We start from the raw sequence: 57,671 nt of genomic DNA on the forward strand, positions 1-57,671 counted from the left end.
GAATATAGTATTTAAATCATCTTCTATTTTAATGAGAAGTGAGGGCGAGAAGGTTTTTAATAGTGGACTCGTTACTAGAATCAAAGGAAAAAAAATTAACAATATATATCATATTTATGGATGTGTGAGAAACAGTACTAAGACAAGCGAATTAAACACCCATATAGCAATAGACATATTAAAGAAAAAATTAGATGGAGTAAAATGTTCTTGTGAAGATTTCAAAGAAAGTTCTACTACGGGCTATTTATTTATGTGTAGCCATTTAACGGCTACAGCCTATAGCTTTTTTAGAAGAGCTACAAAAAACAATTCTGATAAAAATCAAAATAATGGAATAACCACAAAAGTAGAAATAAATGAAAAGCACAAAGAAAACAATTACAATAAGCAAGGTACTATTAGTAATAATAGAACTCATAACACTATAAAGTTAGTTCGCAGGGTTTCAAAAGGTCCTACTTATTATGAAGTGCAACATGCAATAGGCAAGGAGAAAACAGTGCTTGACCCTGAAGACTTAAGAACTTTTTTAGAAGGGGTTAGTGATAAAAAAATCAAGTTTAATTATGATAGCTTTGAGTTTGAAGCTCCAATCTTAAATAGTGATTTACCATTAACATTTACATTAAAGATAAGAAAGGAATATTTTGTTTTAACAACCCATAAGCAGTTTCCAATTTCTTTAAATCATAAGAATAATGTATATTTATTTAATTGGAAGCTTTATCTACCATCAAGAAATCAAATTGCAAAGTATATGATTCTATGCGATAAATTAAAAAGAAATGGTGAAATTATATACCGAAAGGATATAGAAAATTATAACAAACTTACTTCCTTCTTAGGTAGTATTTCAAGTGATATTAATATTAATGAAGAGGTAAAAACCTTTGCAGCAAATTTTATAAAACCTGAATTTCACATATATGAAATGGAGGGTAGTATTTATTGCGATATAAGTGTGATTTATGGTAATGAGAAAATCAACATATTAAAGGGAAATAATACTGTGGATAAAATTTTGCGTGACTTTAAAAAAGAAGGCAAAATTCTTATGGAACTAGAGAAATATAGATTTATAAAAAGAAATGAGAAGTTACTTTTTATAGGTGGAGATGAAGAATTATTTGATATCTTAAGTAAAAACGAAAACAATCTACATTGCCTAGGAAATGTTACCTTTGGAAAAGGGCTTAAACAAAGAAGAATATTGGATTCAAGATTTATTAAAGCCGAAATTAAGGAGATGGAAGACTGCTATGATTTTTCTTATGCTATTAATGACATTGAAAATAGGGAATTAAATAGTGTGATTGCATCTTTTAAGCAAAAGAATAGATTTTACAAAACTGTGAATAATAATTTTTTAGACTTTGAAGATGCAGGAGTTAAGGATTTTCTTGATTTAGTAATAGTATTAAATAAAAAAGAAAACATAAAAGATGCTTTAATACAAATAGAAAAAAATAAGGCATTATATTTAAATGAAAAAATAAAAAACAAGAACCTTCAATTTATTAAAGGTAGTGAGCTGTTAAAGAATATAGAAAATACCTTATCAAATATAAATAACTTGAATATAAGGGTACCAGAGGATTTAAAAGCTACACTTAGAGAATACCAAATTAATGGTTTTAAATGGCTTAAAAGCTTGAGCAGCTTAGGTTTTGGAGGGATACTCGCGGATGAAATGGGCCTTGGTAAAACTATTCAAACCATAGCTTTCCTTTTATCGGAGGAAAATAAGAAATCTATTATAATTAGTCCCACATCTCTTGTTTATAATTGGAAGGCAGAACTAGAAAAATTTGCGCCTAGTTTAAAGGTTGGCATTGTACATGGAGACAAAAGTCAAAGACATGAATTAATTCATAATTTACTAGATTATGATGTAATATTGACAACCTATGGAACATTAAGAATGGACATAGAGCAATATGAAGATATTATTTTTGATGCTTGTATTATAGATGAAGCTCAAAATATAAAAAACCATCTAGCCCAAAACACAAGAATCATTAAAGAAGTTAAAGCCAAGGTTAGGTTTGCTTTAACAGGTACTCCTATGGAAAATAATTTAACTGAACTTTGGTCTATATTTGATTTTATAATGCCCGATTATTTATATTCCAAAGAAATTTTTGAATCGAAATTTGTCATAGGAAGACAAGGGGATTTAGAAGAACTTAAATTGTTAATTAAGCCTTTTCTCTTAAGAAGAACAAAGGGTGAAGTAATGAAAGAATTGCCAGATAAAATAGAAAAGAAATTTATAGTTGAGATGACAACAGCTCAAAGGGCTGTATATAAATCTTATATTAAAGCAGTCAGGGAAAAAATGAAAAACAACAGTGATGGCAGGATAGAGGTTTTTTCTTATTTAACTAGGCTAAGACAAATTTGCTTAGACCCATCACTTGTAATAGATGAATACAAAGGTGGAAGTGGGAAACTAAAAGTGGCAACAGAACTTATTGAAAAACATATAGATTCACAGGGGAAGGTGCTACTATTTTCTCAATTTACCTCTGCACTTAAAAATATAGGAGAGAATTTAAAGAGAAAAGGAATTCCATACCTTTATTTAGATGGAAAAACAAAACCCAAGGATAGAATTAAATTGGTAGATGAATTTAATAACAGTAGTGATACATTAGTATTTTTAATCTCATTAAAAGCAGGAGGAACAGGTTTAAACTTAGCCACCGCAAATTTAGTTATTCATTTTGACCCTTGGTGGAATCCAGCAGTAGAGGATCAAGCAACTGATAGAGCCCATAGGATTGGCCAAAGAAATGTGGTAGAAGTAATCAAATTAGTAGCTAAGGGAACCATAGAAGAAAAAATCATTCTACTTCAAGAAAATAAAAAGGATTTAATCGACAGTGTAATTACAGGGGAACTTACTAGTAGCGATGTTCTAGGGAAGCTTACAAAGGAAGAATTGCTGGAGCTTTTTAGATTTTAATGAAGCACCTTAGACTATAAGTAAATTGATTTCTAGAAATAACATAGTATAATATAATAAGATGTCACTTGCACCTGGGTGACACCAGGATCTAAAGGAGGAATAAAAAATGTACGTAGAATTTAATAATAAGATAGTAGATAGTGAGGATATAAAAAATATAATTGAAAAGAACACAGAATTTAAAGTGCTTAAAGACATGAGTAAAGGTACAAAAAGAGAGGATACATTAGCTTTTAATTTAAGTGTAGATATAAATACCTTAAATGATTTAATGGAAGAAGAATGTGATTTAAATGAATTAATAGAAGATGAGTTATTTGAGGAATACCTGTCTCTGGCAGAAGAAATTGCAATGGATATTGAAGAATATGTTCCAGAGGGTGCGATTATGGATATTAAATCTTATAAATGGGATAAATCAGATAATGCTATAAAATTAATTATAGTTATAGCGCCGGAAGATCTTTACGAAGTTAAATTAAGAGATATTATGAAGAAACTTATAACGCAAGTGGAGTAAAATTGCAGACTAACGTTGAAGAACTAGGTTTTACAAGTAACTAATCCTTTGATTTGGTCTATATGCCACCCCTTTGCCACCCTTAATTATTTTGGGTGGCAAATATATTTTCAATAAATGCAAATAGTGATTTGCTTCACGTAATGTATGATCAGCTAACAATGGTATTATAATGGATTTGATTTTACATTCTAATAATCCTCACGTTTTTGTAGCAATGGCTCATCATCATGATCTTCGCAACTTCCAGTATTGATTTTTTCTTTATGATCTTCAAATAAGAACATATGATGATAATGTAATAAAACTAGCTTGAAAGCAAGTTATGTGTATGTGTCACTCAGTTAGGAGATTAAAGTATAAAAAGGTTGCAGCAGAGAGAAAGTGCTCCGAATTAAATAATTATTATGCACGTATTTAGACAAGCCTTCATAATATATGTTATAACAAAATAGGAGGTTTATATATGTCTAAAAATTTTCATAAGTCTAATGAAATATCAGATGAAATGATTGATGAATTGATAAAAGAATTATCAGATATTAGGAAAAAACGTAATAATAGGTGCGATGATAGGTTAGATGATGATAGATTTAATAATAACGATTGGTGTCCCGGTTGTTCTAATCAAAGCTTTTGCAATAGCTTTAATGATGATGATGATGATGATCGGTTTGATAATATTAACGGTTGCAATAGGCATAACCGTTGCAATAGATGCAATAGGCGTAATAGGTGTGACCGTTGTAATAGATTTAGGTAGACAAGCCATTAAACCACTGGGAATAAATTACGAGCTAACTTTAAATTAAATAATACTATAAAAGACACTCGAAAGGGTGTCTTTTATGCTAAAGAATAGGGACTATTAAAAAGGGTAGCAAATTTATCGTATGCCACCCTTTTGCCACTTGCCACGTGGGTGGCACTATTTTATATATATAGCATATTATATAAAGAATAAAATGCTATATGCAAAATAGGAGGATTTTATGATATATCTTGATAATGCTGCCACTAGTTTTCCAAAACCATCGGAAGTTTATGACCAAGTATTAAAATGCATGGAGAATTATGCTGCAAATCCTGGCAGAAGTTCTCATGATATGGCAGTTGAGGCTTCAGCTAAAATTATGGATACAAGACAAGAGCTCAGTGAACTTTTCAACATTCCTAATATGTTTAACATTGTTTTTACAAGTAATGCTACTGAAGCTCTGAATATAGGGATAAAAGGAATATTAAAGCCAGGAGATCATGTTATTAGCACAGTAATTGAACACAACTCAGTTCTGAGACCATTAAATTATCTAAGTGAGAAAGGAATAACATTTACGCTTCTTCCTGTAGATGAAAATGGATATTTGAATATTAATAATCTTAAAAATGAGATACGTAGAAATACCAAAGCAATAATAGTAAACCATACTTCAAATGTACTTGGAACGGTTCAAGATATAAGAACTATAGGTGAACTTGCCAAAAAATCAGGAATAATTTTCATGGTTGACGCTTCGCAGAGTGCGGGAGTTATATCTATAGATGTAGCACAAGATAATATTGATTTATTAGCTTTTCCAGGACATAAAGGATTATATGGTCCCCAAGGAACAGGGGGTTTATATATAAGAGAAGGATTAGAAGTGGATTCGTTTAAACAAGGGGGAACTGGAAGTGAGTCCTTTTCTATGAAGCAACCCGACTTTTTACCTGATAGATTCGAAAGTGGAACATTAAATACACCAGGAATAGCAGGACTATGCGCGGGGATAAGGTTTATTAGAAAAATAGGAATAGAGAATATAAGAAAACATGAAATTATGTTAGTAGAATATTTAGTAAAAGAATTAAGTAAATTGTCTTATGTTAAAATTTATGGAGGAACTGATTATAAAAATAGAGGAGCAGTAGTTTCTTTAAATCTTGACAATATAGATAGCTCGGAAGTAGGAGAGTTATTAAATAAGAAAGGAATAGCGGTGAGAACAGGGTTTCACTGCGCACCTTTAATACATGAAACAATTGGCACGAATCGCAAAGGCACAGTTAGAATAAGTCCAGGGTATTTTAATAATTTAGAAGACATTGAAAAACTTATTAAAGCCTTAAAAGATATAGGTGAAAAAAAGTCTCTTTAAAAGAGGCTTTTTTTTTATGTATATCTATAAATGAGAAAATCTAAATGCATATTTTTTGCCTTTTATACAGGTTATTTTTTGAAATATAAAAACCTTTCATCAACATGTGAATATAATGATAGGAGGAAGAGGTATTCAATAAATGGACAATTTTAATATTTATTGAAATTCTAAGTGAAACACTTTTCTTATTTGTAGTAAATAGGAGTTGAAGCTCATGAAATTTAAATACCTTGTAGTTTTAGTTTCTAATAATCATTCAACATTATTATATAAAAATCTGCTCCGTAAGGGGTGTGAAATTGATTTAATATCAGCCCCAAGTAATATTTCAAGAGGCTGTGCTAAAGCTATTAGATTTGATGAAAGTGATACAAATATTGTAGTACAGGAAATAAAAAATAATAAAATAATTGTTAACGGAATTTACAGAATAGTAAATGAGAACAATAGAATTAGTTATGTACTAGTTTAGTATATTTTACAAACTTAAAGGGCTTAGCGATATGCCCTTTAAGTTGTCTTAATTTTAAAATCTAAAACTATTCCATTCACTGTTTTCTTATACTGATATAATAGATGCAAAATCATGTATAACTGAAACTATATTAACGTGTTTAATAAAATCTTCAGAGTTTATTTTCCAAGTATGTTCTTCTAAATTTTTATGTCTCATTAGAACATAGTTGTATTTATCACTAGAAAAAATTTTAAATCCTGATTCATGACAATTTTCAAGGAATAATTTGTCTTCTCCAAAAGATATATTTTGAAATTTAACACTATTAAAGACTTCCTTCTTAGCTGTAATAGTGCCACCAGCTACTGCGAAAACATATCTATACTCCCAATTTCTACACATAATACCTAAAGTGTTCTTATCCTCAAAATATACAAAGTAAGTTAATTTGCCTGTTATATCGGCATCAGTATATTTAAATACATTCATAGTATCTTCTAAATAGTTAGAGCCATAATAATCATCATCATCCATCTTAGAAATGTAATCATATTTTGAATTTTCAACTCCAAAATTCAAACATTCACCAAGGGTACAAGTTTCGTCTAATTGAAATATTTTAACATATTTAAATTTCGCAGCTTTAAGTTTACATTCATCTAAACTAATTTTATTATTATTTATAATTAATAGTAACTCTTTTTCAGGATAATTAGACCTTTCAAAGTTTATAAAAATATTGTGGATATAATTAGCTTTATTAGTACAAGCAATTATAGATACTCCAGGTTTAAAATCTTGTTTTAGTTTTTCTCTAAACTGTGCAATTAATATCTTTTCTCTATTGAATTCTTCAATCATAATTTACCTCCACACTTAAATTTAAAAAAATTAACGGTTTAGTATAGATTATGCCTATATACAATTATTGTTAATTATTTGCGTATCTAATTACAGAAACAAAAAATAAGTACATTATTCCATATACATAAATATAATAAATATTAAATGGACAAATTGTGGGAGGGGTATTAATTTTGATAGAGTGTATTAATGAATTATATGAAATTGATGATGAAAGTAACGTAGATATTTCAATAATTATTCCCTGTAAAAATGAGGTTAACAATATAAAATGGACAATAGATTCATTACTGGAGTCTAAAAATCATCTTAAGTGTGAAATTATAGTAGTAGATGATGCTTCAACAGATGGAAGTACAGAGTTTCTAAAATCTTATATAAGTGAAGAAAAATATAGAGATATTGTTTTAATTATGACTAATAATATAGGAGCAGCAGCAGCAAGAAATATGGGGGCAAAAGTTGCTAAGGGAAAATACTTATTTTTCTTTGATGCCCATGTAAAAGTGCCTGATATGTGGGCAGATAATTTAATTGATACTTTAGAAAAGGCGAAAGCTTCTTTAGTGGCACCATGTATTGCAGATATTACCAATATATCATTAGCAGGTTATGGACAGACGTGGAATGATGAATTTAAAATTACTTGGTTTTCAAAAAAACCAAAGGATGGAGATGAGATTCCACTAGCGGGTGGTGCAGCCCTTGGAATAACCAGAGAGGCGTTTGATAAAATAGGTGGATTTGATCATCTTTTTCAGGTATGGGGTAGAGAGGATGAAGAGATATGCCTTAAAGCATGGCTTTATGGATATAGAATGATTATTAATCCTGATGTAATAGTACAACACCTTTTCAGAAAAAGTCACCCATATAAAGTAACTGTTGCAAATGTTACCTATAATACTATATGTCTTGCTTGCTCACATTTTAAAATGGAGAGACTTAAAAAGGTTATGGATGTAGCTAGAAGAGATTATTATTTTTTTAATGCAGCAGGTGAGATAGATAGAAATTCAGGTTTAATAGTAAGTCAGAGAAATAAATACGCAATAGAACGTGTATATGATGATGAGTATTTCTTTGAAAAATTTAATATTTTATTTTAATATTTAATCATGGAAGGCTATAATATTACAGCACCGCAGGTGATGATTTAATAATATCACTTAAAGAAGGATATCCTCACATTTGTGAGGATATCCTTAAATACAATCTTAATTATCTGCAGCATGGAGAACAACTTGGTGTTGGTGGACATATTGTTGGGCAAACTGGTGTTGGACATGGTGTGTTAGGGCAAGAAGGTGTAGGACATACAGGATCTATCTCAAAGGAACCACTGAATTTTACAACAGTATCTTCACAAGGAGAACCGGTTCCGCCAGTACAAGTATCGCATCTTTCTAGAGTTGCAGTAACAGTAACAGTAAGACTATCAGCAGGTATAGGTTTAGGTTGTGCTTCGCTTAATGTTGGTGGACATTGTTGATAACTTACAATGTTATTTACACATAGTGATCCGTCACAGCTTATAGGACCGTTAAGAGCTCCGCTGCAGCCAGCACCTGCACATTCGTCACCTACAGCATTACCTGTAAATGCTCTAAATTGAATACCCCCAATTACTCTTGTGGGATATAATGATAAGCAGAAAGTAGGACAGCCTGCTCCAGGTGTAACCGTAACATTACAAGGACAAGGATCTGTAAAGCAGAACAAGCAACTGTTAAATTGTATACCGGTAAGGGCAGGGTCAAGAGTTACAGTAAAGCCTGGTCCAATGGTTGTTTTACAGCAGAAATTTACTGTGTTTACACAGTCTTTGCAGTCAGGAGTACATGTAGGAATAGCTTTAAATCCAGCCTTAGTAGCATTGAATCCATTTGATTCCATAAGCTCTTTAAGAGTCTCTTCAGTTAATGTAGTTGCTATCTGTTTTTCTGATAGACTTTCCATTTCTAGCATTATGTCTTTAATTTCTTTTTTTGTAGTACATTCTTTCACAATACTTACCTCCCCTTTAAACAAATATAAATATTTCTAACTTTATATCTACACTACCATAATATGAATTGGCATAGAATGTGTGCTAATTTCTGAAAAAAAATTAAAGTTATAATTAGCAATATGGTTAGCATATTTTATATAAAGAATAATTAAAAAGAAGGGATAAACTAATGTTTTTGCCTGAAAAGACTTTTTATGTTTTAAAGCAATCAGACTATACTACATGGAATTTTACATATGATAAAAAAAAGGGAATTTTATATAGAATATTAAAAGAAGATAAAGAATCTAATTATAATGAGCTAGAAAAAGAAAGTAGCGGAAACTTTTCTGTGTTATTACTTCCTAATGATGATATATATTTCTTATATGAAGATTTAAAGGGAAACATAATGTTGCGTATTTTAAAGGGGAATAAATGGAGTGAGGATATAGTTATTCTTAAAAAGACTACTGAAATATATGACATCTCTTTTAAGGCTATATTAAATAAAAATGAAATTTATTTATTTTATAATGTATTAAATAAAAAAACTAAAATTAGAACATTATTTAATCAAGTAGTAGATGAAAACTTTAATCTAGCATCACCTAAAATAATAGATAAAAGCAGTGATAAATATAATCATTCTTTCACTATTGTTGCAGATGAGAACAACAAGCTACTAATTATGTATGAAAGATTACAAAAGGACTATAAACTTGGATATAAGATTTTAAATACTGAATTAGATAGATGGTCAGATTTTCATATAATAGATGAAAGCGATAATCCATTTATAGATTATTCACTATTGTCAATTAACAACAGTATACATTCATTATATATAAAAAAGGAAAAGGATAAAAATATCTTAATTTATTCACAGAGTGAAGCTATTAAAGAAGGACATAAGACATTATTCGAGGGCTCGGATATAAAATCTTGTTCTTTTTTTGCCATAGAAGGTCATTTATATTGCTCATGGATAAATAATAATGAAATTTATAACTGTTTCACAAAGGATAAGGGGAAAACTTTTAGTTCGCCATCCTATATTGAATTATTAGCTTCATTGGATGTTATAAAATCAATATATAAGTCTAATTTAACTAGAAGTATAAGGAATTTAATTATTAATGAAATGTATGTAATGGATGATGATGAGGTGGAAGTTTTAATAATTCCAAATGATTATAATACTTTAGATAGTGGTATGGCTAATAAAGATGAAATTTATAAAGAATGTGACCAATGTTTATTAGAGGCTAAATCTTATTTAAATGTTGCTTATAATAAAATGCTTATATACGAAAAACAATTGAGACAGAAAGGTGAGTTAATTACTCTATTCAATAACAGTATACAAGAATATGCTATTAGAATTCAAATATATGAAAATAAATTGAAAGATATAAATACACAGTGTATAAAATTTCAAGAGGATAAGAATTTATTAAATGAAAATATAGATTATCTTCAAGAGAGTTTAATAAGTAAAGAAAAGAAAATCAATGAATTAGAAAATGCTAGTATGGAGCAAGAAAAAGAAATATTAATTTTAAAAGAGCAGTTTGACGAAAAAGAAAAACAAATTATAAAATTGCAAGAGAAAACCTCCCAGCAAGATAGGGTTAATATGGAGGATGAAAGTAAAATTTTATCATTTATTGAAGAAGTTGAAGCTTTAAAAAGTAAGTTGGATGATTTAAACTCAAAACTAACTATATCTAACTCTAAAATTAATGAATCCTTTTTAAAACGAATATTTAATAATAGATAGCAATCTAACTAGAAATAGTATGATATATGAATAAGTTTAAACATTTATTAAAGATTACTGCATTAAATTAATGTAGTAATCTTTTTATTTGTGTAACAAAAGCAGGTAGTAGATTAATATAATATACTGAACTTTAAAACTATGTATAAATAGGTATTTCATATATATAGTTCTAGGTTTAATTACAAAATTTTTTAAAGAGGCGTGGTATTTATGAAAGGTATAATTCTAGCAGGGGGAACGGGCTCAAGACTTTATCCTTTAATAAAAGCAACAAATAAGCATTTACTTCCTGTAGGAAAATATCCAATGATATATTATTTAATTGCTAAAATGAAACAAGCAGATATTACTGATATTATGATTATCTCAGGAAAAGAGCATATGGGCGCTATAGTAAATTTATTAGGTAGTGGATATGAATATGGAGTTAAATATACGTTTAGGATACAAGATCAACCTGGAGGAATAGCAGAAGCATTGGGATTATGTGAGGAGTTTGTAGGAAAAGATAGTTGCATCGTCCTACTTGGAGACAATATATTTGAAGATGATATATATGAATATGTAAAAAACTTTGAAAAAAAGGGGAAAGGTGCAGAGTTATTGTTAAAGAAAGTAGCAGATCCTCAAAGATATGGAATAGCAGAAATTGAGAACGGTAGAATAATTTCAATAGAGGAAAAACCTAAGAATCCTAAAGGTGATTACTGTGTTACAGGAATATATATGTATGATAATAGAGTTTTTGATGTTATTAAAGAATTAAAACCATCTAATAGAGGAGAACTTGAAATCACAGATGTTAATAATTGGTATATAAGAGACGGTTCTCTTACCTACGATATTATGAAGGGATGGTGGACAGATGCTGGGACATTTAGTTCTTTGATGAATGCTAATATATTAGCTAAAGATATAGATTTAGATTATATATTGAGTAGAGATTTTAAGGTAGAGGATAGATAATATCATGTTGTGATTTACTGGTGACCCTGAAATTTTTATAAATGTACTACTAATTTATTGAAGCTGAGTTTGCGTACAAGTGTACGGAGTTTTATTATCCTAAAGAAGAATGTGGGATAATATGGAACGATGCTAATTTAAATATTAATTGGCCAGTACAAGATGTTAATGAAGTTATATTATCTGATAAGGATAAAGAGTGGGGAAAATTTTAAGAAATATAGGGGCGGATAATAGTGAATAATAAGAAAATATGTTTTATTTGTTGCGTCAATGATGAAACAATGTACCAAAAATCCATGGTATTTATTAATCAGTTGGAAATTCCTGAATCCTATGAAAGTGAAAATATACGTATAGAAAACGCGAATTGTATTACAAAAGCTTATAATGAGGCAATGAAAAAATCAGATGCAAAATACAAAATTTATTTTCATGAAGATGCATTTATACTAAATAAAAATTTTATACAGGATACTATTAATATATTTAATAGTAATAAAAAGATAGGAATGATTGGTATTGCAGGGGCAAAAATAATTCCTCAAAGTGGTATATGGTGGGAATCAAATCTAAAATATGGAAATTATAATTTTATTTACAAAGGAAAAGAAAATTTTATAGAATTTAACAAAATAAAAAATTATTATGAAGACGTTAAATGTATAGATGGTACAGTAATGGTAACCCAATATGATGTTCCCTGGAGAGATGATGCTTTTAAAGGTGGGAACTTTTATGATATTTCTCAAAGCCTTGAATTTTTAAAAAAAGGATATGAATTAGTAGTTGCAAGGCAGTTTGAGCCATGGTGTTTAAATTATTATAGAAATCTTAATAATGAAGAGCAATATCAAATGTCTAGAATAGAGTTTCTGAATGAGTATTCTAAAGATATGGAATTAATAACCTACAATGGACCATCAGTGAAGGAAGAGTTGGAAAAGTATATAAAAAATGATTTACGTGAGAGTATAAACAAAATATTACAAAAACTTAAAAACAATAACACAGTTTTTGTGATTTCACATTCGGATTATAGGACAATATTAGGGGGTACTGAGAAAGTAATTTATGAACAACAAAAATTATTCTTAGATAAAAAAATTTCGTATATTCAAATTTTCCCTTATAAACAGATAGTATCAATGTCAAATGAACCTGATTTACAGATGATAGCGCTAAATGTAGATTCTAATTTAATTGGATATTTTACAATATCGCAACTGAAAATTATGTTGTTTGTTATTCAGAAATTAGATGTAAATATTATGAAAGTTCATATTCATCATCTTTTAGGATTTGATATCAGTTCAATTGAGAAGTTATTGGAATATATTAAAGCTGATATTAAATTCTTTTTACATGATTACTATAGTATATGTCCTCATTGTAATTTACTAAAGGATGATATCTATTATTGTGGCGATTCACATCATATTTCAAATTATTGCAGTAGCTGTAAATATGGCAAAGAAAGAGTTAAACATTTTGAAAAAATCAATAGTTTTTTTTATAAGTTTAATATGATATTTATTGCACCTTCCGAAGTAGCAAAGAATATATGGGTAAAGTTTTTTCCGGAATTAAGAGATCGAGTTTATGTAATTCCTCACCAAGTATTAGTTGGTGAATATTATAAAAAAAATTTGTTGGGTAATAAAACAATTAAAGTAGCATATGTGGGATCTCAGCAAGAAAATAAAGGATGGGCTGTATGGCGAAATTTTGTTAAACAAAATAAATATAATTATGATATTTACCATTTTGGTTTATGCTGCGAAAAATTATCTAACGTAACCAATATACTTGTATCTTTTATTGAAGATGGTGAAGGTGCAATGACTGAAGCTTTAAAAAAATATAATATTGACATTGTTATACTTTGGTCTATTTGTCCTGAAACGTACTCCTTTACTTATTTTGAAAGTTATTGTGCTGGGTGTTTTGTAATAACAAACCCTTTTAGTGGAAATGTTGCTCAGCAAGTTATTAAAAATGGTAACGGAGTCGTACTACAAAATGAAACTGATTTAAATGAACTATTTAAAAATCCTGATGATATTTGTAATTTAATTAATAAAACTACAGGCATAGTATATCCTGTGGAATTGAAGGTAAATAGTTGTTTGATTGATGAAGTGCAAGGTTGATTAAACTGATACCTGTTTTTCAATCAGTAGTAAACTAAATATCACGCTATGCATAAAATAGATTAAGTAGTTGTAAGTTCTAAAGGATGCTGCTTAATGAATTTTTAAGAAGCTCTAACCGTAAGCAAATTCTAAAAACCCTAAGAATGAGTGAGATATCAAGAGGGATTTATATATAGAGAGGAAGGTTTATTTGTGGATGCTAGTAATATAGTCAGCGTGTTGGTATTGTCTTATAATAATTTACAATATATAAAGGAGTGTTTAAATTCAATTTTACATCAGAATTATCAGTATATTGAAATTATCATAAGTGATGATTATTCTAGTGATTTTAAGAAAGATGAAATAGAACAATTTATAAGGGATAATAAAAAAGAAAATATAGTTAACTATGTAATAAATCAAAATTCAAGTAATCTAGGAACAGTTAAGAACTTAAATAATGCAATTAGTTTAGCAACTGGTAATTATTTCATTAATATTGCTTGTGATGATTTACTCTTTGATGATGAGGTTATAACTAGTATTGTAAAATATTTTTTAGACACGAATTATCTCATATTAGCTGGATATATAGCTATGTTTGATGAACAATTAAAGGAATACTTATTAACAATGCCTCAATGGCAATATATTAAATATATCTATGGTAATCCTATTGATTGTTATAGCGTGTTGTGTAGTGGTGATTTTATACCTGGTCCGGGTGTGTCTTACAAACGAGAACTTATAAATAGATATGGTATGTATGATGAAGAATATAAGGTGATGGAGGATTATCCAAGATGGCTATATTTAACAAGAAAGGGGTGCAGTATTGGTTTTTTACAACGATATATTGTTAAATACAGAAAGGGAGGTATCTCGATGACTAATGAAGAAATTTTTAATGATGATTTAGCCTTAGTTAGAAAAAAAGAAATATTACCTTATTTAGATTTAATCAAAGGATCTTAAAGGTGTTTTCCAAATGAGAATTTAAAATAAATAATTAAATTAAACAATGCTAAATATTAGTACATGCCAAAAAAGGAGGAACCACCAAATGGTCATGGAAAGGAGATTAAAGAATATTTCATGTAAAGAATATTGTAATATTCATAATTTCAAATATTCTATACAAAAAGAGGAACATTCCCAGAAAATTTATATACCAGATTACAGAGGAAACCCTGAAGCTAATAATTATATAGATGTTAAGTATCCCGAAATTTATATAGCTGAATTAAATAATGTTAATATAATTGGTGGAAATTATATAATTTTTGATGAAAATGATTATTGTATTTATGATCTACCTTTCACGGATGATGAAAATAAATTTGATTTAAAAATTAATAAAACAGTATATGTAGATAAAAATACTACTTATATTAACTATAGTGAACCAATTGAAACCATTGATGAAGGAATAATGCTTATAGCAGGTTGCTCTTATAATTTTTCTCATTTTCATACAGAAGTGTTATCTAAATTATGTCTTATTAATGGAATAAATGAATACGATAATGTTCCGATATTGATAGATGAAATTTGTATTAGAACACGGCCGTTCCTAGAAGAATTACTAATGCTAAGAAAAAATGGCAGGAAAATTATTTTTTTTGAAAAAGGAAATGTTTATAATATAAAAAAATTAATTTATATTTCAGACTTAGCGATTTATCCTTTTCAGATTAAAGAAGGTTATTTGTTGAAAAATAAAGATTGTGTGATAAGTGATCTAGGTATCAAATTATTAAATGAAAATTTAACAATAAAAAGTAATATATTTAGAAAAATATTTATCTCTAGGCGAAATACCTGGAACCCTAGATTAGAAAATCAAGACATTGTTGAACAAATTTTTTCAGAGAATGGCTATGAAATCATTTTTCCAGAAGAAATGTCTTTTTATGATCAATTAAAAACATTTTCTGAAGCTGAATTTTTAGCAGGTGTATATGGGTCTGGATTTACAAACATTATATTTACAAACAAAAATGCAAAAGTCATATGCATACAACCTAAAGAGATTGAATGGCCTTGGTTTTCAAATATTGCTGGAATACTCGGACAGCAGTGTTATTTTTTAGATGCAGAACTTTCTAAAGAAACACCATTTAGGTATTATCAGAATAGTTTTAAATTAGATGAAGGATATCTAAGAGAATTTTTAAAACAATTTGAGGTGGGTTAATGAATAATTGTATAATTTCAGATAGTGCTACAATCAAAGACAATGTAATTATTGGTGATAATGTAATAATAGAAGATAATTGTTATATAGATTACGGGGTAATACTAAGAGACAATATTCATATAAAAAAGGGGAGTTATATTGGGGCCAGATGTATTCTTGGAGAATATTTAATGGATTTTTATTCTGATAGAATAAATAAGGTTCATCCTTTAGTGATTGGAGAAAATGCATTAATTAGGAGTGAAACAATTGTTTATGGTGATACAACTATAGGCAATAATTTTCAAACTGGTCATAGAGTAACTATAAGAGAAAGATTACTAATAGGAGACAACGTTAGAATTGGAACTTTATCAGATATACAAGAAGATTGTAGCATAGGTAATTATGTTAGTCTGCATAGTAACGTATTTGTAGGAGAGAAAAGTGTAATAAAAGATTATGTTTGGATTTTCCCCCATGTTATATTAACTAATGATCCAACACCTCCTTCACAAACATTGTTAGGCGTTACTGTAGAATCTTATGCAGTAATTGCTGCTGGTAGCATAATTTTACCTGGGATAAATATAGGTGAGGATTCATTAGTTGGAGCAGGAAGTGTAGTAGGTAAAAATGTAGAAAAAGAAACGCTGGTAGTTGGTAATTCAGTAAAGAGGACTTTCCCAATACAAGATGTAAAAAATAAGCAGACAGGGGAGCAAACTTATCCCTGGAAATATACTTTTTCTAGAGGAATGCCTTGGGATAAATTAGGATATGAGCAATGGTTAATAAGTGAGAGTATATAGCACTATTTATTAAGGAGGCAATATGTATAATTGTTCCTTGTTAAAATTTATAAATATAAATGGTAAATATGGTGATTTAACACCTATAGAGGAAATGCTGGACGTTCCATTTGATATAAAGCGTATATATTATATTACAAAAGTACCGCAGGGAATTAAAAGAGGTTTCCATGCACATAGAAAACTGCATCAAGTGCTAATATGTCTTAATGGCTCTGTAAAAATAAAGGTGAAAAACCCAAAAGAAGAGACTGAATTTATATTAGAAGATGCATCAGTGGGCCTGTATATTGGACCGTATATCTGGAGAGAAATGTATGATTTTAGTGAGGGTGCTGTTCTTTTGGTACTTGCATCTGATTACTATAGCGAAAGTGATTATATACGAAATATTGACTTTTATATGGAAGAAGCAGTCAAAAGATATTAGGAGTGATTTCGATGAGAATACCATTTTTAAATTTTGAACCAATGCATAGCGAAATAAGAGATGAGATTATAGAAGCTTTTAAAAGAGTATATGATAGAAATTGGTTTATTTTAGGACAAAGTGTAGAAAATTTTGAAATGGATTTTTCAAAGTATTGTAATACTGAGTATTGTATAAGTTGTGGGAATGGATTAGATGCGCTTTGTCTTATCTTAAGGGGATATGGTTTTGGAGAAGGTGATGAAGTAATTGTGCCATCTAATACTTATATAGCTACTGCTTTAGCAGTTTCTTATGTTGGAGCCAAGGTAGTTCTAGTGGAGCCTGATATCAAAACTTTTAATATGGATGTAAATAAAATTGAAGAGGCTATTACCAAAAGAACAAAGGCAGTTATTGCTGTTCATTTATATGGTAGACCTGCAGAAGCTGATAAAGTGAGAGAACTATGTGGAAAATATAATTTAAAATTCATAGAAGATGCAGCGCAAGCTCATGGAGCAATGTATGAAGGTGAAAAAATAGGAAGTCTTGGCGATGCAGCTGGGTTTAGTTTTTATCCAGGTAAGAATTTGGGCGCATTAGGAGATGGCGGAGCTATTCTCACCAATGATGGTATTCTGGCACAAAAGGTGCGAGCATTAAGAAACTATGGCTCAATCATTAAATATTGCAACGAATATAAGGGGGTTAATTCAAGACTGGATGAAATACAAGCGGAATTCTTAAGAGTAAAGCTAAAGTATCTGGATAAATGGAATAGTGATAGGCAGAAGCTTGCAAAACTGTATCTTGAAAAAATAAATAATAGTAAAATAGTTCTTCCAGTTGTAAACCTAATTGAGGATTCGGTATGGCATGTATTTGCTGTGAGGACAGAATACAGAACTGAATTAGAGCGGTATTTGAAAGATAGTGGAATAGGGACTTTAATTCATTATCCAATACCGCTACACCTTCAACAGGCCTATAAGGAGTTAGGCTATAAGCTGGGGGATTTTCCTATAGCAGAAGAAATTTCAAGGACTATACTAAGTTTACCAATATGGTATGGAATGAGTGAGGAAGAGATTAATTATGTAATAGGTGTTTTAAATCAGTGGTAAAGATGTACTAACACCATTATAGAATAGCTAACAAGTAAATGATGTTAAATCTAGTAGGATAAAAAATGCTAGATTTTTCTTTGTGACTTTAAGAATAATGTTTATAGTGGAGGAATAGTATGATTACAAGTATAGTAATTTTAACTTACAATAAACTTAAATATACAAAAATCTGTATTGAAAGCATAAGAAAATATACAGATAAAAATAATTATGAAATTATTGTAGTAGATAATCATTCTACTGATGGTACCGTTGATTGGTTAAATAATCAGCGAGACATAAAAACAATATTTAATGAAGAAAATGTTGGTTTTCCAAAAGGCTGTAACCAGGGAATAAATATTGCTGAGGGAGATAATATTCTACTTTTAAATAATGATGTGGTGGTTACTCCAAATTGGCTTATGAATTTAAATAAGTGTTTATATAGTTCGGAAGATATAGGTGTAGTTGGAGCAGTTGCTAATAGGTGTCCTTATTATCAGCAAATAAGTGTGGGATATAATAACATGGAAGAAATGATATGTTTTGCAGAAAAATATAATATTTCTGATAAAAGTAAGTGGGAGGAACGGTTAAAGTTAATTGGATTTTGTATATGTATCAAAAGAGAAGTGATAGAAAAAATTGGGCTATTAGATGAAGGGTTTACTCCAGGAAATTTTGAGGATGATGATTATTCTTTAAGAATAAGAAAAGCTGAATATAGATTAATGCTTTGCAAAGATACCTTTATCCATCATTATGGTAATGCTACCTTTGGTGAAAATCCTCCGGAGTATTATAAAATTTTAGAAATAAATCAAAAGAAATTCGAAAAAAAATGGGGATTTAGATGGGAATATTGTAAATCTATAAGTTATGAAATAATTAAACTAATAAATAAACCTAAGTCAGAAGAATTTAACGTTTTAGAAATTGGTTGTGGCTGTGGTGCTAATTTACTTGAAATAAAAAATAATTTTAAAAATGTTAATGTATATGGTATAGAATCAAATAAAAATGCTGTGGAAATAGCGAAAATCTTCGCAAAGGTTATAATTGGAAACATTGGAAGCAGTGGAAATTATGAATTAAATTATAAAGACAAATTCTTTGATTATATAATTTTTTCAAGTATACATGTGGATTTAGATGAATTTCCGAAAATTCTAAGATTTGTAAAAAAACATCTGAAAGATGATGGCCAAATATTAATAAATGATTTTAATACTTAGCTAACTGAATTATTAAAGGTGAATTTTTTGACAATAAGGATATTAATATAAACTTAAAGAAATAGCCATAATAGGTAGACAACATAATATTCTATGTTGCCTACCTATTATTTTTTTAATGTATAGAATACATAACATTAAAGTATTTGCTTAGCACAGTAATATCTCCAAACCTTCTCCATCATAAACTTCAAATTCTTTTATCGATCTCATTATTTCTTTTTTAGCAAGTTCAATATATCCATAGCTATAATATAGTTTTCCAAGATTGAGTAGTACAAATTTATTATTTATTAAATTTAGTAAGGTTACGGCTATTTCAAGTTCATTAAACTTATTGTTTATGAGCAATATTTCACAGATTTCTAAAATAATATCAAGGTATTCCTGGTCATTTTCTTCTTCAGATAAAACAGAAGTGGGCTCTTTTGTAAATAAGTTTAAGAACTGTGAGTAAACTTTATATTGTTTTTTATTATACTTAGATAAATCATCCTCTTTAAAATTACTTAATAAAGTAAGTGCATTATCATAATTATTAGTTAATATGCTACTTATAACCTTGTACATGGAAAAATATAAATAACTAGAACTACTTTCAGCTATACTGTTCATTTTAATGCATTCATTAAAGTCGCCAGACATTACAAGACAATTAGCTTTAAGCAACATTAGGTCTTCTGGAATAATTCCAGCAAGTTCACATTTTTCTACGTACTCCAATGCTGTTTTATAAAAGCCTTCGGTGTAAAATAAATTTGCAATAATGATATTAGCTTTGGGATAATCAGAAAAGAACTCTTCTATTATTTTTTTGAAATCATCGAAAGGTGTATTTTTATTCTTTAATATATGACCAATAGAATATAGTGGATTAATGAAATCAGGATTTGATTTCATTGCTTCAATATAATAATTGTATGCAGCATCATAATCCTTAAGTTTCAAATATGCATTACCTAACTCATAATATGCTTTGAAACTTCCTACTCCATATAAACACTTTAATTCAGAAGGTGCTTCTCCGAGCTCAATGCATTTCTCCAGAGACTTTATCTGAAGTGTAGGCATATTCATATCTTTTAAAATAAGAGCTTTTAAAAAATATAAGTCAGTAAACTTAGGATAGTTCTCAAGACCAATATTTATAAATTTAAAAGCTGTATCGTAATCTTTTATATTATAATTTAAAAAGACTATCCTGAATATAAGTAAAAAACTATATCCATTGTGAGGTTCAAAGTTTTCATAGGATTTATAATAATGTTCCAAAGCCATTTTCACATCATCTAGAGCTGCGTATTCAGTGCCTAAATTGAAGTGTGCAAAATAATTATCTGGGTCTTTTTTTATTTGCTGCTTTAACAGTGTTATATTTCTAGTTCTCTTATCTTTAGAATCTATGCTTTTATTCATATACCCAAAATGGTGAATTTTTATAAGTGTGTAAATTGCATTATATTTATTTTCTGAAAATATTAACTGATTATGAATTTCTCCATCATAGTGAGTTCCCTGGTTATTTTTATATAGTCTTGGATTTAGATTTATAGTAATTGAATTATCATCAATGATACTTCCATAATAGTTTAAGGTTTCAAAATAATAAATTGCATTTTCATCTAACTGCCTAGTTAATAAATCTCTTAAATTTTCTTGATCGCCTGGATATAATTCATCATCTCCGTCCAAAATCAATATCCAATCTTTAGTAGCGTATTTTAATGATTCATTTCTAGCATCACTAAAGTTATTATTCCACTTAAAATAGTGAACATTAGCTCCAAAGCTTTTAGCGATATCTATAGTTCTGTCCGTGGAACCTGTGTCAACTATAATAATTTCATCAACAATATCCTTGATGCTACTAAGGCATCTAGGCAAGTAGGTTTCTTCGTTTTTAACAATCATACACAGACTTACTTCATTTTTCATTTATTATCCTCCAATTAAAAACAATCAAATACTTCCATATATATTATGTAGAATTTAATTAACAGTTCTTAATTCATTTTCGAAATCTTGAGATATTTGAAATCACTTTAAAAAACTATTAGGTACATTCTATGTACAAATTCATATATTATAACAGGATGAAAATCCTTAAAAATAAATTTGTGGAGATGGATTTTTTATGGCTTTAACACTTAACTTTGATACTCCAAAAACTAGTTCACCGCGTGTGGTTGCTGTTACAGGAACAGTTGCGGCATATAGTCTTGGATATTTGACAATTAGCCTTAACGTTACTAACGCTTCTACTGCATCTAGAAACCGTTCATTTTACAGAACAATAACCTATAATAATACAGCCGGGGCTACAGCTCAAGTAGTTAATACTTCTTATACTTTGTCAATTGTACCAAAAATTTTAGGATCAGATACTATTTTGTCTGCAACTCAAGCTTGGTCATACACCCCTAACGTTTAATATTAACTATTTTAAATACCATGGAGCCATAATTGGCTCCATGATCTAAGTTTAGGAACAATGGAGGTATTTTTAGATAATGAAGAACCCAGACGTGCAAGAATACTGTTATTTTCATATAAAAGTGGTTATGAGATGTGAGTGCGGAGAAGCTACTATAACAAAAGTCAGAGTTATAGGAACAGTAGCAGAAGATTCGCTATATAATGCTGTAGTAAATATTGGTGTAGAAAGAGCCAGTAGTGGTCATACGGATAATTATTATGTTGTTGATCAATATAATAACTTATTAAGCGGTATCCCTCTTTATATAGATAAAATCTATAATATGGCTATTATCCCAAAGGAAACCACCGGTGATGTTGAAACTACGAACTTTTATGGTTCTTATAAAGCATAGAGTATTTTTTTAGTAAGTTAGTTATTTAAAACTGTATAGTGCCTCAGAACAAAGTACTAAATGGATTTTAATGGGTAGCTGTTAATGGGGATTAATACTTTTAAGTTACCCAGTGCAAACAGTGAAGGGAGGTATAATTTAGTGGAAAACATCAGTAATATAAAATTTAATTCTAAGAAAACTGATAAAAAAAACATTGTTTTTTTTGTAAAACAGGGATTAGATAGCTTTTTGGAAGATATTATTATGGGATTATCAAGTGAATATGAAACTAAAAAGATAATTGTAACAGATTTCAAACAAATTGATGAGGAAATGAAATGGGCTGATATATGCTGGTTTGAGTGGTGTGATGAACTAATATCCTATGGAAGTAAACTTAATATTGCTAAAGAAAAGAAAATTATATGTAGAATACACAGTTATGAGGCTTTTACAGATTATCCAGCTAATGTTGCTTGGGAAAACGTGGATAAAATTATATTTGTGGCAGAACATATTAAAAATTTTGTTATTGAAAATTTTAGCATAGATGAAGAAAAGGCAATAGTTATTTCTAACGGTATTGATGAGGAAAAATGGACATTTACTGAGAGAAGACCTGGATTTAATATTGCTTATGTAGGTTATATAAATTATAAAAAAGGGCCCATGTTATTATTACATGCTTTTAAAAGCATTTATGATAGAAATAACCAATATAAATTATTTATTGCTGGTAAGTTTCAAGATCATAGAGATGTTTTGTATTTCAATCAAATGATAAAAGAATTCGGATTAGAAGATAATATAATTTATGAGGGCTGGCAGGATAATCTGGATAAATGGCTAGAAGATAAAAATTATATACTATGTACAAGTATCTTAGAATCTCAAAACATGAGTGTTATGCAAGCTATGGTAAAAGGAATAAAACCTATAATTCATAATTTTGTTGGTGCAAGAAACATATATCCTAAGTCTTTAGTTTGGAACACAATAAATGAAGCTGCCCATATGATAACTGACAATGAATATAATTCAAAAGAATATTGCTCATTTGTTTTGAATGGTTTTGAACTTCATCACCAAATAGAAAAACTAAAGTCAGTATTTACAAATCTACTCCAAACTAAAAAAACTGCCATGATTGAACAACCATTAGTTACTATAGGAATTACAAATTATAATGGTAAACAATATCTATCAAAATGTGTAGAATCTTTTATAAATCAAACTTATAAAAATATAGAAATTTTACTTATTGACGATTGTTCAACGGATGGTTCTGAAGAAATAATCAAAGATTATGAGGAAAAATATAAAAATATAAATGCAATATATCATAGTGTGAACTCAGGTGGAGCATCAAAAGCAATTCAAGAAATTATTAGTGATGCAAAAGGAAAATATTTTCAGTGGATTGCTTGTGATGATTTCCCTGAAAGAGATGCTATCTATAAATTTGTAGACTATTTAGAGAAAAACCCTAGTAAGGACTATGTATATAGTAACTTCAATATAGTAAATCAGGATAATATAAAAATTAACCAATGGAAATACCAGGTTTGCTCACAAAATAAAGTTGTTGAGCATATTTTCAAGTCTGCCTCTGGTGTAATTCCTATGAATTGTTTATATAGATTGAGCTTTTTTAAAGATAATAAAATAAATTGGATAATATACAGAGATAACGATTTTTCCGCAGATACATTAAATTCACTACAGTTTATAAAATATAATTGGAATTATGGAAAAATTGATGGTGCAGTAATAAATTATAGAATTCATTCAAATAATCTATCACATAACCTACAAAAAAGAATAGCCTCAGCCGTTTCAATTTTTGATTATATAATTAAAAATTTTAAAGAAGAAGTGTATGCTTCAGAAATTCAATGGAATCAATTTGAAAATAGAGACCAATTAAAAAATTATGTAATAGCACAATTTTATTATGATCAAATTGAAAATCATGTAAATATGAATGCAATACCTGAATATGTAAAAGGCAATGTCACCAAGGAGGAATTAATGAAATATTGCTTTGTATTTGCAAAAGAGGGAATGAATTATGTTGATGAAGGCCTAGAGCAAGGAATAACTCTTTTAAATGAACTTATTAAACTAAAAGAATTATGTGGTAAGTATATGGAAGAAGTTAAAGACTTAGGAGTGATTTAGTTATGAAAGTAATGACGATTCTAGGGACTAGACCAGAAATAATAAGACTATCATTAATTATAAAAAAATTAGACAAGAACTGTGATCACGTTTTAGTTCATACAGGTCAAAACTATTCTTCACTGTTAAACGATATATTCTTTCAGGAACTTAACATAAGAAAACCTGATTACTATTTGCAAGTACCTGCGGATAGTTTTGGCATGCAAGTGGGGAAATTACTACAACTTATAGAAGAAATTATATTAAGTGAAAAACCAGATAAAATACTAATACTGGGGGACACAAATAGTGGTTTATCCGCAATTATAGCTGAGAGACTGGGCATACCTGTATTTCATATGGAAGCAGGTAATAGATGTTTTGACTTAAAGGTTCCAGAGGAGAAAAATCGAAGAATAATAGATGCAATTTCAACTTATGCAATGCCTTATACTGCAGGAAGTAGGGAAAATCTTTTAAAAGATGGTATAGCAAAAAACAAAATATTTGTATCAGGTAACCCAATATTTGAGGTACTGAGATATTATGATGAAAATATTGAAAAAAGCAATATTTTAAGGGACTTAAATTTAGAAAAAGGCAGATATATATTGGCCACCATTCATAGAGCGGAAAATGTGGATGTGAAAGAACGTTTAGAAATAATACTAAAGGCTATTGATTCGGTGCAAAAAGAATTTAATCGTAAAATAATCTTTAGTGTTCACCCAAGAACTAAAAGCAAAATAGATGAATTCGGCTTTCTAAATGCAAATAAAAATATAATTTATAGTGAACCATTTGGTTTTTTTGATTTTGTAAAGCTTGAAAAAAATGGGGCCTGTGTGCTAACAGATAGTGGCACGGTCCAAGAAGAGTGCTGCATATTCCAAGTTCCTACAATTACAATTAGAGATACTACTGAAAGACCAGAAACAGTTGAATGTGGAAGTAATGTGGTTTCAGGTGTTAATTACGAGAAGATTATTATGTGTTCAAGGCTTATGGCAAAGGCAAATAAATGCTGGGGCTATCCAGATGGGTATAGTGACAATAATGTTTCTAGTAAAGTTGTAAATTTTTTATTATCAAATTAGGGGTGAGGGCATGTGAAAAAAATTTTAATGCTAGGTGCAACAGGTATGGCCGGGCATATGATTAGCAACTATTTTAAAACCTTATCAGAAAAATATGTAGTGTATGATATATGCCACACTATTAAATTAGAAGAAAATTCCATAGTATTAGATATACATGATTTAAACTTATTAAACACAATTATTGTAGAGCTTAATCCAGATATCATAATCAATTCTATTGGAATCCTTAATAAAAATGCTGAAGATGACCCTTCTAATACTATATTTATTAATTCTTATTTACCAAGATACTTAGAAGAGAGATTTAAAAATACTAATATTAAGATTATTCATCTAAGTACAGATTGTGTTTTTTCGGGTGACACAGGCAATTACAACGAAATTTCTGTACCAGATGGAATAGATCTGTATGCGAAAACTAAAATACTGGGTGAAGTAAATAATAATAAAGACCTAACAGTCCGCACTTCAATAATAGGACCGGAACTAAAACAGAACGGCACAGGATTATTCCATTGGTTTATGAAACAAAAGGCCACAGCTAGCGGATATTCCAAGGTTATCTGGTCGGGAGTTACTACACTGGAGCTAGGCAAGTGTCTGGATTTTATGATAGAAAATGACTTAAGTGGATTATATAATCTAACTTCAAAAGTTTCAATTAGTAAATATGAGTTATTAAAAATTATTAATTCTGTATTCGATAAAAGGATACTAATTAAATGTTTTGATGGAGTTCAAAATGATAAATCTCTCATTAGTATCAGAAAAGATTTTTTTGTAGAATTGCCTGCTTATACAGAAATGGTTAGTGAATTAAAGGATTGGATGCTAAAAAATAGTAAGTTATATTCGCAATATTTTTTGTAAGTAGGTGATAATAGGAATATCAGACAGTATGTAAAAAGCAAAGCTTTGCATTTTTATAATATTAATGGGGGGACATCATATGTTTGAAGGCAAATCTATTTTAATTACAGGAGGTACAGGTTCCTGGGGAAATGAGCTTACAACTCAACTCTTACAAATGAATCCTAATCAAATAATTATATATTCTAGAAGTGAATTAAACCAAGTCAATATGCAACGTAAATTTAATAATCCTAAGTTAAAATTTATTATAGGTGATATAAGGGATTATGACTCAATAAAACAAGCTACAAAAGATGTACAGTATATTTTTCATTTGGCGGCTTTAAAGCATGTGCCTATTTGTGAGGAGCAGCCCTACGAGGCAATCAAAACCAATATTACTGGTGTCAAAAATCTTATTAATGCAGCAATTGAAAATAACGTTGTCAAAGTAATTGATGTTTCTACAGATAAGGCCGTTGAGCCAATAAACGTTTATGGAATGACAAAGGCTATTGGCGAAAAATTAATAATTCATGCCAGTACTATAAGCGAAAACACCAAATTTGTTTGCATTCGGGCAGGAAATGTATTAGGAACTAATGGAAGCGTTGTGCCATATTTCATAGACCAAGTAAAGAGAGGTAATGAAATTACAATTACGGATACTGAAATGACAAGGTATTTCTTAACTTTAAAGCAGGCAATACAGTTAATATTCAAAGCAATTAAGAGTAGTATAGGCGGGGAAACATTTGTAATGAAAATGCCTGGTTATAAAATAGTGGATATTGCCAGTATTATACAAGATGAATTTGGAAATGAACACTGTAGTGTTAAAATTATAGGTAAAAGACCTGGTGAAAAGGTGCATGAAGTATTAATATCAAACTATGAAGCTGAAAATGCATATATTTATGATAAGGACTATTTTATAATTCTACCTCAAATAAATATAGAGGGTTTAAAAGAGTATTATAAAAAATTAAATTTGAAATCTCTAAATAAAAAAGAGTATTCATCTAATGATTATGTATTAGGATACAATGAAGCTAAGGAGATGCTTATTAAGGGTGGATTTATTGATAATAAAGAAAATAATATAAATTTATAGAAACAGCCATTTCTAGCTGTTTCTTTTTTCTTGTGAAATTGACTAGGTATAATGGTATAATAAATGTTACAGTTAATGTTAACTTGTACAATATAACCAGTCTATCATAGGACTATTTATTAATGTGAATTAAAAAAATATTTTAGAAGGTAAAAAGATTAGAGCAATAAAAAAATATAGGATGCTTACTGGACTTGGGTTAAAGGAAGCCAAAGATTATGTTGATTTACTGAGTGAAGAAAAATTTAAATAGAATAAGATGGAGGTAATGTTTATGACAGAAAAAGAAAAAATGATAGGTGGAAAAGCATATAAAGCATTTGGAGAAGAATTATCATCTGAACGCCAAGCTGCGAAAGAAATGACATTTGACTATAACAGCCTACGCCCAAGCGAAGGGAATAAGCAAAAGGAAATTTTAAAAAAATTACTAGGTGTGGTTCGTAATGATTTTTATATAGAACCACCATTTCGATGTGATTATGGCTATAATATTTCTATCGGAGAAAATTTTTATAGCAATTACAATTGCACTATTTTAGATTGTGCTAAGGTTACAATTGGTGATAATGTTATGTTTGCACCAAACGTAAGCCTTTTTACAGCAGGCCACCCTATTCATTTTGAACCACGAAATGCAGGACTTGAATATGCATTTCCAATTAATATAGGGAATAATGTTTGGTTAGGTGGCGGTGTTATAGTAAATCCAGGAATTACAATTGGCGATAATGTAGTTATTGGTTCTGGTAGTGTTGTAACTAAAGATATTCCGCCTAATTCTATAGCTGTGGGTAATCCTTGTAAAGTAATAGGACAAATTTCAGAAGAAGATAAGAAATACTATTTTAAAAATTTAAAAATTGAATAAACTTGAGTAGGATTGAATTGTAAATAATTTATTAAATTTTTAAAAATATACAGGAAAAATATAATAAATGTAGAATGTAACAAGTGTAGGTGAATTATATTCAAGACACTTGTAAAATAAAGATTGAGTAAAATTTATTAATATAAAAAAGTTTAAGGAGTGTTAATTATGGGAATTGGTGATTGGTTAAGAGAACAGAAGGATAAAACACAAGCAGGAATTAAACAATTTGCAAACAAAGATTTTATGGAAGCGATAGCAGCAGGTTGTGCACTTATTGCAAGTGCTGATGGAGATATAAGCTCAGACGAAAAACAAAAGATGGTAGGGTACATTAATCTTAATGAGTCATTAAAGGTTTTCAAATTAAATGATGTATTAGCCAGATTTAATCATTATGCAGATATGTTTGCATTTGATTATAATGTTGGAAAGGCAGAAGCCATGAAGGCAATTACTAAAATGAAAAGCAAACCAGATGCAGCAAAAACATTAATAGCAGTATGTTGCTCAATAGGCGCTGCAGATGGAACTTTTGACAAAGATGAAATTGCTTTGGTTAGAGAAATGTGCTCAAACCTTGGTGTGAATCCAGCAGATTTTAAACTTTAATAATAGGTACATAAATGCAAACCTATGGGACAATAAAATGTTCTATAGGTTTTTTGTTAAATTAAGGGATGTTTATAAAAAAGGTTGGTAATATATTGAGGTCAATGATAGAATATGGATAGATATGTTAAATTAGAGGCTTAACGACAAAGTAAAGTTGAATTGTAAAGAGTAGGGGAGGAATCAATTGGAGAAGGCGAAAATAAAGGATAAACATAAATTTAAAGCAAAGTGGAAAAAAATAAAAGAAGATAGAGTACTATATCTAATGCTTTTACTACCACTTATATATTTTATAATATTTCATTTAATACCTTTAGCGGGTATGTCCCTTGCATTTCAAGATTATAGAATCATAGGAGATAATGTTTTTGTAGGCTTAAAGCATTTTAAAACATTATTCAGTTCTGCTAGTTTTTTTCATGTTCTTAAAAATACTATAATAATAAGTACTATGAAAATAGTATTTTTCTTTCCAATACCAATAATTTTCTCTTTACTTATAAGTGAAGTAAAATCGATAAAGTTTAGAAAATATGTACAATCAGTAGTATATTTACCACACTTTCTTTCTTGGGTAGTAATTACAGGTATATGGATTAAGTTATTATCGCAAACAAATGGGGGCGTAAATAATATCTTGAACATATTTAATATACCCTCTATTGATTTTATGACAAGCAAAGGATATATAAGATGGGTCCTGGTTTTTTCAGAAATGTGGAGAAGTGCGGGATGGGATTCAATAATATATTTAGCTGCTATAATGAGGATAAGTCCTGCATTATATGAATCTGCAAGAATAGATGGTGCATCTAGGTTTGACGAGATGATACATATTACAATACCAGAACTTACAACAACGATAGTTACAGTATTTATTTTGAATTTAGGATTTTTTATGAATGCAGGCTTTGATCAAGTTTTTAATTTTATGAATGATTCGGTTATAAGTGTAATTGATATACTTGATACCTATGTTTATAGGATAGGATTAATAAATGGTCAGTATGCTTTCGCTACAGCTGCAAGTTTATTTAAAGGTGTAATTGGAATTATGTTGATCTTTACCACACACTTTTTAGCTAAAAAAATATCTGGGAAAGGGTTATGGTAGGGTGAATGATATGAAAAATAAAGAAAATTTAGGTCGCTTCATCTTTTATATATTACTGTTTATTGTTACTTTAACTATGCTTGTACCAATTGTGAATTTACTAGCACTGTCATTAACGGACCCTGCTCGCGTAAAAGAAGTTACAGGGCTTACCATTATCCCTAAGGGATTTTCTTTTGATAATTATAGAGTTTTATTTTCTAATCCTCAGATTATGAAAAGTCTTTTTAACTCAGTATTCATAACTGTAATAGGCACTGCGTTAAATTTAGCTTTAACAATAATGGCAGCTTATGCACTTACAAGGCCAGGTCTTGTGGGAAAAAAATTCTTTATGGTAATTTTAATAATTGTTATGGTATTTGAACCAGGATTAATTCCAGAATATCTACTAATTAAAAGCATAGGACTTTTAGATACTTACTCTTCAGTAATTTTATATAAGGCACTAAATGTATATTATTTAATTATACTTATGAGATTTTTTGAAGAGGTGCCAGAAGCACTTATTGATGCAGCAAGGGTAGATGGTGCAGGACATTTAACTGTTCTATTTAAAATATTAATTCCGCTTTCGAAGTCTTCCATTGCAACTATAGGTTTGTTTTATGGGGTTTTTCACTGGAATGAATATTTTAGAGCATCAATATACTTAAATGATTCGGCTAAATGGCCATTACAATTAGTGCTTCGGCAGTTTGTGGTGTTAAATGATACCACATCAATGCTGGGGGCCAATAGTCTACTATCTTTTGATAAGGCATCTCAGTTAAGTTATAAGGCATTACAAGCAGGAACTATAATGATTGCAATAGTTCCTATACTTTTAATATATCCATTTATACTTAAAAATTACACCAAGGGAACAATGGAAGGAGGAGTTAAGGAGTAGCTGTTTTAATAAATAGTATTTTTAAAAAATAATCTTAGGGGTGATATTATGAAAAAGTCAATAGCTTTGATGCTTGTAATTATAAGTACGCTGAGTTTAGTATCATGCAAACCAAAAAGCGATGATGAGGTGGGTAAAAATAACTTGATTGAGCCAATAGTGGTGAGAATGGTGATGAAAGATGTAAGTCCCAAAGATCCTATAGCTCAAAAATATATAGGACTTATAGAAAAGGGCCTAGCGCAGGAGGGAACAAAAGTTCAGATCAAACTTGAAGAAATGCCTTCAGGTAACTACGCTGAAAAATTAAATTTGAAGTTACTTGGTAAAGATATTCCTGATATTATATACTTCCAAGGAGGAGACCAACAGATATCTCAGCAAGGATTACTCGAGGACTTAACACCATATATAAAAAAATCTAAGTATATAAAACCTAATTTAGAACCACAAAATAAAAAGAGACTCGCAAACTATCCTTACTTATTATGGATTAAACCTCTTGCATCAAAGGTGCCAGTAATGAGAAGTGATTGGTTCAATAAATTAAGTACATCTAAAAAGCTTATGGAAGATCCTACTATAGATAATTATTATGCATTTTTAAAACAATTAAAAGATTCTAATTTAGGTGGAAAAGGATCACCAGCCTATGCATTAACAGCTGCTGGGAATACTTTAGAGATTGATGAAATATTTGACCAAGCTTTTGGAAATAAATCCACTTGGACTAAAGATAAAAATGGTAAATATATTTTTAATAAAGTTTCTAAAAGCGAAAAAGAAAAGTTAACTTTTTATAATAAACTTTATAAAGAAGGAATACTAGATCCAGAATTCTTAACTAAAAAATGGGACACAAAAGAAAAAGCTTTTTATGAAAATGGAGCTGCTATAATAGCTGGAACAGCAGGAAAAGTTATAGATATTTATGAAGGTAAAGTCAAAAAGGCTAACGCTACAGGACTTACGGTTTTACCACCAGCAAAGGGAAAAGCTCAAGGATATTTACCTATAGATGTTTCTAAAGAAAATAGAGGTATAGCTATTTCTTCTACATCTAAAAATAAAGATATCTCCTTTAAAATTCTAGACTTTTTAGCTAGTGAGAAAGGTCAAATGATAGATCGTTTAGGTTTTGAAGGTGAGCATTATGTAATTAAAGATAATAAAATCCAGTTAACTGAAAAATCACAAGAATGGTATGCGAAATTTTGGGAGCCTTCAAAAATTTCACTAGGAAAAGAACTTGCAAAACCGCTACTGGGAGCTGCAGGAACCAAGTCAGTAGAAGATGTTAATAAGCTTTATACTGAAGATATTAATTTTATAATCCCAGAAGAACTTTCTGTTAAATGGGATTCTATAAATAACTTATATAAAGAATATTCAGCAGATATAATTACAGGAAAACGTCCTATAAGTGATTTTGATAAGTTTGTAACGCAGTGGTATGAAAATGGTGGAGAAGATATAACTAAACATGCAAATGAAGTATTAAAGTAATTGTAACTATAGCATGAATTTATCATTTGAAGAGAGAATAAGAGGCGAGGTAAATTCTTGTAAACCTATTGTAGATATATAACAAAAGCCGCTATCATAAATTCAGATAGCGGCTTTAAATCTATTTATTTATTAGAAATACTCATTGGTTCTAAAAGTTCCTTCATTATATTAGCTGGTTTATCAAGGGATAATTGCTTATCTGAATAATATCCAACTTGATCTATTGTATAACCATAGGCAGTGACACTGGCATCAGTTACTAAATTAACGTTAATTGTATCACCATCAACTTGTGCCCAGAATCCACTCTTTGTTCCATCATATTTTGATATGACATTATTGTTTTTATCTTTGATATTTACAAAGTCATATCCAGCTTCGGTTTCAAGTCTTGAGAAATGTACAGAAACCTTTTGCGCTCCGGCCTTTGCATATGTGTAGGTATTGTTATAGTTGTTTGCATAGTTGTGAGGTGAATCAGCTGTCTTTGTTTCATAGTACCATTGGTTAGCACTAGTGCCAGTTGGGTAGTTAGCCTTAAGAGTATATGCAGCAGCTGTACTGTAAGCTCCACTGTAACCAATTACTTTAACATAGTATTTACCAGCAGCGGGTGATGAATATGCGATACTCTCATTAGAGGTGCCTCCAGTTTCTGATTTAGCAACAGTTGTTCCACTTGAATCAAGTAGATATACATCATAATCCTTTGGTATGTTAGTTAAACTAACTGCTATAGCTCCTGGTGCTGTTGTATTAAAATAGTAATAATCAGTATCTGTTGATGAATAAATATAAGAATTGTAAACTGTGTCACTTGTTATTGGGCCGTATGCAGTAGCAGTAGAATTATTTGGTTCATATGTGTCATTGCCAACAACTGTTCCACCAATTCCAACCTGTGTAAAAGCATTTGCAATTGCGGTATATTCAGCCCCGTTTGCTCCATATAAATCTGTTGCTGCTTGTAATAATGCGGTTCTAGCATCGTCAAACTGTGATGTAGCAGTTAAGTATGTTGATAATGCACGGTAATAGATTTTTGATGTTTTGGAGTTGTCATTTATTGTACTAGCTAAAAGATAAAATGCTTTATTAGTAATACCACTATTTGTATGAACTCCGCCCCAATCACCAGCTTGTGTTTCAGGCTTAGTAACATAAGCACTCATATTATCTGGTTGGCCGTATAATGTAGGGTTCTTTAAATCTCTTAGTGCATCTCCAGGTGTATTTGGAGTATAGCAATCCTCACCCATTTGCCAATCCGATACATCTCCTTCAATTAAATACCCAAATACATCAGACATAGATTCATTTAATGCGCCAGATTGGCTTCTATATTCTAAATTAGCTGTCTTTTCAGTTACTGCATGAGTAAATTCATGCCCTACAACATCAAGAGCTGCTGATAAAGCCTTAAACCTACTACCATCACCATCTCCATATACCATTTGAACGCCATTCCAATAAGCATTATTGTAATTTGATCCATAATGTACTGAAGATTTTATTGTTGCACCAGCATTATCAAAGCTATTTCTATTGAAGTTATTTTTATAAAAATCATAAACTAAACCAATATTATAGTGAGCATCTACTGCAGCGCCCTGAACAGCTGAGTTAAAATTGTTATCTGTATCTGTAGCAAGTGTTCCAGGAAGATTTTCATCATTAGTGCTATTATCCATGCTATAAGTGTATATACTTGCGCCCTTTGTTAAATCAGTTAAACTATATTTGCTGTTAGTATAATCTAAGTTTAAATTTCTTGTCTGCCCATTTACACCCACACCGGTTCCTGTTGCAGCAGAATTATCAATAGCATTAAAGGAATCTATTACATTACCGGTTTCTGCATTAACGAATATTTTCCAGTTGCCTGGCTTAGGTCCCATAAATTGCAAAGTAACTAATTGTACTGCTTGCCACTGTCCTTTATAATTATATAAATAAGGTACTGATACTGGTTCAGAGTTGTAGATGACCTTATTTGACTTAACGGCTAAATTATCTTTTACAACTTCATTAGTTGTAGCATCAACTTTATTAGTTGTATAATCAAGTTTATCTGAGTCTAAGTGTAAATAAGCTTCTGCAACTTTAATAGCTTTGCTAGCTGAAATCTTTATTTTGTTATTCCATATATCAGTTGGGATACTTTGATCAGCTTGCCCATTAATTGAATACACATTGCCGTTATTATCTGTATGAACTATTAATTCTGTTCCATATACAGGTATACCATCTACAAATAATTTGTATCTATAATGTTTTGTTCCTAATTTATCTGAATCAACCCTTTCAATTTCAAAGTTACCATACTCTAAATTAAATAGAGCCTTATTATCATTTAAGAAATTTAATGCATCAGTTTCATTCTGAACGGGCTTTTCTGACAAATTACCAGTAACAAATGTAGGGATTCCCTTCTTTTCGTTCCAGATGATTTTTAATTCTTTTTTTGATTTTCCCGAGGCTTTTGTGAATTTATCCAAAATGCTTACCTGCTTATTCTTTTTATCAATTCTATCATCCTTTTTCACACCAGGATAAGTAGCTCCTTGAGCCGTTATGCCAAATGTAAACACAAATACCAATAAAAAAGCAACTGTCTTTTTCAATTAATAATCCTCCTTTTAATTTTAATTTAGATTTCGATGCTATCATTGATGTAAGGACCAATGTACTATATTACCATAGGCATACTCCCTCTCATTTTTATTTGAACATATGGATGGCCGTATATTTGAAACTATAGTTATACAAATTTAGTTGCACAAATAAAATCTATGCATACTAAAAGCAAGTCCTTAATTGATTCTCAAAACAATTATAATAAATTAAGTAGGATAATTAGGGATTCTGATTTACCTGGTGTGTTTTGGATTATGAATTGAGTTGAATTAAATAACACTGTTTATGTGAGGTTACAAGAAGTTCAGCAAGGTGCTGTTTTTTTATCAATCTTTATCGAAGGTTGTTTATAATGAATCTTCTATATATGTTAAATATTAACATATATAGAAATACAATTCAACACTTTTGTTAAATATTTGTTACTTTTTTTTAGCGATGTTTTATAAATCCTAGTAGGAAAACTCCATAAAGTAATTAGTGAATTTTCTCCTATGGGTAATCATATATGGTACTTGGAATAGCTATGATCATATTAATAGTGTTTACTATGAAATATATGAATGAAAGGCTTGGACTTAAGCAAAATTGATTTCTCTCAATAAAATAGTATAATATAATAAGATGCCACTTGCCACGTGAGGGGCACTAGCCACCTAAGGAGGGGAATTATGAGTTACAACACTAATAATCCAATAATAATTCAGAGTGATAAAACTTTATTAGTAGAGGTAAATAATGATTTATATGAGGAAGTAAGAGATCAAGTATCAAGATTTGCAGAACTTGAAAAAAGTCCAGAATATATACATACATATAAAATTTCACCACTTTCCTTATGGAATGCAGCTTCTAGTGGTATGTCTTCACAAAAAATATTGGAAATTTTAGAAAACTACAGTAAATATGAAGTGCCACAGAATGTAATAAAAGATATAGAACATAATATAGAGAAATATGGAAAAATAAAGTTAATAAAAGAAGATAATAGGCTAATATTAATATGTGATGATAAGTACATAATGACTGAAATTTTAAATTATAAATCTATGGATAAATATATATTAGAAAAAATAGATGAGCGCAAAGTGATTATAAATTCTCTAATGAGAGGTTCAATAAAGCAGTTTTTAATTAAACTTGGTTACCCAGTAGAAGATTTAGCAGGGTACATTGAAGGTGCAAAGTTTGACACCACACTTAGAAAAAAGACGCTACATGGAGACGCGCTTACAATAAGAGATTATCAGAAAGAAGCAGCAGATATATTTTATGCTAATGGAACGGCTAAGGGTGGAAGTGGAGTAATTGTCCTTCCTTGTGGTGCTGGTAAAACAATAACAGCTATGGCCACGATGGATAAAATTAATACAGAAACTTTAATTTTAACTACCAATATAACAGCGCTAAGACAATGGAAGTCTGAAATAATTGATAAAATGAATATAAAAGAGGAAGATATAGGAGAATATAGTGGTGAAATAAAGGAAATAAAGCCTATAACTATAACTACCTATCAAATACTTACCTATAGGAAAAGTTCCGTATCAGAGTTCGCCCATATGAAATTGTTTAATGATAAGAAATGGGGCTTTATTATATATGACGAAGTCCATACATTGCCAGCGCCAATTTTTAGAGCAGTAGCAGATATTCAAGCAACTAGGAGACTAGGCTTAACTGCGACTCTTGTTCGGGAAGATAAAAAAGAAGATGATGTATTTACGTTAATAGGACCTAAAAAGTATGATGTGCCTTGGAAGGTGTTAGAAAAGCAAGGGTGGATAGCAACAGCTGAATGCAAAGAAATCAGAGTGGCGATGCCAGAAAATCTTAAAATGGAATATGCTGTAGGGGAAAGTGCAAAGAAATTTAGGATAGCTTCAGAAAACTATAGTAAAATAGATGTATTAAAGGATCTTATAAATGTGCATAAAAATGATAGCATACTTATAATTGGTCAGTATGTGCAGCAGCTTAACATAATAGCGAAGGAGCTTAATCTTCCGCTTATAACGGGAAAAACAAAGAACGCGGATAGGGAAGAGTTGTACCATAAATTTAAAAATGGAGAGGTTAAAATTCTTGTAGTTTCAAAGGTTGCAAATTATGCTATTGATTTACCTGATGCTAATGTGGCTGTTCAAGTATCTGGTACCTTTGGCTCAAGGCAGGAAGAAGCTCAAAGACTGGGAAGGATATTAAGGCCTAAAGGTGGAGATAACAAGGCGTATTTCTATTCTGTAGTTACAGCGGATAGTCGCGAACAAGAATTTGCAAGTAAAAGGCAGCTTTTTTTAACAGAGCAAGGATATAGATATATTATTGAAAATAGATAATTTTTTTAGCGATTAAAAGTAAATTAACAATATTCCAGCACCTAAGGTGATGAGTAAGAAAAGGCGGTAAATCATGAATATAATAATTAGAAATCAAATAGAGCAATTACCCACATATAACTTAACTGATTATTTAAAAGTTTCAGATATAAGACCACTACCTAAAAGAAAAGCCGATATGGTAGATGCTATAGAGAAAATAATCACTGATGAAATTCAAATATTAAAAATATGGAAAAATCTAAGTGACTTAGACAAAGAACTAATGGAAGCCTTTATCAGAGGAGAAGGTGCAATTGACTCAAGTGAAATAGATAGTATATATGAAAAGCACCATGCCAATTCGCAGGAAGGTTCTAGGAATAGAAATTATAGGAGACATATATTATCAGAGAATTCAAAAGCAAATCTATTTTTTATTAATGGTAGTATTCCCCGCAATGTATTTAAGCTATTAAAAGCTCAGTTAAAAGAAATAGAAATAAAGTTTGAACCTGTTGAAATAAATATAGAAAATTATGTGTATGATAAAGATATTAAATATATTTCAATAGGAGAGGATTTTGAAAAAGATTTTTTGTCTATAATAAAGCTTATTAATTCTAGCAACTTAAAAGTAACTGAATCAATGCAATTACCTAATAAAACTGCTTTGGTAAAAATGAATGAAGCTTTAAAAAACAAAGAAATTTTTAGAATGGATGAAATAAAGTCAATAGAAAAATCCACTAGGTTGTATGGTATATTCTATTTGCTAATGATTGGAGAAATCTTAGAAGTTGAGAATAGAAGCCTTATATTAACTGAGGATACAGAAAATTTTGTAGAGTTAAATATGGTAGAAAAATGCAAATATTTGTTGGATATATATTTAAATTGTGAGGTGGATGAACTAGCAAGAATAAATGAAATGAAGCTAATGAGTGAAAAAACAGAGAGGCTGGACCGGTGTAGAAAAACAATTTTAACTTATATTAAGAAAGCCCCTATGGATGAGTGGATTGACATGAAGCAACTTGCTGAGTTAATTAAAAAAACAAATAGAAACTTTTTAGTAAAAGCAGTAGGAGCAATAACAAAATATGATGACTACCATAGATATTATTACGATATTGACAGCTGGGAAGTATCCGAAAGATTTTTAGACGTTGTTTTCATTGAATATTTATCTACTATTGGAATAGTAGATTTAATAGTTAAAGCAAGGTATAACGATTATGATGTTTCATATATTGCGGTAAAATATTTTAAATTAACAGCACTTGGAGCACATGTACTAGGCGTAAATAATGAATATAAAAATAATATAGTCCTGCAAGATGCAGGTATGATTATTCAGCCTAATTTTGAAATAATGGTGCCACAGGGTAGTAGGAAAGAAAGCTATTGTCTTAATCTGGATAGATTTGCAGAGAAGAAATGTGAAGATCTAATGAATATATATGAATTGAATTTTAAATCCATGATAAGAGCGCTTGATAGTGATATTTCCATTGAGTGGATAATTGAGTTCCTTTTGGAAAATTCAAAAAACAATATGCCAGGTAATGTATTAACTACCCTGGAAAAGTGGAAACAAGATAGCAGTAAGATAAAGATTAGAACAGTAACTATAGTAGAAACTGAGGATAAATATCTTCTTGAAGAGTTAAGGAGTTATAAGGGAGTAAATAAGTACATAGAAAATCAGCTCCCACATGCATTTGAAATTGATGAACGTCATGCAAATAAGGTTAAAAGAGAAATAGAGAAAAAGGCACATTTTTGTATATTATCTGAATAAGCAATCTAGTTTAACTAAATAGATGGTATTTATAGTATTTTAAATATAAAGAGGAGTGATTATATGTGTAGGTTGAATCCGAAAATAGATCTTGTTTTTAAAAAGTTATTTGGCTCAGAAGAAAATAAAGATATACTAATAGCTTTTATTAATTCAGTATTATCTGAAGACCAGCAGATAGTTAATGTTGAGTTAAGAAATCCTTATAATATAGCAAGTTACTTTAAAGGAAAAATGTCTACAATAGATATAAAAGCAGTAGATGAAGATGGCAAATGGTACGATATAGAGATGCAGATAGCAGAACAGGGAGCTTACGATAAGAGAGCTTTTTATTATTGGTCGAAAGCATTTTCAGAACAAATTGAGAGCGGAGAACAATATGCAGAATTAAAGAAAACTATAGGAATTCATATTCTTGATTTCAACCTTGAGCAGTTAGAATGCGAAGAAGACTATCATAGTACTATAAAACCGTATATTGAAAAAAGTAAAAATCAGTTTTCCGACTTATTTGAATTGCACTTTATAGAACTTAATAAGTTCAAAAAAGATTATAATGAGATAAAGACAGCTATGGATAGATGGACGGCTTTTTTAAGCAAAGCTCATCAATTTGATAAAGAACATATACCAAAAGAACTAGCAGAAGACAAGGCTGTAAAAAAGGCAGTAGAACAATTAGATATAATGTATATGAGCAAAGAAGAACGAGAAGTTTATGAATATGAGAGAAAAGCTAGAATGAATTATAAGGAAGAAATGAGGACTGTATTAGAAAATCAAAAGGTAGAAATAGCTAGAAATCTATTAGATGTATTAAGCGATGAAATAATATCTAATAAGACAGGATTAACTATTGAGAAAATCAGAAAGTTAAGAAAAGAACTAGCTAATTAGAACGACAAGAGGATTATGTAATTTACAATTTACAATTCATTTTTATTTTTGCCATTATAATGACACAGAGAATAGTTATTATAAGTACATAGCAAGTAATTAAACTTTAATTAGAGTCCCCCTTTAATTAAGTATAGATTTAATATAAACACTTAAAAGAACCGGTGTAATTTAATCGGTTCTTTTTTATTGCCTAAAAAACAATACTAATCTTAAGGGGTATGATCTGGCCTTATTTAGAAGAAGAGAATTAGGACTTATCTTCTTTCTGAAACTCCCACGCATAAATGAAGGGGGTTCTTGAATACTAAATAACTTCTTTTATACTCTCATTTATAATAAAAATTATAAATTACAACATATAAAAACTAATTATTTTCTTCAAGAATTTCACTATCAAGCATCATAATTGACACATTAATGATAGTATATGGCTCGTTTCAAAACCTAGGTATATTTTAGTAGTGCTATCCATCCCACACCTGAAGGAGTGGGCTTTCTGCACAAATTCTTGTAATTGTACCGGCATTACAGATTATAGGGATTATGTTGATTGTTCAAATTATATATTTTCTTGTTATAAGAAAGAACTATTTATTAGAGATTAAGAAAAGTTTAGTGTAAATCATTTCAAATAAACAAGATATACAAACATATATACTAGGTAAAAAAGAGCAGAGATGAGTTAATCATTTTCTGCTCTTTTGTATTGTAGAATTTAAATTATTTTTCTAACAAGTTATCATGAGGCCAACCTTTTTGACCTTTTTCTAAGATAAATAGTCTACTAGCGTCTATGTGCTGTTAAAGGTGGGTGTGAAGCTTATAAAAAGTTGGGTGGATTTGTAGTGAGTGTGGTCATATAAAGCCGAAACTTTCATTATCTGAAAGGAGATATATCTGTGAGGAATGTGGTTGTATTATGGATAGAGATTATAATGCAAGTATCAATCTAGCAAGATATAAATTAGTAGGTTAACACCTTCGAAGAAGATGACTAATAACTTAAACGATACTACTAATATGTACCATGCGTTGTATGAGGATTTAAGGCCTTGGAGTGTTATAGCAAACGAAAGTAGTATATACGAAAGGATTACAAAATCGGACACGCTGAACAGGGGATTAAATAAAATTTATAGATTTTTATAGATATTTGGCAACGGTTGAGTAAATGTGTATAGAAGATAATATTATTCAATTACAGGTAATTATGAGTAGCTATCTAATAACTAGATGGAGAATAACTCCTAAAACATTTATTGAGAAGGATGAAAAATATAATATATTAAGATACATTAGGTTGTGTTATGAACCTTTTCACTTAACAGGAGAAGAAGGAATAGCAGAGGATATAGAAGAGTTTATAAGAGAGCGAGGTGGGGATATATGATAAAAAGATTGTATCATGGGAGCATAACTAAATTTGATGAAATAGATATTTTTAAAGGAAAAGGGTATAAGGATTTTGGACAGGGATTTTACACCACAGGTGTGAAAGAGCATGCAGTAAGATTGGCAAAAAGAAATAAAAGGATAGCAGAAGATCATTTAGAAGAGTTAGTGTTTAGATGGAGGAAAGAAATAGTATGAAAATAACACCTGAAAGGATAGAATTATCAAGGATGGCAATAGTAACATATGTAGTTAAAAGTTTAGTAAGTATATACAATATAAGTTCAGAAGAAGCTTTAGTTAAATTTATGACTGCACATACGTATGATTTATTGAGAATGGATTCATCTAAATTATGGTCAGAGAGTCAAGAATATGTTTTAGATATGCTATCAAACGAATTTAATAATGATTTGACTAATTGGCTAGAAATATAACAAAGAAGGTCAAAAGAAACAATAGAGAAATATATTCAGAATCAAGGATAAGCATTAAGCCGTTCAGCTACTACCCTAAAGGGATAGTAGCTTTCTGACTTTTTCATATAAATAGGCACTGAAAACTCGTTATTGCAGAATTTACTGCCACAAGAAGTGATAAAAATGTTAGAAGAGATTTGTGTGTTAAATGAGTACAAGCAAAAGGGTAATATGGATGTAGTGTATATGATTCCAAATTTATATTTATTATAACAATTGTATTCAGGAAATAAATCATAAATGAAATCGTCATCTATAAAGGAAAAATCATGCTTCAGCTCTGATGATACTTTGAGCTGTTTGACTTTTTGTCGCACCCATTATTATGAAGATGTGACATATCAATCATTCCTAAAGACATTAAGCTCCATTGGAGATTGAAATGAAGATTGTGGCAAGGCGCTGAATTCTAGGGTGTGAATTCCACTTAAAAAACAAATGCATGATGAAGCTTATCATATAGTTGTGGTATAATTATATTAGTTAAAGGGAGTGATTGCATGTGTAGATTGAATCCGAAAATAGATCTTGTTTTTAAGAAGTTATTTGGCTCAGAAGAAAATAAAGATATACTAATAGCTTTCATTAATTCAGTATTATCTGAAGACCAACAAATAGTTAATGTAAAATTTAAAAATCCTTATAATATAGCAAATTATTTAAAAGGAAAAATGTCTATACTAGATATAAAAGCAGTAGATGAAAATGGTAAATGGTATGATATAGAGATGCAAATAGCAGAACAAGGATCTTATGATAAAAGAGCTTTTTATTACTGGGCAAAAGTATTTTCAGACCAAATTGAGAGTGGAGAAGAGTATGCAGAATTAAAGAAAACTATAGGAATTCATATCCTTGATTTCAACCTTGGGCAATTAGAAGGCGAAGAAGACTATCATAATACTGTAAAACCATATATTGAAAATAGTAAAAAGCAGTTCTCAGATTTATTTGAGTTACACTTTATAGAACTTAATAAATTTAAAAAGGACTACAAAGAAATAAAAACAGCTATTGATAGATGGACGGCGTTTCTAAATAGAGCTTATCAAATTGATAAGGATAATATCCCACAAGAATTAGCTGTAGATGATGCAGTAAAAAAAGCGGTAGAACAATTAGATATAATGTATATGAGCAAAGAAGAAAAAGAAGTTTATGAAAGTGAAAAAAAAGTTAGAATGAACAGAATAGAAGAAATACGAACTGCAGAAGAAAAGGGAGAAATAAAAGCAAAAATAGGAATAGCTAAAAATCTTTTGCAAAACGGGATACCTATTGATATAATCGTAGAAAGTACTGGATTATCAATAGAAGAAGTAGAGAAAATTTAAAAAAATATTAGTATAAGCCCCTATTGGGCAATGTCATTAAGTTAAGAAATTCAAACAATAGTTTTAAAACAGAGTATGTTTAAAAATGCATACCCTGTTTTTTTTATATAATTTTCAGAGAAATTCCAGGGAATTTTCAAAAAAACTTGATAAATAGTAAAAAAAATGTGGCGAAGCCCCTTAATTACAAGGATTTTTAAGGAGGCTCACTCATGAATGAATATGCATATTTAATAAAGGGAAAATTGGACACTGTGTTAGCTGAAATGCATGAAAACTCGAGGCTGTTTGTTAACGACCCAGAGAAGGATTTTACTAGAAAACGAAAACTGTATTTCAAAGATATGCTGAATATTTTACTTTCTATGGGAGGTAAATATAGAGTACAGAATTTTATTGACTAGACGACAGACGAATGAAATAAAGGCACATCCAGAAAAATATAAGTTTATGCCCAAAAATCAAAATTTTGACTATCTTCCAGTTGGATATAAAGGAATTTATTCAATAAACTTTAGAATTGTTCGCTTTCCTATATCAGAGAATATCTACGAAGTTATCATTACAAACATTACTGAAAAAGAATTTCCTGCGGAAAGGATTAAAGAAATATATCACTTATGTTGGGGAATTGAGACATCATTTAGAGAACTAAAATATGCCATTGGACTAACAAACCTTCATTCAAAAAAGACGGCCTACATCGTACAAGAGATATTTGCACGGCTCACCATGTATAATTTCTGCGAAATGATCACAACGCAAGTCGTCATACAGCAGAAAGACAGAAAATACATCTATCAGGTTAATTTCACCATGGCAATATCAATTTGCCTGCACTATTTCAGATGTAGGAATGTAGAATCACCGCCTAATGTAGAAGCACTTATTAAAAAGAATATATTACCTATACGAAATGGAAGAAGAGACCCTCGCAAAGTCAGAACCAAATCGTCAGTTAGCTTCATATATAGAGTAGCATAAATAATCACTATTAAAAAAAATTTTTGACGGAGAAATGTCTCTGTCTTATTTGCATGCCCAAAAATAAGAGTTGTAAAAGAAAAAAGCCAATTGAAAGCATACATACTTTCAATTGGCTATAATTCTATTTGTCACAAGATGGTTAACTTAATGATATTGCACTATTGGGGGCTTTTTTTCTTGTGATTTAGAAAATGTATTTTGTATGATTATAGTAGAGATTCACAATGTAAAAGGAAAAATTACTTTAGAAGAAGCAAAAAAGTTTACAGGAGATTAACAATAGAATTTATGATGAAGTAATGGTTAGTAGGGAACATGCGGTGGGTTTTGTTAAATATCTATATGAGATTTTTGAGAAACAAAGTAAAGAAACAACTGCATTAAAATGTGAGGAATTTTTTCATGAAATAAATATATCGTCATAAAATCCTGCTAATCACTCCCCTCAAAGCCCCTTTGAATCCAAAATTTTTTTTGTGTTTATAGAGTTTCTAATTACAACCTTTCAAAAAAATGTCCTCGTTTAATTTAAGATGTTTCAATATTGTTTTCTGTGAATGTTGAGCTGTCAGCTATATAATGAAAATCATTCATGTCAACGTTATGAGATTTCAATATTTCATAAACTTCCGTTAGATTTTCATTATTATATGTTTTATCATCTAAGCGGAATATGAGTAATAATGAAATTAAATATGTTAGTTTTTTTTCAGAATACGCAGGTAGCTTTTTAAAATTAATTTATATATTGTTTTAATTTAATTTGACTTATATGTAAATTTGAAGTATTCTATTTATATAAAAATATCAGTGCTAGAGTATAATGAACCTTAACATGAAATGTATTTAAATTTATTAATTAATTGACTTGTAGCAGGTATTTTTATTTATTCAAATATTAAAGTATCATTATTAATTAATTGACTAAAACATAAAAAATATTGACAATGTGCAATTAAAGATATAATATGATATAAATTGGTGATAGGAGTGACTTGAAAAAGTACGGTTATGCTTCCATTAGCAAAAATAAAAACGAATAGGAGGGTAAGAAAAAAATATGGAATATGCTGGATTGACAATTACGGCATGCTTATTACAAGATGTTTATTTTACAAAAGCAGGTGAGGTAATTGGGCAAGTTATAAATAAGGCGTCATACATGGATAATCAGTTAGCAGAGAAGCATGTAAGAAATGAATATAAAAATTACTGCTTTGATTTGCTGTATCCATTGGAAAGTGATAAAACTTATAAAAGAGGAAGAATATATGTATTTAGAATTAGAAGCCTGGAAGAAAACTTTATAGTAAAATTAAAATTATTGCTTCCTAAAGTACAAAGTGACTTTATGAAAATAATTGCAATTGAACAAAACAATATCAAGCAAAAACATATTATAGAATTGTATACAGTAACACCAGCTTTAGTAACAGTAGACAACAAACATTGGTTGCCACAGGATAATTTTATGTTATTACAACAGCGATTTCAGATGAATTTAGAAAAGAAATACAAAGCATATTATGGGGAAGCACTGAATGTAAAGCAGAGTTTCATACAACATATAGAAATCCTAAATCATAAGCCAATGTCTTTTTTTTATAAAAATACCAAATTACTTGCCAATAAATTCAAAATTATTCCAAACGATGATATAATTTCTCAAAAATTAGCGTTTGTAGCTGAAGCTACAGGAATTGGGGAAAAATCTTCAGCCGCTGGGCTAGGCTATTGTAATGCACAATATTTAAAATAGTGGGGGTGAGATGTAAGATATGATAAAGGATATGGTTAAACCTTTTAAAGAAGCATTGGTAGATGATAAGAATATTGTTTTAGATAATTACAGATTAAAAGATGGACTTTATATAAAGCTGGATGTGAATAAACCAATTGAAATTTGTGAAGAAAATTTTATTATAGTGAATAATAAAGAAAAAGATAAGGGTATTGATGGAACTGAGATAAAAAAGCCAGAGTTGTATAAGTGGTTTAGAGAAATGGATTATTATAGTGTGATTTTAAATGAGGATACAAATAAGTGTATTGATCTTCCAGCAAAAAAAATACTTAGTACAAATCAAATGACATTTTTCATGAAAAAAGATAAGTGTCCTGTGATTGGTAAGGCTACTAATGGGAAGCCTGTTATTAAAAAAGAAAAGCTACTTGAACTTATAGAAAAGTATTTTGACAAATTGATGCTTTCAGAAAATAAGTTTATGGAAATTTATGAAAATAGTAAATATACAAAAGGAACACTGAAAAATGCAGAAAAGGAAGAATTTTTGAAAACTTATTTCAAAGAACAAATTGAATATATAAGAACTGAACAAAGAATAAAAAGCATAGAAGAAAACAAAAGGTTTATTTTAGAGAATTTTGATGGAATTATTGATAGTATAAAAGAATTTATGGAAAGGCACCCTTTTAACGGCTACATAAAAATATTTTTGGATTATAAAAAAGAAATGTATGAGATGGAAAGCCAAGTATACACCATTCCTAGGATTTTCAATGTAAATGATTACAATCTGTTTATTGATGGGAAAATTTTAGGATTACCAAGCAATAATATTACTACAAACACAAAAAAACCATATCTGCTATTGAAAACTATGCAAACCAATGCACCTTATAGGGTGAAAGTCGGAGAGGTTCAAAATGCAAAAAACTTCTTTGAATGGCTTGCGATACAGGGTAAATTCAAAGAAATTAAATTAGACTATAATTATAAATTCAATGGAACCGATTCTCATAAAAATGGGAAATCCTATCTCTCAATACATTTAAATAAAAAATCAGAAATAGATGAATTTGATAATATACCTTTTAGCGGATCTAAACTAAACTTTATTTTGTATAATGCGCTAAATATAGAAGAGAGAATAGATAAGAAGGATAAAAATTCATTGAAGGTTCCGATAAAAAATGAGCATATAAAAGACTATGGAATTCTACAACAGAGGTTTAGCGAATATTTTTTCAATAATAAGCTTTTTGGATATTTTAAAGACAATGAGCCAGATATAAAGTCTAATGAGTTTACAGGGCAAATGAGAGCTTTGTTTATCCTTGGAAGAGATGGACTATTTGACTTTTTCAGTAGGGGTGTAGACTCATCAATTAAGGCTAATATAAATAAACTCACAATGGATTTAATTCAGGAAAAATTCAAAACAACTGTACAAGGATTTAATTTTGATAGAATAGCTAAAGCGTATAATTTAAGAATTTCATTATTAAATTATTTTGAATTAGGAGGAGAAAAAATGGCAGATAAGATTAAAAATACTATGGATAGTTTAAAACTTAAACTAGTTTCAGATGAGTTAGTAGTGTGTGACAGTGATGAGGAATTTTATTTTGCAACAGGTCAATTAGCCTATTATATATTATCTCAATCTGAAAGTGATAGGAAAAATTTTGGGATTTTTGAACCAATATTAAATGCAAAAGATTCAAGTCAATTGAAGAAACAATTGAAAGAGATATTTGCAGTATATAAGCATGCAATTGGATTCAATAATATAAAGTTTAAGAACGCAATGAGTATGGTTATGGGATATGATGCAGATAGAAAAATAGTGGATAGCATGCAAGAGATGTTGCTTGCTGGGCTTTTAGCAAGCAATGTTTTTTATGAAAAAAAGGGGGCTTAAAAAATGATGAAAAATAGAGTGTATGGATTGATTGGTATTGCAAGTATTATGGCAAACTGGAATGCAGATTTTACAGGAAGACCAAAGGCAACTAGTGATGGTAATGTTTTTGGAAGTGATAAAGCACTTAAATATTCAATTAAAAAATATTTAAAGGATAAGGGGAAAAAAATTTTATATATAAAGACCTATAAAATTGATGAAAAAGCTAAAGCAGAAGAAAAAGATAAATTGCAGCCTAAGGAATTAACAGAAAGGTATAATGAAATATTTGCACCAGCAATAATTGATAATAAAACTTCATCAAAGGAAGTATTGAAAAATTTATTTTCAGCAATAGATGTGATGAATTTTGGGGCAACCTTCGCAGTGGCAGATCAGAATATAAGTATTACAGGGGCTGTGCAGATTGGTCAAGGCTTTAATAAGTATGAGTATAGTAATACAGAAGTACAGGATATTTTATCCCCTTTTAGAAATTCAAAAAAGCTTGACGCAGATGCATCAAGTTTAGGTAAAAAAATTGTGAGTAATGAAGCACATTATGTATACCCATTCTCAGTGAATCCAAACAACTATAATGAATATAGTGGTTTAATTGATGGGTTTAGTGGATATACAAAAGATGGATATAATCTATTTAAAGAAGCTGCTTTAGTAGGAGCTACTGCATTGAATACTAACAGTAAATCAGGTTGTGAAAATGAATTTGCATTATTTATTGAATGTATAGATGGATCTGAAGCATATTTACCCAATCTTGATAGATATGTGACCTTTGAGAAGGGCGAAGTAAAGAATATTATAGATTTAAGAAAAATTAGTGCAATTGTAAACGGTAAAATCATGGATCAAATAGAAAAAATAGAGTTATACTACAATCCATTTACAACAGATATTAAACATGAATTTAATAAGGTAGAAGTAAGGAATATATTTACTAATGAAGAAATTTAAACTTTTATACTAAGTTAAATAGTCAAAAAATGAAAAGAGGTGAGGAAGATGCAGGCTATAAAATTCAAATTAACAGGAAGAACTGCTTTTTTTAAGAAACCAGATGTAAATGTAAATACGTATTTTACTTATAATAATATTCATAAAGTAGCATTACTTGGGATTTTAGGCGCAGTAATTGGTTTACAGGGACATATTCAGCAAAATAGGAGTATAAAAGAAGGAAATAGTGTAGAATATCCAGAGTTTTACTCAAAACTTAAAGATTTGAAAATTTGTATAAACCCATATGGAAAGAATGGATACTTTTCAAAGAAGGTACAAATATTTAATAATAGTGTTGGATATGCAAGTGGAGAAGCAGGTGGGAATTTAATTGTGCGGGAACAGTGGATTGAAAATCCGCTGTGGGAAATCTATCTTTTAAATGATGGTTCTATAGAACAAGCATTGTTTGATAAATTGGAAGATTATTTAATTCATACCAAATGTACTTATATTCCTTATTTGGGTAAGAACGATCATCCAGCTGTTATTGAAGATTGCAAAATTGTTAACCTTGAAGAAGTAAAAGACATAGAACATATTGATTCATTATTTCTAGTAGAAACGGTAACGCTAGGAGATTCGCCATATATTGAAGGTGGAGACACATACTTCTTTAAAGAGTTTTCTCCAGTTTCACTCAGTAAACAATATAATTTCTATGAATTTAGGGAACTATGTTACACAAGTTTACTCATAGAAGAGGTTGCAACTAATGATAGTATTTACAAGGAAGAGGGGAAGATAATAGCATTTTTCTAGAAAATATTATTTTCAGAGGAATACCTTTGCTTTTATGAAAAAGGTATTCCTTTTTGCCTTAATGAAAAAGAAGGGTGGTAGTTATATTGAAATATAAGAACCTTGAAGAGGTTGAACTACATGATATTGAATACAGTGTGCTATATGGAGATTTACTGTATGCACATATAGGTAATAAAAAAAAGCCAGAACCTATAATAGAGCATTCACAAAAAACTATAGAATTTTTTTATAAGTTATCTAAGACAAGAGGAATAAATGAAATTCTACAAAAGTGTATTTGTAATTTAAAATATAAGGGTAAAAAAATAGAAGATGCCCCATCTGAATTAATACTTGAGCTTTTTGTAAATGCAATATATTTACATGATATGGGCAAGATAAATCCTGCCTTTCAGTTTAAAAAAATGAAAAATTTTAAAATTGAATTTGAAAACACAGCAGAGACGTCAGATAGCAATCATTCGATGTTGTCAGCTTTGATTTATATCGATGTTTTATTGCCTAAAATTCAAAGTATAGACAGTAGAAAAGCAAGAGCATTTTTAAGATACGTACTTTTAAGCTTCTCATATGTTATTTCAAGACATCATACTAGATTGACTGACTTTGGCGAAAGCGATTTTTTACAAGGCTTAATAGATTTTCAAGATACAATTTGTGATAATCCATCCTATGTAACATATTATAAAAACTCTATAGAGTTAAAAGAACAGTTGAAGTTGAATTTGCTTGGAGATATAAGTAATGATAAACATGATTCCTTTGAATTTTATATTTTAACAAAGTTATTATATTCATCCATAGTTAGCTGCGATTTTTACGCTACATATAATTATGATACCGGAAACGAGCCTGAGTTTAAATGTATAGACAATGTAGATTCGATTCTTGAAGTATATAAAAATACAGATATATATAATGGCATTAATGTTTATAGAAATAATAAGGACTTTTTTGGGAAAAATTCAATAAATACATTGAGGTCAGAGTTGTTTTTAGAAGCAGAAACAAATTTATTGGAAAATTTGGAGCAGCACAATATTTTTTATTTAGAGGCACCAACGGGTAGTGGAAAAACAAACACTTCAATAAATTTAGCATTAAATATGGTGAAAAAACTTCCTCAATACAATGAAATATTCTATATTTTTCCTTTCAACACTTTAATTGAACAAACTAAGAAAGTTTTTGATGGGGTTTTTAATGAAAACATGCAAAAAAATTTTAGGGTGGCTGTAATTAATTCTGTCACTCCAATAGTAACGGAAGCAGAAAAAAACGATAAAAATGAAGAATATGATAGCAAAATTGATTTTAAAAAAGATTACTTAAACAGGCAGATGATACAGTATCCTGTGGCATTAACAACACATATTAACTTTTTTAATTATTTATTTGGAACTGGAAGGGAAATAAATTTACCATTGATTCATCTATGTAATAGTATTGTTATCATTGATGAAGTGCAAAGCTATAGAAATAGAATATGGCCTGAAATCATAAAATTTTTAAATGCTTTTGCTAAAACTCTAAATATAAAGATAATTATAATGTCAGCAACTTTACCCAAATTAGATAAGCTACTCCATGAGGAAACTTGTGGGTTTTGCGATTTAATTAAAGATAAGAATAAGTATTATCAGAACGAAATTTTTAAGAATAGGGTAAAATTGAACTTTGAATTGCTTGGTAAAGAAAAAAATTCTAAAGAAGAAATCTTATCGAAGATTGACGAAGTTGTAAAAATAAGAGATAACACAAGGCTTCTTATTGAGTTTATAAAGAAAACAACTGCAAGAGAATTCTTTAATGAGTTGAAAAAGGCATACCCTGAAAAGAAAATTCACGAGATAACAGGGGATGACAGTAATTTTATTCGAAATAAAATTTTAAGTGAAATAAGTGCAGTGGATGCAGATGGAAACTTTATTTGTAAAGATGTCATTGTAGTTGCAACCCAAGTTATAGAAGCGGGAGTAGACATTGATATGGACATAGGTTTTAAAGACATATCAATGCTGGATGGAGAGGAACAGTTTTTAGGAAGAATAAATAGATCCTGCAAAAGAAAAGATTGTGAAGCCTTTTTCTTTAATTATGATGCCGCAGAAAAAATTTATAGAGAAGATTTTAGATTAGAATTTGATTTAACAAATCCAAGCTATCAAGAGTATTTAATAAATAAGAATTTTGAAGAGTTTTATGAAAATTGTTTTAAAAGATTAGAAGAAAAAAAATCAGAAAAAAACAAAGAAAATATTATGAATTTAGATGAAGCGGTTTTGTATTTGAACTTTGAAAAAGTGAGCAGTATGATGAAATTAATTGTAGAAGAGAATTACCAGTTGTTTTTGGCACATGAAATTAAAAATGAAGAAACAGGAGAAGTAATAGTTGATGGAAAGATGGTATGGGAGGAGTATAAAAATTTAATTTCTGATAAGGAAATGGACTATTCTAAAAGGAAAATAGAATTATCTAATGTATCTCAAAGAATGGCTTATTTTACTTATAATTATAACGATTATGATAATAAAAATGATAAATCACCGAAATTCTCTAATGAAAATATAGGAAGGCTTTATTATATAGAAAATGGTACTGATTATATAACGAGTGAAGGAAAATTTGATAGGAATAAATACAAAGAGGATTCGGGAGGGGGATTGTTTTCGTGAAAATAACAGGAACTCTAATAAATTATTATTTTCATTGTAAGCGCCAATGCTGGCTCCATGGAAATAGAATTAATTTAGAAGATAATAGTGAAGATGTGCGAATAGGAAAAGTACTACATGAGCTGAAATATGAAGGAAAGAAAAACACGGAAATTGCTATTGATAGTGTAAAAATAGATAAAATTACAGAGGAATATTTAGTTGAAATGAAGAAATCGGATGCAGATACAGTGGCAACTAAATGGCAAACTTTATTATATCTTAAGGTTTTAAAAGATAAGGGTGTTGAGAAAAAAGGAAGGATAGAATATGTTGAAAAAAACAAACAGGATAAAAAGGTAATAATTGTGGAGTTAACTGAAGAGGATGAGAAACAGCTTACTCTTTTACTTCAAGAAATAAGTATTTTTATATCACAGGACAAGCCACCAAAAACCGAATATATGCCCAAGTGTAAAAAATGTGCATATTATGAGTACTGTTTTATTTAACGAAGAGAGGAGCGTTTTCTATGGGAAAGCGTACAAGATATATTATGTCTATGGGAGAGTTAAGTAGGAAGGATAATTCCATTCAATTTAAAAATATCAAGGGAAATCTTTATCTGCCTATTGAATCTACAAGGGAAATATACTGCTTAAATGAAGTAAGTATGAACACTAAGTTTTTAGACTTCGTTGGTAAGTCTGGCATAATAATTCATTTTTTTAATTATTATGGCAAATACAGTGGAACTTTTTATCCAAAGGAATATTTAGTTAGTGGAAATTTAACAATAAAACAATCCAAAGCTTTTTTGGAGAATAGAATCTGTATAGCAAAAGCTTTTGTGCAGGGAATTGCAGATAACATCCATGAAGTATTATATCATTACTATAAGCATGAAAAGAAGGAGTTAAAGGAGCTTTTGGATTGGTTGAAAAAAGATGTACCAATATTTTTAAGTAAAGATTTGGGTATAAAACAGATTCTTTTTATAGAAGGACAAATATGGATGAAATTTTATGATAGTTTTAAATATTTCTTGCAAGAGGATTTTATTATGAATAAGAGAGTGAAGAGACCACCTGACAATCCAATAAATGCACTTATATCCTTTGGGAATTCTATTTTATATGCAAGAACTGTATCTCAAATTTATAATACTCATTTAAATCAAACCATAAGCTTTTTACATGAACCAGGTGAAAGTAGATTTTCTTTAAGTCTTGACTTATGCGAAGTTTTTAAGCCTATTATTGTGTATAAGACAATATTTGAAGTGGTGAATAATAAAAGGATACAAGTGTCAAAGCATTTTGATAAGAAACTGAATTATTGTTTGCTTAATGAGGCCGGTAAAAAGATATTTATAGAAGCATTAGAAGAAAGATTTAACAATGTGTTTGATCACCCAATATTAAAACGTAAAGTAAGTTATGAAACAGCAATTAAACTAGATGGGTATAAACTTATAAAATTTTTCCTTGAGGGGAAAGAGTTTAGCCCATTTAGATTGAAGGAGATGAAGTAATATGGGGAAAACAACTAATTACAATTATGCTTTTGTTTTTTATGATATAAAAGAAAAACGAGTAAATCGTGTGTTTAAAGTTTGTAAAAAGTATTTTAAACATCATCAAAAATCCATTTTTAGAGGTGAAATAACCCAATCTAATTTAATAAAGTTGCGTGCTGATTTAAAAAAAGTAATAGATGAAACAGAGGATTTTATTTCTATTATAAAAGTAATGAATGAACAAAGCTTTGGAGAAGAAACCATTGGAGTGAATTTTAAAGATAGTGAAGCTCTAATTTTGTAATAGTTTTTTACCAACCTAATTTCATTTTTAAAGGCTGAAACCTATTGAAAAACAAAGCTTGCATATACTTATTAAATAAAGTTATAATTATAGATGAAACGGCTGGTAAAAAAACATGTAGACTAGCCATTATAATCGATTAAGAGCTTTTAAGTATAATAACAATGGCTAACTTACAGTAGTTGAACCTTAACATTAGATGTATTTAAATCTAAATGGTTGCAAAAAAGATTAGCGTTACCAACTAGTTGAACCTTAACATTAGATGTATTTAAATCCAGCAAGAACATTTTGCATCTTTCCACGTTCCATGGGTTGAACCTTAACATTAGATGTATTTAAATTCTGCTATAAAGTCATTACTTTCTCCGTTAACGAAAGGTTGAACCTTAACATTAGATGTATTTAAATAAAACGAAAGCCATTTAGAAGATGCTAAAGAGTTCTGTTGAACCTTAACATTAGATGTATTTAAATCCACATGCCATTTGTTTTAATTGTTCTAAATTTGGTTGAACCTTAACATTAGATGTATTTAAATTAATCACCTGTCAGCTTTACAATGCTACTCGGTAGGTTGAACCTTAACATTAGATGTATTTAAATGCTTCATATATCTTTCCATCTCTGCCTTGGCATAAAGTTGAACCTTAACATTAGATGTATTTAAATGAAATTGATTCCATTGCTTTCGACCCACTCTTGCCGTTGAACCTTAACATTAGATGTATTTAAATATGCTTATGAGGGATTATAAGAATTTAACAGGTAATGTTGAACCTTAACATTAGATGTATTTAAATCAAACATAACAAGTTATTTCATGTTCTCCGGGTTCAGTTGAACCTTAACATTAGATGTATTTAAATCAACATTAAGATGCAGAGTTAAAAGAGGTTGGAGCGTAGGTTGAACCTTAACATTAGATGTATTTAAATACGGAGAAAGTACATTTAGTGATTGTGAAATAGCATGTTGAACCTTAACATTAGATGTATTTAAATAATCTTACTGCATCTCCTGGTGCAACTGCTGCACTTGTTGAACCTTAACATTAGATGTATTTAAATCCGCTGCTTCCTACTGTACTAAAATCATATGCGGGTTGAACCTTAACATTAGATGTATTTAAATAATTGACAACTAATACATTGAACATATAAATTATAAGTTGAACCTTAACATTAGATGTATTTAAATTGTTCTCGCAACTCTCTTCAAGCTCTGCTACTCTTTGTTGAACCTTAACATTAGATGTATTTAAATGCGTTTTTGATTATGTGAAATGGATATTCGGGGAGTTGAACCTTAACATTAGATGTATTTAAATTGGGTATGACCAGGACAATAGATGGGGTCCTGATTATGTTGAACCTTAACATTAGATGTATTTAAATGGGTACGCCCCTATCTTTCTAAATATTTGTACCTTTGTTGAACCTTAACATTAGATGTATTTAAATACGATTTTACCACCCTTGACTATTTCTCCTGTTATTGTTGAACCTTAACATTAGATGTATTTAAATAAATATACTTTTATTTTTGTATAATTGTCAAAAGGTTGAACCTTAACATTAGATGTATTTAAATTTGTTAAATTTCCCCCTCTATAAACCATTTACCGTGTTGAACCTTAACATTAGATGTATTTAAATAAAAGTAAACTACTGTTTAGCATTTCAACTTTGGTAGTTGAACCTTAACATTAGATGTATTTAAATAAAATTGATTGTTGTAAAGATTTAATTTCAGATAATTGTTGAACCTTAACATTAGATGTATTTAAATCTAAAGGCCATACAATATCTAGCTAAAAATGTTATGGTTGAACCTTAACATTAGATGTATTTAAATCAGTAGGCTTGTACACCATCCCCATCCAAGAAAGGGTTGAACCTTAACATTAGATGTATTTAAATTTAGGAGTAAGATTGTGTCCTTTTTTCTTTAAGATTGTTGAACCTTAACATTAGATGTATTTAAATAGCGCAAGGACAACTCGTGACATGGACACTTATGTGTTGAACCTTAACATTAGATGTATTTAAATTCACCAGTTCTTTCTTTTAACAGCCAATAAGCATGTTGAACCTTAACATTAGATGTATTTAAATCCTGTAGCTGACAACCAAACCATTGTGCCACTATTGTTGAACCTTAACATTAGATGTATTTAAATAGCGCATCTATTTGTGATTGTAAAGCTTTAATCTTGTTGAACCTTAACATTAGATGTATTTAAATAGCCAAGGTTGTTCCCTTTTAAAGTAATTAATAGTGTTGAACCTTAACATTAGATGTATTTAAATTGTGATAATCCTATTTTGTGTTTTTTATTTAGTGCTGTTGAACCTTAACATTAGATGTATTTAAATAATTTCTTGCCAGTTGCACCAGTTAATCTTGCAAGTTGAACCTTAACATTAGATGTATTTAAATTACATTAGGTACTGGGGCAAGTTCGGAAGTATTAGTTGAACCTTAACATTAGATGTATTTAAATACCCATGTTTCTTCACCAGTTTTATTTTTAAATCCGGTTGAACCTTAACATTAGATGTATTTAAATACTGCAGGACTTGTTTCAGGTAGTAAGCGATGGAACAAACACCGTCATGCAAGTTAACCTCCCTTTTGATATACTTTAATAAAGTAATCGAGGGGAGGTTTTATTTTGAGATCCACAACTAAAGATCAGCTTCTCTGGGAGCAAAGAATTAATGAAAGAACTAAAAGCGGAATGTCAGTTTCAGAATGGTGTAAAAACAATGAAATTAGCAAAAGTAAATATCATTATTGGAATCATAAATTAACTAAAAACCAAAAGTCGGATAACGAAATGTCATTTGCCGAAATCACCCCAATCCTTTCAACTGCCGATGAGGCAATACTAAATTCAGATAAATCGAATGATTTTCAGATATTTTTCAAGGGTATACAGGTAACAGTTCCAAGCAATTTCAATCAAACTTCTTTAGCAGGACTAATGAAAGTTCTGCAGGAATTATGATACATCATATAGCCGATGAGGCTGAACACATCTATATTGCTCTTGGCGCAACAGATTTTCGTAAACAACAAAATGGACTTGCTGCATTGGTTTCATTGAAATTCAAACTTGATCCTTACTCTGGTAAAAGTGTTTTCTTATTCTGCAATAAACGGCATAACTCACTTAGGGCATTACGCTGGGACCGAAATGGATTTATTTTGGTTACAAAATTTCTTTCTGATGATATGAAATTCCAATGGCCGAAGAATCAAGGGGAAATAAGA

52 protein-coding genes, 2 pseudogenes and 1 CRISPR repeat array (2 of these 55 only partly in view) are annotated in these 57,671 nt (G+C 29.6%); of the genes and pseudogenes, 49 read left to right on the forward strand and 5 right to left on the reverse strand.

Features of this window, described 5'->3' with window-relative positions; translation table 11 throughout:
* A protein-coding gene (locus G9F70_RS07655) for a DEAD/DEAH box helicase (protein ID WP_164945459.1) crosses the window boundary here: on the forward strand, positions 1–2,971 show its 3' portion. The gene continues 20 nt to the left of window position 1, outside the view; the window shows 2,971 of its 2,991 coding nt (coding positions 21–2,991); its start codon lies off the left edge, out of view; its stop codon occupies positions 2,969–2,971.
* Positions 2,972–3,080: 109 nt separating this feature from the next.
* Entirely contained in the window at positions 3,081–3,494 is a 414-nt protein-coding gene (locus tag G9F70_RS07660; protein WP_164945460.1) for a hypothetical protein, read from the forward strand.
* Between the two features lie 30 nt (positions 3,495–3,524).
* Here G9F70_RS07660 and G9F70_RS07665 read toward each other — a convergent pair.
* Positions 3,525–3,695, reverse strand: a pseudogene (locus tag G9F70_RS07665) (DUF2935 domain-containing protein); the annotation flags it as partial.
* A gap of 265 nt (positions 3,696–3,960) precedes the next feature.
* Between G9F70_RS07665 and G9F70_RS07670 the strand changes: the two are divergent.
* The 3 genes from G9F70_RS07670 (at position 3,961) to G9F70_RS07680 (ending at position 6,107) form a co-directional block, all read left to right on the forward strand.
* Positions 3,961–4,257 carry a hypothetical protein gene (locus G9F70_RS07670; protein ID WP_164945461.1) on the forward strand — a complete coding sequence of 99 codons (297 nt, stop codon included), beginning with the start codon at positions 3,961–3,963 and terminating at the stop codon, positions 4,255–4,257.
* Positions 4,258–4,486: 229 nt separating this feature from the next.
* Positions 4,487–5,632 (forward strand): aminotransferase class V-fold PLP-dependent enzyme, encoded by a 1,146-nt coding sequence (locus G9F70_RS07675; RefSeq protein WP_164945462.1) that lies wholly within the window; start codon positions 4,487–4,489, stop codon positions 5,630–5,632.
* Positions 5,633–5,849: 217 nt separating this feature from the next.
* Positions 5,850–6,107, forward strand: coding sequence for a DUF3343 domain-containing protein (locus G9F70_RS07680; RefSeq protein ID WP_164945463.1), 258 nt, complete (start codon positions 5,850–5,852; stop codon positions 6,105–6,107).
* A gap of 87 nt (positions 6,108–6,194) precedes the next feature.
* Here G9F70_RS07680 and G9F70_RS07685 read toward each other — a convergent pair whose 3' ends face one another.
* Positions 6,195–6,953: a glycosyltransferase gene (locus tag G9F70_RS07685; protein ID WP_164945464.1), complete on the reverse strand. Its 759-nt coding sequence runs from the start codon at positions 6,951–6,953 to the stop codon at positions 6,195–6,197.
* A 176-nt stretch (positions 6,954–7,129) separates the two neighbouring features.
* Here G9F70_RS07685 and G9F70_RS07690 point away from each other — a divergent pair, with 176 nt between their 5' ends.
* Entirely contained in the window at positions 7,130–8,065 is a 936-nt protein-coding gene (locus G9F70_RS07690) for a glycosyltransferase family 2 protein (protein WP_164945465.1), read from the forward strand.
* 112 nt (positions 8,066–8,177) lie between these two features.
* On the opposite strand, the gene G9F70_RS07695 is transcribed toward G9F70_RS07690, so the two are convergent.
* Positions 8,178–8,963, reverse strand: a complete 786-nt coding sequence (locus tag G9F70_RS07695) for a hypothetical protein (protein ID WP_164945466.1) — start codon at positions 8,961–8,963, stop codon at positions 8,178–8,180.
* 173 nt (positions 8,964–9,136) lie between these two features.
* Between G9F70_RS07695 and G9F70_RS07700 the strand changes: the two genes are divergently transcribed.
* From G9F70_RS07700 to G9F70_RS07745, 10 genes are all read left to right on the forward strand, one after another.
* Positions 9,137–10,729, forward strand: coding sequence for a hypothetical protein (locus tag G9F70_RS07700; RefSeq protein WP_164945467.1), 1,593 nt, complete (start codon positions 9,137–9,139; stop codon positions 10,727–10,729).
* Positions 10,730–10,942: 213 nt separating this feature from the next.
* Positions 10,943–11,698, forward strand: coding sequence for a sugar phosphate nucleotidyltransferase (locus tag G9F70_RS07705; protein ID WP_164945468.1), 756 nt, complete (start codon positions 10,943–10,945; stop codon positions 11,696–11,698).
* 56 nt (positions 11,699–11,754) lie between these two features.
* Positions 11,755–11,913, forward strand: a complete 159-nt coding sequence (locus tag G9F70_RS07710) for a dTDP-4-dehydrorhamnose 3,5-epimerase family protein (protein WP_164945509.1) — start codon at positions 11,755–11,757, stop codon at positions 11,911–11,913.
* A gap of 21 nt (positions 11,914–11,934) precedes the next feature.
* Positions 11,935–13,851, forward strand: a complete 1,917-nt coding sequence (locus G9F70_RS07715) for a glycosyltransferase (protein WP_164945469.1) — start codon at positions 11,935–11,937, stop codon at positions 13,849–13,851.
* A 195-nt stretch (positions 13,852–14,046) separates the two neighbouring features.
* A complete protein-coding gene (locus G9F70_RS07720) occupies positions 14,047–14,811 on the forward strand; it encodes a glycosyltransferase (protein WP_164945470.1) in 765 nt (254 codons plus the stop codon).
* Between the two features lie 88 nt (positions 14,812–14,899).
* The gene (locus G9F70_RS07725) at positions 14,900–16,033 is read left to right on the forward strand and encodes a glycosyltransferase family 61 protein (RefSeq protein WP_164945471.1); all 1,134 of its coding nucleotides are present in this window, start codon (positions 14,900–14,902) and stop codon (positions 16,031–16,033) included.
* A complete protein-coding gene (locus tag G9F70_RS07730; RefSeq protein ID WP_164945472.1) occupies positions 16,033–16,827 on the forward strand; it encodes an N-acetyltransferase in 795 nt (264 codons plus the stop codon). The genes G9F70_RS07725 and G9F70_RS07730 overlap by 1 nt, the downstream gene beginning before the upstream one ends.
* A gap of 22 nt (positions 16,828–16,849) precedes the next feature.
* Positions 16,850–17,257: a sugar 3,4-ketoisomerase gene (locus G9F70_RS07735; RefSeq protein ID WP_164945473.1), complete on the forward strand. Its 408-nt coding sequence runs from the start codon at positions 16,850–16,852 to the stop codon at positions 17,255–17,257.
* An 11-nt stretch (positions 17,258–17,268) separates the two neighbouring features.
* Positions 17,269–18,363 carry a DegT/DnrJ/EryC1/StrS family aminotransferase gene (locus G9F70_RS07740; protein WP_164945474.1) on the forward strand — a complete coding sequence of 365 codons (1,095 nt, stop codon included), beginning with the start codon at positions 17,269–17,271 and terminating at the stop codon, positions 18,361–18,363.
* 119 nt (positions 18,364–18,482) lie between these two features.
* Complete coding sequence (locus tag G9F70_RS07745; protein WP_164945475.1) at positions 18,483–19,583, forward strand: glycosyltransferase; 1,101 nt, start codon at positions 18,483–18,485, stop codon at positions 19,581–19,583.
* 150 nt (positions 19,584–19,733) lie between these two features.
* Here G9F70_RS07745 and G9F70_RS07750 read toward each other — a convergent pair whose 3' ends face one another.
* Positions 19,734–21,518, reverse strand: coding sequence for a TPR domain-containing glycosyltransferase (locus G9F70_RS07750; RefSeq protein WP_164945476.1), 1,785 nt, complete (start codon positions 21,516–21,518; stop codon positions 19,734–19,736).
* Between the two features lie 199 nt (positions 21,519–21,717).
* On the opposite strand from G9F70_RS07750, the gene G9F70_RS07755 reads away from it, so the two are divergent.
* The 12 genes and pseudogenes from G9F70_RS07755 to G9F70_RS07810 all read left to right on the forward strand — a co-directional run bounded on the left by G9F70_RS07755 (position 21,718) and on the right by G9F70_RS07810 (position 32,623).
* Positions 21,718–22,014, forward strand: coding sequence for a hypothetical protein (locus tag G9F70_RS07755; protein ID WP_164945477.1), 297 nt, complete (start codon positions 21,718–21,720; stop codon positions 22,012–22,014).
* 79 nt (positions 22,015–22,093) lie between these two features.
* Entirely contained in the window at positions 22,094–22,414 is a 321-nt protein-coding gene (locus G9F70_RS07760) for a hypothetical protein (protein ID WP_164945478.1), read from the forward strand.
* 141 nt (positions 22,415–22,555) lie between these two features.
* Positions 22,556–24,577: a glycosyltransferase gene (locus G9F70_RS07765; RefSeq protein ID WP_224617466.1), complete on the forward strand. Its 2,022-nt coding sequence runs from the start codon at positions 22,556–22,558 to the stop codon at positions 24,575–24,577.
* A 2-nt stretch (positions 24,578–24,579) separates the two neighbouring features.
* A complete protein-coding gene (wecB, locus tag G9F70_RS07770) occupies positions 24,580–25,656 on the forward strand; it encodes a non-hydrolyzing UDP-N-acetylglucosamine 2-epimerase (RefSeq protein ID WP_164945480.1) in 1,077 nt (358 codons plus the stop codon).
* A 12-nt stretch (positions 25,657–25,668) separates the two neighbouring features.
* Positions 25,669–26,529, forward strand: a complete 861-nt coding sequence (locus tag G9F70_RS07775) for a dTDP-4-dehydrorhamnose reductase family protein (RefSeq protein ID WP_164945481.1) — start codon at positions 25,669–25,671, stop codon at positions 26,527–26,529.
* Between the two features lie 79 nt (positions 26,530–26,608).
* Positions 26,609–27,625, forward strand: a complete 1,017-nt coding sequence (locus G9F70_RS07780) for an SDR family NAD(P)-dependent oxidoreductase (RefSeq protein ID WP_164945482.1) — start codon at positions 26,609–26,611, stop codon at positions 27,623–27,625.
* A gap of 154 nt (positions 27,626–27,779) precedes the next feature.
* A pseudogene (locus G9F70_RS07785) lies at positions 27,780–27,878 on the forward strand (ribosomal protein L7/L12); the annotation flags it as partial.
* A gap of 21 nt (positions 27,879–27,899) precedes the next feature.
* On the forward strand, positions 27,900–28,496 hold the full coding sequence (locus tag G9F70_RS07790; RefSeq protein ID WP_164945483.1) for a sugar O-acetyltransferase: 597 nt from the start codon (positions 27,900–27,902) through the stop codon (positions 28,494–28,496).
* 168 nt (positions 28,497–28,664) lie between these two features.
* Positions 28,665–29,108: a tellurite resistance TerB family protein gene (locus G9F70_RS07795; RefSeq protein WP_164945484.1), complete on the forward strand. Its 444-nt coding sequence runs from the start codon at positions 28,665–28,667 to the stop codon at positions 29,106–29,108.
* A gap of 187 nt (positions 29,109–29,295) precedes the next feature.
* On the forward strand, positions 29,296–30,225 hold the full coding sequence (locus G9F70_RS07800; RefSeq protein ID WP_224617467.1) for an ABC transporter permease: 930 nt from the start codon (positions 29,296–29,298) through the stop codon (positions 30,223–30,225).
* A gap of 10 nt (positions 30,226–30,235) precedes the next feature.
* Positions 30,236–31,117: a carbohydrate ABC transporter permease gene (locus G9F70_RS07805; protein WP_164945485.1), complete on the forward strand. Its 882-nt coding sequence runs from the start codon at positions 30,236–30,238 to the stop codon at positions 31,115–31,117.
* Positions 31,118–31,165: 48 nt separating this feature from the next.
* Positions 31,166–32,623, forward strand: coding sequence for an extracellular solute-binding protein (locus G9F70_RS07810; protein ID WP_164945486.1), 1,458 nt, complete (start codon positions 31,166–31,168; stop codon positions 32,621–32,623).
* Positions 32,624–32,748: 125 nt separating this feature from the next.
* Here G9F70_RS07810 and G9F70_RS07815 read toward each other — a convergent pair whose 3' ends face one another.
* Positions 32,749–35,250, reverse strand: a complete 2,502-nt coding sequence (locus tag G9F70_RS07815) for a M4 family metallopeptidase (protein WP_164945487.1) — start codon at positions 35,248–35,250, stop codon at positions 32,749–32,751.
* A 684-nt stretch (positions 35,251–35,934) separates the two neighbouring features.
* Here G9F70_RS07815 and G9F70_RS07820 point away from each other — a divergent pair.
* The 21 genes from G9F70_RS07820 to tnpB form a co-directional block, all read left to right on the forward strand.
* Complete coding sequence (locus tag G9F70_RS07820) at positions 35,935–37,602, forward strand: DNA repair helicase XPB (protein ID WP_164945488.1); 1,668 nt, start codon at positions 35,935–35,937, stop codon at positions 37,600–37,602.
* Between the two features lie 73 nt (positions 37,603–37,675).
* A complete protein-coding gene (locus G9F70_RS07825; protein WP_164945489.1) occupies positions 37,676–39,385 on the forward strand; it encodes a helicase-associated domain-containing protein in 1,710 nt (569 codons plus the stop codon).
* 63 nt (positions 39,386–39,448) lie between these two features.
* Positions 39,449–40,285 carry an Rpn family recombination-promoting nuclease/putative transposase gene (locus tag G9F70_RS07830; protein ID WP_164945490.1) on the forward strand — a complete coding sequence of 279 codons (837 nt, stop codon included), beginning with the start codon at positions 39,449–39,451 and terminating at the stop codon, positions 40,283–40,285.
* A gap of 841 nt (positions 40,286–41,126) precedes the next feature.
* Positions 41,127–41,264, forward strand: a complete 138-nt coding sequence (locus G9F70_RS07835) for a zinc ribbon domain-containing protein (protein WP_411956014.1) — start codon at positions 41,127–41,129, stop codon at positions 41,262–41,264.
* 234 nt (positions 41,265–41,498) lie between these two features.
* Positions 41,499–41,678, forward strand: coding sequence for a DUF3791 domain-containing protein (locus G9F70_RS07840; protein ID WP_224617468.1), 180 nt, complete (start codon positions 41,499–41,501; stop codon positions 41,676–41,678).
* Positions 41,675–41,878: a DUF3990 domain-containing protein gene (locus G9F70_RS07845; protein ID WP_224617469.1), complete on the forward strand. Its 204-nt coding sequence runs from the start codon at positions 41,675–41,677 to the stop codon at positions 41,876–41,878. The genes G9F70_RS07840 and G9F70_RS07845 overlap by 4 nt, the downstream gene beginning before the upstream one ends.
* Complete coding sequence (locus G9F70_RS07850; protein ID WP_164945492.1) at positions 41,875–42,117, forward strand: hypothetical protein; 243 nt, start codon at positions 41,875–41,877, stop codon at positions 42,115–42,117. Before G9F70_RS07845 ends, G9F70_RS07850 begins: the two co-directional genes overlap by 4 nt.
* A gap of 542 nt (positions 42,118–42,659) precedes the next feature.
* Positions 42,660–43,493 (forward strand): Rpn family recombination-promoting nuclease/putative transposase, encoded by an 834-nt coding sequence (locus G9F70_RS07855; RefSeq protein WP_164945493.1) that lies wholly within the window; start codon positions 42,660–42,662, stop codon positions 43,491–43,493.
* Positions 43,494–43,705: 212 nt separating this feature from the next.
* On the forward strand, positions 43,706–43,897 hold the full coding sequence (locus G9F70_RS07860; protein ID WP_164945494.1) for a hypothetical protein: 192 nt from the start codon (positions 43,706–43,708) through the stop codon (positions 43,895–43,897).
* Entirely contained in the window at positions 43,890–44,477 is a 588-nt protein-coding gene (locus G9F70_RS07865; protein ID WP_164945495.1) for a transposase, read from the forward strand. Before G9F70_RS07860 ends, G9F70_RS07865 begins: the two co-directional genes overlap by 8 nt.
* 302 nt (positions 44,478–44,779) lie before the next feature.
* Complete coding sequence (locus tag G9F70_RS26950; RefSeq protein WP_263484274.1) at positions 44,780–44,905, forward strand: hypothetical protein; 126 nt, start codon at positions 44,780–44,782, stop codon at positions 44,903–44,905.
* A 635-nt stretch (positions 44,906–45,540) separates the two neighbouring features.
* Positions 45,541–46,239, forward strand: a complete 699-nt coding sequence (locus G9F70_RS07870) for a CRISPR-associated endoribonuclease Cas6 (protein WP_164945496.1) — start codon at positions 45,541–45,543, stop codon at positions 46,237–46,239.
* 19 nt (positions 46,240–46,258) lie between these two features.
* A complete protein-coding gene (locus tag G9F70_RS07875; RefSeq protein WP_164945497.1) occupies positions 46,259–48,145 on the forward strand; it encodes a hypothetical protein in 1,887 nt (628 codons plus the stop codon).
* Between the two features lie 3 nt (positions 48,146–48,148).
* Positions 48,149–49,102, forward strand: a complete 954-nt coding sequence (locus G9F70_RS07880; RefSeq protein ID WP_164945498.1) for a type I CRISPR-associated protein Cas7 — start codon at positions 48,149–48,151, stop codon at positions 49,100–49,102.
* Between the two features lie 48 nt (positions 49,103–49,150).
* Positions 49,151–49,909, forward strand: coding sequence for a type I-B CRISPR-associated protein Cas5b (gene cas5b, locus G9F70_RS07885; RefSeq protein WP_164945499.1), 759 nt, complete (start codon positions 49,151–49,153; stop codon positions 49,907–49,909).
* Between the two features lie 86 nt (positions 49,910–49,995).
* Positions 49,996–52,590 carry a CRISPR-associated helicase Cas3' gene (gene cas3 / locus G9F70_RS07890; RefSeq protein ID WP_164945500.1) on the forward strand — a complete coding sequence of 865 codons (2,595 nt, stop codon included), beginning with the start codon at positions 49,996–49,998 and terminating at the stop codon, positions 52,588–52,590.
* Positions 52,587–53,081 carry a CRISPR-associated protein Cas4 gene (gene cas4, locus G9F70_RS07895; protein ID WP_164945501.1) on the forward strand — a complete coding sequence of 165 codons (495 nt, stop codon included), beginning with the start codon at positions 52,587–52,589 and terminating at the stop codon, positions 53,079–53,081. Before cas3 ends, cas4 begins: the two co-directional genes overlap by 4 nt.
* A 20-nt stretch (positions 53,082–53,101) precedes the next feature.
* Positions 53,102–54,103 carry a type I-B CRISPR-associated endonuclease Cas1b gene (cas1b, locus tag G9F70_RS07900; RefSeq protein WP_164945502.1) on the forward strand — a complete coding sequence of 334 codons (1,002 nt, stop codon included), beginning with the start codon at positions 53,102–53,104 and terminating at the stop codon, positions 54,101–54,103.
* 1 nt (position 54,104) lies between these two features.
* Entirely contained in the window at positions 54,105–54,392 is a 288-nt protein-coding gene (gene cas2 / locus G9F70_RS07905) for a CRISPR-associated endonuclease Cas2 (protein WP_164945503.1), read from the forward strand.
* A gap of 181 nt (positions 54,393–54,573) precedes the next feature.
* A CRISPR array of direct repeats spans positions 54,574–56,964; the repeat unit is 30 nt; unit sequence GTTGAACCTTAACATTAGATGTATTTAAAT.
* A gap of 105 nt (positions 56,965–57,069) precedes the next feature.
* Complete coding sequence (tnpA, locus tag G9F70_RS07910) at positions 57,070–57,405, forward strand: IS66 family insertion sequence element accessory protein TnpA (RefSeq protein ID WP_164945504.1); 336 nt, start codon at positions 57,070–57,072, stop codon at positions 57,403–57,405.
* Positions 57,402–57,671, forward strand: partial view of an IS66 family insertion sequence element accessory protein TnpB gene (gene tnpB, locus G9F70_RS07915; protein WP_164945505.1) — the 5' portion only. Its footprint extends 102 nt past the window's final position; the window shows 270 of its 372 coding nt (coding positions 1–270); the start codon lies at positions 57,402–57,404; its stop codon lies off the right edge, out of view. The genes tnpA and tnpB overlap by 4 nt, the downstream gene beginning before the upstream one ends.

Origin of the sequence: Clostridium sp. FP1, assembly GCF_011065975.2 — a bacterium.
GTDB classification, from domain to species: domain Bacteria; phylum Bacillota; class Clostridia; order Clostridiales; family Clostridiaceae; genus Clostridium_AD; species Clostridium_AD tagluense.

What these genes read in the sequence shown, in the direction of transcription:
- G9F70_RS07730 (WP_164945472.1), top strand. Translation starts at nt 16,033, where the DNA reads ATGAATAATTGTATAATTTCAGATAGTGCTACAATCAAAGACAATGTA.
- G9F70_RS07855 (WP_164945493.1), top strand. Translation starts at nt 42,660, where the DNA reads ATGTGTAGATTGAATCCGAAAATAGATCTTGTTTTTAAGAAGTTATTT.
- G9F70_RS07820 (WP_164945488.1), top strand. Translation starts at nt 35,935, where the DNA reads ATGAGTTACAACACTAATAATCCAATAATAATTCAGAGTGATAAAACT.
- G9F70_RS07745 (WP_164945475.1), top strand. Translation starts at nt 18,483, where the DNA reads ATGATTACAAGTATAGTAATTTTAACTTACAATAAACTTAAATATACA.
- G9F70_RS07810 (WP_164945486.1), top strand. Translation starts at nt 31,166, where the DNA reads ATGAAAAAGTCAATAGCTTTGATGCTTGTAATTATAAGTACGCTGAGT.
- G9F70_RS07825 (WP_164945489.1), top strand. Translation starts at nt 37,676, where the DNA reads ATGAATATAATAATTAGAAATCAAATAGAGCAATTACCCACATATAAC.
- G9F70_RS07700 (WP_164945467.1), top strand. Translation starts at nt 9,137, where the DNA reads ATGTTTTTGCCTGAAAAGACTTTTTATGTTTTAAAGCAATCAGACTAT.
- G9F70_RS07740 (WP_164945474.1), top strand. Translation starts at nt 17,269, where the DNA reads ATGAGAATACCATTTTTAAATTTTGAACCAATGCATAGCGAAATAAGA.
- cas5b (WP_164945499.1), top strand. Translation starts at nt 49,151, where the DNA reads ATGCAGGCTATAAAATTCAAATTAACAGGAAGAACTGCTTTTTTTAAG.
- G9F70_RS07880 (WP_164945498.1), top strand. Translation starts at nt 48,149, where the DNA reads ATGATGAAAAATAGAGTGTATGGATTGATTGGTATTGCAAGTATTATG.
- G9F70_RS07875 (WP_164945497.1), top strand. Translation starts at nt 46,259, where the DNA reads ATGATAAAGGATATGGTTAAACCTTTTAAAGAAGCATTGGTAGATGAT.
- G9F70_RS07805 (WP_164945485.1), top strand. Translation starts at nt 30,236, where the DNA reads ATGAAAAATAAAGAAAATTTAGGTCGCTTCATCTTTTATATATTACTG.
- G9F70_RS07755 (WP_164945477.1), top strand. Translation starts at nt 21,718, where the DNA reads ATGGCTTTAACACTTAACTTTGATACTCCAAAAACTAGTTCACCGCGT.
- G9F70_RS07735 (WP_164945473.1), top strand. Translation starts at nt 16,850, where the DNA reads ATGTATAATTGTTCCTTGTTAAAATTTATAAATATAAATGGTAAATAT.
- G9F70_RS07850 (WP_164945492.1), top strand. Translation starts at nt 41,875, where the DNA reads ATGAAAATAACACCTGAAAGGATAGAATTATCAAGGATGGCAATAGTA.
- G9F70_RS07870 (WP_164945496.1), top strand. Translation starts at nt 45,541, where the DNA reads ATGGAATATGCTGGATTGACAATTACGGCATGCTTATTACAAGATGTT.
- G9F70_RS07830 (WP_164945490.1), top strand. Translation starts at nt 39,449, where the DNA reads ATGTGTAGGTTGAATCCGAAAATAGATCTTGTTTTTAAAAAGTTATTT.
- G9F70_RS07725 (WP_164945471.1), top strand. Translation starts at nt 14,900, where the DNA reads ATGGTCATGGAAAGGAGATTAAAGAATATTTCATGTAAAGAATATTGT.
- G9F70_RS07750 (WP_164945476.1), bottom strand. Translation starts at nt 21,518, where the DNA reads ATGAAAAATGAAGTAAGTCTGTGTATGATTGTTAAAAACGAAGAAACC.
- G9F70_RS07685 (WP_164945464.1), bottom strand. Translation starts at nt 6,953, where the DNA reads ATGATTGAAGAATTCAATAGAGAAAAGATATTAATTGCACAGTTTAGA.
- G9F70_RS07660 (WP_164945460.1), top strand. Translation starts at nt 3,081, where the DNA reads ATGTACGTAGAATTTAATAATAAGATAGTAGATAGTGAGGATATAAAA.
- wecB (WP_164945480.1), top strand. Translation starts at nt 24,580, where the DNA reads ATGAAAGTAATGACGATTCTAGGGACTAGACCAGAAATAATAAGACTA.
- G9F70_RS07760 (WP_164945478.1), top strand. Translation starts at nt 22,094, where the DNA reads ATGAAGAACCCAGACGTGCAAGAATACTGTTATTTTCATATAAAAGTG.
- G9F70_RS07780 (WP_164945482.1), top strand. Translation starts at nt 26,609, where the DNA reads ATGTTTGAAGGCAAATCTATTTTAATTACAGGAGGTACAGGTTCCTGG.
- G9F70_RS07860 (WP_164945494.1), top strand. Translation starts at nt 43,706, where the DNA reads ATGAATGAATATGCATATTTAATAAAGGGAAAATTGGACACTGTGTTA.
- G9F70_RS07705 (WP_164945468.1), top strand. Translation starts at nt 10,943, where the DNA reads ATGAAAGGTATAATTCTAGCAGGGGGAACGGGCTCAAGACTTTATCCT.
- G9F70_RS07795 (WP_164945484.1), top strand. Translation starts at nt 28,665, where the DNA reads ATGGGAATTGGTGATTGGTTAAGAGAACAGAAGGATAAAACACAAGCA.
- G9F70_RS26950 (WP_263484274.1), top strand. Translation starts at nt 44,780, where the DNA reads ATGGTTAGTAGGGAACATGCGGTGGGTTTTGTTAAATATCTATATGAG.
- cas2 (WP_164945503.1), top strand. Translation starts at nt 54,105, where the DNA reads ATGGGGAAAACAACTAATTACAATTATGCTTTTGTTTTTTATGATATA.
- G9F70_RS07675 (WP_164945462.1), top strand. Translation starts at nt 4,487, where the DNA reads ATGATATATCTTGATAATGCTGCCACTAGTTTTCCAAAACCATCGGAA.
- G9F70_RS07680 (WP_164945463.1), top strand. Translation starts at nt 5,850, where the DNA reads ATGAAATTTAAATACCTTGTAGTTTTAGTTTCTAATAATCATTCAACA.
- G9F70_RS07845 (WP_224617469.1), top strand. Translation starts at nt 41,675, where the DNA reads ATGATAAAAAGATTGTATCATGGGAGCATAACTAAATTTGATGAAATA.
- G9F70_RS07790 (WP_164945483.1), top strand. Translation starts at nt 27,900, where the DNA reads ATGACAGAAAAAGAAAAAATGATAGGTGGAAAAGCATATAAAGCATTT.
- cas1b (WP_164945502.1), top strand. Translation starts at nt 53,102, where the DNA reads ATGGGAAAGCGTACAAGATATATTATGTCTATGGGAGAGTTAAGTAGG.
- G9F70_RS07840 (WP_224617468.1), top strand. Translation starts at nt 41,499, where the DNA reads ATGAGTAGCTATCTAATAACTAGATGGAGAATAACTCCTAAAACATTT.
- G9F70_RS07670 (WP_164945461.1), top strand. Translation starts at nt 3,961, where the DNA reads ATGTCTAAAAATTTTCATAAGTCTAATGAAATATCAGATGAAATGATT.